A 56045-nucleotide genomic window follows, 5' to 3' on the forward strand; every position below is an offset into this window, starting at 1 on the left:
CTGGTCGGCGAGTTCGTCCGGAAGCCGTCAGCCGGGCGGATCGTCGACCAGGCGATCGGGGTTATCATGACTCAACGTGGCTGCAACGCCACGGAAGCTCTGCAGGTGTTGCGTACCGCCTCGGCGGCCCTGGCCATACCGGTCCGGGACGTCGCCGAACGGCTGGTCACCTCGGTGACCCGACCCCGGGACACCTGAGCGCGTCCGGCGTCGTCCGGTCCGGGTCGTTTCGGCGCGACGGCGTACGGGTAGCACGGGCAAGGCCGGTCGATGGGCGAGCCGGGGAGGGCCACGTCATGCAGAGCCGCCTGCGGGTACACGGGCATCCGATCCAGCCGATGCTGGTGACCTTCCCGTTCGGACTGTTCGTCTGCGCCACCGTCTTCGACCTGGCGGACCTCCTCGGTGGACCGGTGTTCCTCGGGCTGGTCGGCTACTGGACCACGGTGGCGGCGCTGGTCGCGGCCGGGCTCACCGCCGTCGCCGGCCTGGTCGACCTCTGGGACGTGCCCGGCGACCGGACCCGGCGGACGGCGGTCACCTTCAACCTGGTGAACGCCGCGGTGGCGGTGCTCTTCGTCTTCGCCTGCCTGATCCGGTCCGGTAGGGCGGCGCACGGGGCGAGCGGCGGACTGCTCACGGTGGAACTACTGGGGTTGGCACTCGGGGTGGTCGGGGTGCGGTTGGGTAGCGCCCTGGTCCGGCAGTTCGACCCGCCGACCCGGGAACCCGCCGGCTTCGACGGGTTCGGCCCGCCGGCCTCCTCGGTCGCCGGCGGCTTCGGGCGCCGCCGCGGCGGGTGAGAGCGAGCGTGCCCCGGGTCGGGCGACCGGCCCGGTGCGCGGCGCGGACCCCGGCTCAGGTGTGCGCGTCGGCCCGGTGGGCGGCGAGGACGTCGTCACCGAAGTCGCTGTCCGGGCGGCGCAGCACGGTGTGCGCGTGGTTGCCGTCGTCGCTCGTGTTGTCGTACTCGATCAGCAGGTCCTCGCCCTGGATCCGGTAGTAGTGCCGGCCGCCCGGCCGGGTCGGGCCCTCCCAGGCGAAGTGGAGGTCGCCGCGGCCGATCCGGGTCGCCTCGGCGGCGGCCAGCTCCGGCGGTAGGCGGTCGAGGTAGAGCGCGACGAGCTGGTCGAGCAGGGCCCTCGGGGTCGGGGACAGCGTGCCGGCCCGCAGGCCGAGGGGCGTGATCCGTCCGGTGACCCGAGCCCGGGTGGCGCTACGGATGTCGTCCGGTGCCTCGTCCGCGACCACCGCGTCGGCCCGGCCCCGGGGACCGAGCGCGTCGAGCAGGGCGAACGCCAGGTCCTCCTCGGGAGCGAGCGGCCGGCTCACCGGCCGGCCGGCGTAGCTGACCCGGGCCGGGTTGGCCCCGAGGAAGACCGGTGCCGGGGAGACCCGGTCGCCGGCGACGGTCATCGTGACCGAGAGGTGGTGTCCCTCGAACCGCCACGACCAGATGTCGTCCCGGGTCGGGTCGCCGAAGACGACAACCCGGTAGTCGTCGCTGTGCCGGCCCCGCTGCCAGCCCTCCTGCCGGTCGAGGACCTCCTCGAGGGCCATAATCGTGGCGGCCTGGGCGTACGCGTGCGGGCTCAGTGCGGTGGCGAGCAGGCGGTGGGTGGCCTTGCGCGCGGTCCGGTCGAGGTCGGCCAGGCAGGCGCCGGGTCGGGGGCGGGGCCGGTACTCGAGCCACCGGCGGCCGGCCTCGTCGGCGAACGGCCGGGCGGCGAGGTCCCGGGTCGGGCCGGGCAGGGCGTCGAGCAGGGCGGTGGCCACGGTCCGCATCCGTGCGCCGAGCGTGGTCGGTCCCCGGTTGACGCCACCCGCTCGCTCCTCAGCCACCTGACCAGCCTACTTGTCCCGTACCGGCGCGGGCCTCAGGGATGGGGTCGCGCGGAGCAGGGCGGCGGCCCGGGTCAGGTACCGGCGGTGCAGGCGGACGGCGGGCGTCGGGGGACAGGTCGGGATCCAGGGTTTGTCGCTGCCGACGAAGTGCAGCAGGGCCGGCGATGTCGGCGGTGGCCGCAGCCGGATGACGGAGACGATCCAATCGCAGGTCTCCCGGTAGCGGTCGGTCTCGAAGGCGTTGAACTCGACGTCGAGCGGCTGGGCGTTGTCGCGGTGCAGAACCGAGAGGTTCAGTGCGTCCTGGTCGTTGAAGTGGATGTGTCGGGCAGCCCGGTTCATGATCGAGGCCACATCGGACCGGAGCTGGGCCAGCAGCCCGGTGTGGCACCACATGGCGCCGGCGTTGAAGTACGGTCGGCCCCGGAACGGCGGCCATCGCTGCGCCACTGCGGGCAACGCGGGACCGTGGCCGACGGTGTGGTTGAAGAGGTCGCGGACCAGGCCGATCCGCGGTTCGGGAAGCGCGTTGAGCGGTGCGGTGATGTCACCCAGGACCAGGGTGTCGCTGTCCAGGTAGACGAGGTACGGCCGGTCGAGGAACGCCTTGTCGAAGTGGAACCGCAGGTACGTGGCGGCGGAGATGTACCCGCCCTCGACCACGCGCCAGTGGGCGGCGGGGATCTCCCGTCGCGCTTCGAAGGAGGCGAACCCGAGCCATCGGACGGCCGCCCCCAGGGCCGCCACGTCGGCCCGCGACAGGTCGGTCGTGAGGACCCGGACCGCGATGGTCGCCCTGTCCCTGCCGGGGGTGGCCTCGGCCAGTGACACCAGTGTCACGAGTGACGGCAGCAGGTAGCGCTGGTCGACGCAGAGCCCGACGGCGAGCATGTCAGTAGGAGAATCGGCGTAGCGCCAGCAGGGGGCGACCGCGACGGAGGGCCTCCCACGCGACCCCGGCGTCGAACGAGAGGTCCACCAGTACTCCCGACACGTGGCGGGCGAGGTGGGCCAGACGGCCCCCGGCACGCGGTGGGAATCCGCCGTGTCGGGTCGGGTCGGCGGTCCTGCGCAGGTCGCGGCGAGCCAGGTCGACGGCGAGGTACGCCAACGGCGGCCCGAGGAGAACCAGTATCCCGATCAGTGGTGCCGGACCCGTGAACGGTAGGCAGGTCAGCCCGGCGATGACACCGAGGACGAACGGGTTGGCCCGCCACCGCCGTCGTGCCTGGTGGCGCGAGGTCAGGAAGACGTCGGCCCGCCCGTACGTGAACTGCTTGTTGAGGATCTGGGTGAGTCGGCCGGTGGCGTCGCGTCGGTGCAGGACAACCGCCCGCGGGCCGGCGATCCAGCGGTAGCCGTGGTCGCAGAGGCGCGCGCCCAGGTCGACGTCCTCGCCGCCGACGGGGGTGAAGATGTCCTCGTCGAATCCGCCGAGGCGCAGGAAGACCGCACGGAGGATGGACAGGTTGCTGGTCGGCCCCCAGACGACCGGTCCGTCCGGCGGGTGGGCGTCCGACCGGCACCAGCGGCTGAAGTCGATGGGCTGCCAGTCCCGTGGCCCGTCGTCGAGGGCGACGGTCGCGCCGACCACCCCCGCCACGTCGGGCGCGGCGGCCCGGATAGCGTCGACGTGACCGGAGAGCAGGTCGGGAGTCGCGAGGCAGTCGGAGTCGATGAACAACAGGAGGTCGAAGCGAGCCTCGCGCGCGGCGAGGTTGCGTTTCGCACCGGCCGGTCGCGGGCCGCGCAGGTGCCGGACGGCCAGCTCGGCACAGCGGCGGTCGAGTGCGCGGAACTCCTCGTCGGGCGAATCGTCGACAACGATGATCTCGACCGGAATCGACAGCGTCCGCCTGGGCGCGGCCAATGACGTGAGCAGTGCCGAGACGTAGCGGCCGCGACCTCGGTGGGTGGGTATGCAGATGGTCAGCCCCCGTACCTGTACCAACGAACCTCCTCAGCCTGCGGCGGTCGGTCGGACCCGGCCCGCGCACTACCCGCCGAGCGGCGGAAGGTCGGCGATCCGGTCGCCGACCTGGCTGGTGAGCCGCCGCGCCGCCGTGAGGTACGAACGGTAGAGCCTCACCCCACGACACGGCGGGCACGTCCGTTGCCATGGCTTGTCGGGGCCGACGAAGTGGAGTACGACGGGATCGGCGCTGCCGGAGTTGTCCGACAGGTGGGCGCCCTCTTCGAAGCGTTCCAGTTCGAAGGTGTTCCAGGCCGCTCCGGCCGGCACGACCGCGCCGGAGAACAGCGCCCAGAGGTTCAGCGCGTCCTGGTCGTTGAAGTGTATGTGCTGTTGCGCGCGAGCCATGATGGTCGCGATGTGCCCACGCAGCCCGGGCAGGGTCTCGCTCGCGCACCACATGACGCCGGCGTTGTAGTACGGCCGGCCCGCGAACGACGGCCAGCGTTGCACCACCCCGGGCAGGGCCTGACCCCGACCGACGGCGTGCACCAGCCGGTCGCGTACGAGGGCGACCTGGCCGGTGGCCAGCGAGTCGAACGGACCGGAGAGGTCACCGAGGACGAGCAGGTCGGCGTCGAGGTAGACGAAGTGCGGGCGGTCGACGAACCGACGGGTGAAGCCGAAACGCAGGTACGTCGCCGCGGAAATGTGACCGCAGCTCGCCAGGCGCCAGTGCGCGTCGGTGCGCTGCCATCGCAGGTCGAAGGAGCCGAAGCCGAGGCGGTGTACGACCGCGGCCATGGTGGCGGCGCGGCTGCGGGCCAGGTCGGTGGTCAGCACGCGCACGCCGATGGACCTGACCTCGGCCGGTCCCCGGCTGTCGGCCAGGGAGGTCAGGGTGGCCAGCGCGGGCAGGAAGTAGCCTTCGTCGATACAGATGCCGACGGAGTACATCGACTCCTCCTCGCGCCCGGAGTCCCCATCCTAGGGTCGGTCGACTGTGGTCGGACGATCAAGGCGAGCGCGTGGGGTGGCGTGGCGTACCACTCGTGGCGATGGGACGTACCGCTCGTGGCGGTCCGGTCGCGGGCGGCGAGGGCCGGCACGTGCACGGTCGGCGGCGTCGGCCCACCAGTTCCGATCATGGTCAATAATGTGAGCCGGATCACATCGACGGCAGGCTGGTCCAGGTAAGGTCTGGACATTCGTAAACCCCTTTCGAAGGGTGCCGCCAGATGTTCAGATTCCCCCCACAAGGGCCGCGGCGACTCCGGATCGTCGGGCTCGGCGCGCTCGCTCTCCTGGTGGCGAGCACGGCCGTAGCCCCGGCAAGCAGCGCCAGTCCGGCATCGTCCACAACGGAGCAGGCCGGTACGGCCACGGCCGGTCCGCCCGGTGTGGACGAGATCTCCAGCAGCTCGAACCTGCGGCAGATCGCCAACGTCCCCAAGCCGGGTCCGTTCAACACCCAGGCCGCGCTCAACTCCGACCTGGCCTTCCAGGACCGGTACGTCTTCGCGGGCAACTACGACGGTTTTGTCATCTACGACGTCAAGAACCCGGCGCGACCGTCCATTGTGTCCCAGGTGCTCTGCCCCGGGTCGCAGAACGACATCACCGTCTACGGTGACCTGCTGTTCCTCTCCACCGACTCGCCGCGCAGCGACGACTCGTGCAGCAGCACGAGCGTGCCGAGCAGCCAGACGGTGTGGGAGGGCATCAAGATCTTCGACATCAAGAACAAGAAGGCGCCCCGGTACATCAAGTCGGTCCAGACCGCGTGCGGCTCGCACACCCACACCCTGGTGCCCGGTAAGGACCGGAAGGCGGTCTACCTCTACGTCTCGTCGTACGGGCCGTCCAGCACCTACGCCGGGTGCCCGACGCCGCACGACTCGATCTCGATCATCAAGGTGCCGGTGAAGAAGCCGACCCAGGCCGCCGTGGTGGCCGTGCCGGACCTCTTCGCCGCCGACAACGGTGGTAACCCGGGTGGCAACGGCAGCTCGACCACGAGCGGCTGCCACGACATCACCGTCTTCGCGAGCAAGGACCTGGCCGCCGGCGCCTGCATGGGTGACGGCATCCTGATGGACATCCGCGACCGTGAGAAGCCGCGGGTGATCAACCGGGTCCGGGACACCACGAACTTCGCGTTCTGGCACTCGGCTACCTTCAACAACGCCGGCACCAAGGTGGTCTTCACCGACGAACTCGGCGGCGGCAGCGGCGCGACCTGCGTCGAGTCGGTGGAGCCGACCCGGGGCGCGGACGCCATCTACGACATCACCGGTCGCGGGGACGGGCGCGAGCTGGTCTTCCGGAGCTACTTCAAGATTCCGCGACTGAACACCTCGCTGGAGAACTGCGTCGCCCACAACGGCTCGCTGATCCCGGTGCTGGGTCGGGACATCATGGTCCAGGCGTGGTACCAGGGCGGTATCTCGGTGTGGGACTTCACCAACTCCGCCCGTCCGGTGGAACTCGGTTACTGGGAGCGGGGCCCGCTCTCCGAGACCGAGCGGATCATCGGCGGCTCGTGGTCGGCGTACTGGTACAACGGCCACATCTACTCCAACGACATCCAGAAGGGTCTGGACGTCCTGGAGGTACGGGACTGGCGGCTGTGGAGCGCGCAGCTGACCAAGTTCAAGGAGTTCAACCCGCAGACCCAGCCCACCTACCTGGGTGGCCGGTAGGCGCCAGGCACGACGGAACGGCCCGGTTCCCGCTCGCGGGGGCCGGGCCGCTCCGCGTCCGGGGCCGGCCCGCCCGCGTGGTACCTTGCCCGACCGGTGAGGGGAGGACGGTTGGACGAGGGGATCTACGTCGGCAACGCGGCCAAGGACGGCGCCGGGAACGGCGGCTGGTTGCTCGGCCACTTCATGCCGGCCGGGGTGGACGTGCGGCACAGCACCGACGTCGAGGTGAAGTGGGGGATGCACCCGGCCGGCGACACCCGGGCGGAGTGGGTCACCGGCGAGCGGCGAACGGCGCTGCTGGTGCTGGTCTCCGGCCGGTTCCGGATGGAGTTCCGGGGGCGCGGGGTCACCCTCGCCGAGCCCGGTGACTACGTCGTCTGGGGGCCGGGCATCGACCACTCGTGGTACGCGCCGGAGGAGGCGGTGGTGCTCACCGTCCGGTGGCCGTCGGTCCCCGGTTACCGGGTCGCGGCCGACTGACCCCGCACCGCCGTCCCGGGCCGACCAGGGCCGGTCCCCGGCGTGTCCCGCGCGGAGTCCCGGAACGCCGGGGCGCACTGGGTCGACGAGGAGTGTCACGTCGGCCCCGGTCGGCGTGGCGCGGTCGGTCAGCCGAGGGTGCAGCCGACCGTCGGTGCCGGGTTGCTGCCGGTCCAGCTGCCGATGAAACCGAAGGTGGTCGACCCGCCGCCGCCCAGCGCCCCGTTCCAGCCCACGTTGCGGGCGGTGGCGACGGTGCCGCTCTGGCTGACTTCGGCGTTCCACGCCTGGCTGACCCGCTGTCCGGCGGGGAAGGAGAGCTGCGCGGTCCAGGATCGACTCGCCGAGGTGCCGTTGTTCCGGACGCTGACCTCACCCTGGAAGCCGCCCTGCCACTGGCCGGTGGTCCGGTAGGTGGCGACACAGGCACCGCCGGCCGGCGGTGTACTCGGCGCCGCCGTCGGGGTGACGGGCGGCGTGGGCGGGGTGCCGGTGGGTGTGGTCGGTACGACGGTCGGCGGCGGGGTCGGCGTGACCCCGTCCAGTACGGCGGTCAGCGCCGGGTACCACCGGTCGGACACCTTCTGGTCGCCGGCGGCGTTGGGATGGACGCCGTCGTAGGTGTCGCTGCCGGTGCTGAAGCCGGTCCACTGGTCGACCACCACGATCGGCGACCGGGCGGTGGTCTTCGACGACGCCCAGCCGCCGATGGCGTTGTTCAACGCGACAACCCGCTGGCCACACTCGGCGCAGGTGGCCGGGGCCATCGGGATTATCTTCGCGACCAGGATCCGCATACCCGGGTTGCTGACCCGCATCTGGTCGACGAGTTTGCCGTACGCGGCCAGGATGGTGGCCGGTGCCCGGTTGCTCCAGACGTCGTTGGTGCCGAAGTGCATCAGGACGACGTCCGGGCGGGTCGTCGACAGCCAGGCCGGCAACTGGTTCTGGTCGGCCACGGTGGTGACCAGGGCGCCGCCGTGCCCTTCGTTGTCACCGTCGTACGGCTGTCCGCAGCCCTGCGGGCCGAGGGTGCCGACGAAGTCGATGTTGGTGTACCCGGTGTTCTGCAACCGGTTCCAGAGGATGGCGCGCCAGCAGCCGGGCGATCCGGTGATCGAGTCGCCGAGCGGCATGACCCGGACCGGGGCGGGGGCGGCCGGTAGCGCCGGTCCGGTGGGGACGATCGTGCCGAGGGCGACGACGAGCGCGGCCAGGGCGGCGCCGAGCAGGGGCCTGCGGAGCATGGTGATCTCCTGTCACGGTGATGGGGTGGTACGTGACGGCCCGGTGCTCCCGGTGGATATTGAAGCAGGTCACGGTAGGTCAACTCAACCGGTCAAGTTTCCGGCGCGCTGCCGGTGTGGTGTCGGCCGTTACGCTGCTGGTGAACCGGTCTTGACGGTGCGCTGCCGGCGCCGAGGATGAGGTGATGACGGACGGTGGCACCGTGCGACGACTCGACCTCGGCTACTTCGTGCGACCGGCCGAGGAGGTCGGCGGGCCACATCCCCGGGTCGAGCCGGTCTACGGCTACCTGGTCCGTCGGCCCGAGGGTCTGATCCTCTTCGACACCGGTATCGGTGCGGCCGATCCGGAGACGGAGGCGCACTACCGGCCACGGCGGCGTGCGCTGGTCGCCGCGCTCGCCGCCGCCGGAGTACGCCCGGAGGACGTCTCGCTGGTCGTCAACTGCCACCTGCACTTCGACCACTGTGGCGGGAACCGTTCGCTGGGCGGCCGTCCGATCGTCGTACAGCGGGCCGAGTTGGCCGCCGCCCGGGCGCCCGGGCACACCGTCGCCGAACTGGTCGACTTTCCCGGCGCCCGGTACGAGGAGCTCGACGGCGAGGCCGAGCTCTGGCCCGGGGTCCTGGTGATTCCCACCGCCGGGCACACCGTCGGGCACCAGTCCCTGTCCGTGCGGCAGCCGGACGGCACGGTGATCCTGGCCGGTCAGGCCCGGGACTTCGCCTCCGGGTACGCCTCGGACGAGTTGGCGTTGCGGGCGTCCCGGGACGGGGTGGCCGCCCCGTTGCCGCCGGTGCCGCGGTGGCTGGCCCGGCTGGTCGACCTCGACCCGGCCCGGGTGCTGTTCGCCCACGACGGCGCCGTCTGGGAGCCGTCGTAGGTGTACCGCGGCGGGACCGGGCTTCCCCGGTCAGCGGCCGGCAGCCCGGGGGCAGCTGCTGCCCGCGTAGCGGAAGAGGGAATCGGTGACGTCCTCGCGGATCGACCGGCGCCGGGTCAGCGTGTACGTGTCGACCACGGGTTCGGCGGCCAGCGGGTCCGGCCGGACCGGACAGGCGTCGAGGTGGTCGAGCAGCCACACCTGTTCACCGCTCGGACCGGTGCCGGTGACGAAGGAGAGGGTCAGTGCCGTGGTGCCGGTGAACCGCGGCGGTGGGGTCGACTCGAGCGTGGGACGGGTCAGACAGGCCGGCGTGGTGTCGACCACCCGTGCCGTGACGACGACGCGTCCGCCCGGCTCGACGGTCGTCCGGACCGACCGGGGTTGCGCGACGACCTCGAGGCGCTGCCAGTCGTCCCAGAAGTTGCCGGTCGGGCGGGGTGTCGCCGGTGGTGGCGGGCCGGTCGGCAGCAGCACCTGGCAGCGTCGGGCGTTGCGGTGCAGTTCGTCGAGGCCGGCGCTGTGGACGTCGTCGCGGTGCAGCGCACCGAGGTACGGCGTGACGTCACTCGGGGTCCGGGCGTCCAGCAACGTGAGGAGCCGGTCCAGATAGGCGTTCAGGAGTTCCGGGCCCGGGTCCACCTCGGCCGCCGCGATCGACAGCAGGTGGCGCAGGCCGACGGGGCAGGTGCTGGCGAGGGACGGGGTGTTGGCGACGAGGGCGGCGGCCCGGACGGGATCGGTGCAGACCTCGGCGAAGACGGCCCGGTCCCGCGCCTCCTGTTCGGCGTCCAGCGACTCGGCGCGGTGGTCGATGTACCAGGTCGCGACCGAGGCGAGGGTGACGAGCGCGGCGCCGAGCACGGCGCCGACCGGTTGCCTGCGTCGTCTCGCGGTCCAGGTGGGCCTCGCCGCGCTCTCCGCCTCGGCGGCGGGTTCGTGGTTGTCGTCCGTCCGTTCCTCCACCACCGGCACCTCCTGGTCGCCCGGGCCTCACAGTAGCCAGGCGCGACAAGATCCACGGCGGCTGACCGGAGCGGTATCGCGCCAACGGGTGCGGGATCGTCGGGGAGCGGCTTGTGGAAAAACCTACAAAGCAGATAGGTTTTATGGGCTATCATCGTGACCGACCTTGGTACCGGCTCCCGAGGACGTACCCATGATCTCCGGAATCTCCGATCCGCTCGCCGTCGCCCGCCGGTTCGCCGCGGACGCCGGCGGCCTGACCGGCTGGCCGGTGCCCCTGCGTCTTGATCCGGCACGGCGTTGGTACCACCGGCTCGCCCACGCGGACGACCACGAGGTGTGGCTGCTCACCTGGCTGCCCGGCCAGCAGACCGAGCTGCACGACCACGGCGGGTCGGCCGGCGCCTTCCTGGTCGCCGCCGGCTCTCTCACCGAGGAGATTGTGGACCGTGGCCGGTTGCGTCCGAGGGAACTCGGTGCCGGCGCCGGCCGTCGGTTCGGCCCGCACCACGTGCACCGGGTGGCGAACCACACGGACCGACCGGCGGTGAGCGTGCACGTCTACCGCCCGGCACTGCTCCGGATGACCAGTTACCGGCTGGAGGGTGGCGAGCTGCGGGCGGTCGAGGTGGCCGAGGCGGGGGTCGCCTGGTGAACGGCGGCGGCGCCGTGCGTCGGGGTCATTCGGCCGGCCCGGGCGGAGCAGGGCCGGCGACACGCCGGACAGGACGGGAAGGACCGTACGAGTGGAACTGAGCAACCTCCGCGACGAGGCCGGATGCTGTCGTCGCACGACGGCTCCGGTGGGCTCCCGGAGCATCGACGAGATCCTCGCCGCCGCGCGCCGACGGCTACGGCGGCTCGATCCGGAGCAGGCGCACCTGGCCGCCCGGGCCGGTGCCGTCCTGGTGGACATCCGTCCCGCCGCCCAGCGGGCCGCCACCGGAACCATTCCCGGCGCGTTGATCGTCGACCGCAACGTACTGGAGTGGCGGTTCGATCCACGCAGCACCAGTCGTCTGCCCGTCGCCCACCGGTACGACCTACCGGTCATCGTCTACTGCCAGGAGGGTTACACGTCCGCACTGGCCGCCGCCGCGCTGCAGGACCTCGGCCTGCACCGGGCGACCGACGTCGTCGGCGGCTTCGTCGCCTGGCGGGTGGCCGGTCTGCCGGCCTTCGGGCCGGTCGACCTCTTCGCCCAGCCGACCATCTCCGTGCCGGCCACCGCCCGGCACGCCTTCACCTGAACCCGCGCCACCGCGCGGGACGAGACGGGCCGCAGTCCACAGAGGAGTTCTCCATGTCGGTCGTCGCCATCCACCCGCGCACCCCCTCCCCGGGAGGACCGGGTCGTCCCACGACCCGTCGTCGGTCGGTTCTGCCGGACGCCGCGACCCTCCGGCTCACCCTGGAGGTCCCGTTGGCCGGCGAGCGGCTGCCGGCACAGCTCGCCATCCTGCTCGAACTGGCCCGAGACCTCGCCGACCAGGGCGGCACGCTGGCGGTGACCGGCGTCGCCGACCACTCTCCGGTCACCGACCTTTCGGCCCGTACCGCCGGGTCGGACCGGCCGGGCGACGTCGCGGACCGGCCCGCCGACGACGTAACCGATCCCACCCGGCCCGCCGTCGGCGCCGCCGACCAGGGGAGGTCCACGACCGACGGCGCGGCCGACAGCGGCGCCGCCGGTCCCGAACCGTTGCGGGTGCTCACCGGTCCACGGACCGTACTGCGTGGTGGGCTGTCCCTGCCGTTGACCCGACTCGAGTACGACCTGCTGCTCTTCCTGGCCCGGCATCCGCGTCGGGTCTTCACCCGGACCCAGTTGCTGGCCAGCGTCTGGGGTTACCAGCACGCCGTGGCCCGCACGGTGGACGTGCACGTCCGTCGGTTGCGAGCCAAGGTGGGCGAGCTGACGCCGTTGGTCACCACGGTGCACGGGGTGGGCTACCGGCTCGCCGACGACGCCCGGGTCCGGGTCGAGGATCCGGAGTGAGCGATCGGGCGGCCCGGTGTTGAGTCCCGGCTGAGCCGCGCCCGGCGGCGGTCAGCCCAGCCAGGCGGCGATCCCGACGAGCGAGACGGCCCCGGCCACGGTGGAGAGCACCACCACGTCCCGGGCCAGTGAGCGGGCCTGCCGGTAGTGGGTGGCGAAGACGAAGACGTTCTGCGCGGTTGGCAGCGCCGAGGTCACCACCGCCGCGAGCAGGGCCGGCCCGGTCAGGTGCAGGACGAACCGGGCCAGCACGTACGCCAGCGCCGGCTGCACCAGCACCTTCAGGGCGACGGCCAGGTACCGCGCTCCGGCGTCGGCGGCGGCCAGCGGCCGGCTGCCCGGCAGTGACATGCCGAGTGCGAGCAGCGCCAACGGCACCGCCGCCGAGCCGACGAGTTCGAACGGGCGGAGCACCTCGGCCGGCGGCGTCCACCCCGAGACGGCGACGGCCAGGCCGGCCGCGCAGCCCAGCATGATCGGGTTCCGGGTCGGCAGCAGGACCAGCCGACGCAGTGAGGGCCGCCGGTGGGCCGTCGTGAGGTCCAGCACGGCCAGCGCGAGCGGGGCCGCGACCAGCACCTGGAAGATCAGGACCGGGGCGACGAACGAGACGTCGCCCAGCACGTACGCGGCGACCGGGATGCCGAGGTTGGCGGCGTTGACGTACGACGCGCAGAGGGCGCCGACCACCGCCTCCCCGGTGCCCCGGTGCCAGACGTACCGGGCGACGAGCAGGTAGATCGCGGCCACGAGCACGGTGCTCAGCACGAACGCGGCCAGCGCGGGCGTGACCATGTCGGCCACTGTGGACCGGGCGAGGGTGCTGAACAGCAGGGCCGGGGTGGCGATCAGAAACACCAGCCGGGCGACCACCGTGGTGCCCTCGGTACCGAGCAGGGCGTACCGGCCGACGAGATAACCGACCAGGGTGACCGTCCAGATCACCGCGAACCCCGCCAGCACACCCCGCACCCCGACCATCCTGCCCGGTGCACGGTGATCGACAAGATCTGGTACTAAGAGCAAGCAAGTGATTCCGTTGAGTTTGTCGATTGTCACAGTCAAGCAACGCCGTGTCCCCTTGACCCTCGCCCTGGTGCCCGGAAGCATCGACCAGGCGGCGTTTCGGGCCGCGGGGGGAAACACCCGGAGCAGCCAAGGAGAAGCATGTCGGTCAGCCCCACCTCGTCCCGCGCCGGATGGCAGCTCAGCCAACCGGCCGGACCCGGCAGACCGCCTGGCGCGTCACGACGTCCGGGTCCCGCCTCGCCGACGCTCACGGTGACACTCTCCATCCCGCTCAACGGTGGTGAGGAGTCGCTGACCGCCCCGGCCCGCCGGCTGCTCGAAGCCGCCCGGGAACTCGTCGAGCGGGGCGAGGCGACGGTCAGCGGCGTCGTACCCGCCGTGGTGGAACGACGTGCCGAGCCGGCACCGGCCCCGCCGGCCGCCCCGCCGCCACCGGAGTCGACCCCACGCAGCCTGCGTATCCTCGCCGCCTCCCGGTCCGTCCTGCTGGACGGCGATCCGCTGCCGTTGACCCGTCTCGAGTTCGACCTGCTGATGCACCTGGTCGACAACCCACGCCGGGTCTTCACCCGGCTCCAGCTGCTGGCGGCGGTCTGGGGATACGAGCACACCGGTCTGCGTACCGTCGACGTGCACATCCGACGGCTCCGGGGCAAGGTCGGCACCGACCTGCCCCTGATCACCACCGTGTACGGCGTGGGCTACCGGCTCGCCGACGACGCCGTGGTGACCATCGACCGCAACGGCTGAGCCGGCCGGACCCGGGTCTCACCACCCGCCAGCGCCCTCCTGACCCGGTAGGCCGGCGTCCCGGGCCAGCAGCGCCGCCTGGACCCGGTTCGCGCAGTCCAGTTTGGTGAGGATCCGACTCACGTACGTCTTGATGCTCGCCTCGCTCATCCGCAACCGCCGGCCCACGTCGGCGTTGGAGAGCCCCTCCGCCACCAGCCGCAGCACGTCGACCTCCCGTGGGCTCAGCGCCGCCAGCCGTTCGGTGGCGTGCCGGCGACGGGTGACCGCGACCGGGGAGACCAGGCCGACCAACAGCCGGGTCACCCCGGGGGAGAGGTAGACGTCGCCGTCGTACGCGGCCCGGACCGCCCGGATCAGTTCGTCGGGCGTACAGGTCTTCAGCACAAAACCGGCGACCCGGTGCTGGACCGCCCGCAGCACGTTCGGTTCGGCGCCGAACGAGGTCAGCAGCACGACGCGCAGCCCGGGGAGCCGACGGTCGAGTTCCTCCATCGCCGCCAGACCGTCCAGCGCCGGCATCCTGATGTCGAGCAGCGCCACGTCCGGACGGCGCCGGAGTGCCTCCTCGACCGCCGTCCGACCGTCCTCGGCCTCGGCGACCACCTCGATGTCACCGGTCGACTCCAGCACGGTCCGGATGCCGGTCCGGATCAGCGGCTCGTCGTCGGCGAGCAGGACCCGGACCATCTCAGCGGCCTCCCAACAGCAGACTCGCCGGCAGCAGCAGGAACATCAGGACGGCGACGGCGACACCCAGTCCGACCGGCCGGCCGGGTACGGTCAGCGCCGACTCCGCCTCGTCGAGCACCACGGGGCCGCTCGGCAGCATCGCGGCGAGGCGCCACCGGTCCCCGGAGCGGCCGTGTTCGACCAACCCGCCGACCGACGCCAGCCGTTCGCCGAGCCCGGTGAGGCCGTGTCCAGTCTGCCCGTGTCCAATGAGCCTCTGTCCAGTGGGCTCGTGTCCGGTCAGCTCGTGTCCGGTCAGCTCGTGTCCGGTCGACGGCAGGGCACCGGGAGCCGATGGCCGGTCGTCGGGCTCCGGGAGACCGGGACCGAGCGGGTTGACCAGGTCCACCAGCAGGGCGTCCGGCTCCCACTGCAGGCGTACCGTCACCGGTTGTCCCGGGGCGTGCTTGGCGGCGTTCGTGAGTCCCTCCTGCACCACCCGGTACGCCGCCTGCCCGGCGGTCCGGGACAGCGGCCGGGCCGGCCCTGAACGGGACAGCGTCACCGGGACACCGGCGCCGCGGAAGTCCGTCACCAGGGCGTCGACCGCCTCGAGGCCGGGGTCCCGCCCGGCGTCGGGCCGGCCGCCCCGCAACGCGCCGACCAGGTCGTACAGGTCGTCGGTGGCCTGCCGGACGGCGCCCGCCAGGCCCCGCACGGTGTCCCGCAGCGGCGGCGGCAGTGCCGAGACCTCCAGCGCCGCCGCCTGGACGGACACCAGGCTGAGCCGGTGTCCGAGCGAGTCGTGCATGTCCCGGGCGATCCGCAGCCGCTCGCGCAGCTGCTCCTGCTCGGCGAGGAGCTCCCGCTCCCGGCGGAGCTGCCGGTTGTGCCGCTGGAGCGTCGACACCAGCTGTTCCTGCTGGCTGAGGTACCGGCCGGTCAGCACCGGCAACGCCACGAAGACGAGGTACGTGACGACCAGCGGGCCGCCCGCCTCCGGCCAGGGCCCGGGTGCCGAGCCGAGCTGGCTGGCCAGGGCGACGACGGTGCCGCACCCCAGCAGGCCACCGTCGCGACGGGACAGACCGGCCCGCCCGACCTGGTAGGCGGCCCAGCTCAGCAGCACGTACGAGGTGCCGGTCAGGGCGTTCAGCAGCAGCGCGCCGGCAAAGGCGGCCAGCGGCCAGCGCTGCCGCAGCGCGATCACCAGCCCGACGGCCAGCAGGTAGCCGGGCACCACCGCCGGTGGGAGGTCGGGGTGCCCGGCGACCAGGAGCACCGTCTCCGCGACGAGCACGGCGGCGGCGAGGAGATGGCGGACCATGCCCTGCAGGTTACGTCCGGTACGACCCCGGCCGGTCCGGTCCGGAGTCCACTTCCGATGTGGGGTCGGCGACTTTCGGGGACTGTTCCCGCCCCGGTCGACGCCTAGCCTGGCGGCCGTGATCGAGGTACGCGAGTTGCACAAACGCTACGGGCGGGTGGTCGCGGTCGACCGGCTCTCCTGCACGGTCCGACCCGGCCGGGTCACCGGCTTCCTCGGACCGAACGGGGCCGGCAAGTCGACGACGATGCGGATGCTGCTCGGGCTCGACCAGCCGAGCGGGGGCGAGGCGCTGATCGACGGGCGCCCGTACCGCCGGGAGGTCGCGCCGTTGCGTCGGGTGGGCGCCCTGCTGGAGTCGGGCGCGGCACATCCGGGCCGCAGCGCCTACCACCACCTGCTCTGGCTGGCCCGGAGCAACCGGATTCCACGCTCCCGGATAACCGAGGTGCTGGAACTGGTCGGGCTGGCGGCGGTGGCGGGGCGCCGGGTCGGCGGGTTCTCCCTCGGCATGCGGCAACGGTTGGGCATCGCCGCCGCACTGCTCGGGGACCCTCCGGTGCTGCTCTTCGACGAACCGGTCAACGGGCTCGATCCCGAGGGCATCCGGTGGATCCGTGACCTGATGCGGGGACTGGCGGCGGAGGGTCGGACGGTGCTGGTCTCCAGCCATCTGATGAGCGAGATGGCGCTCACCGCCGACCACCTCGTGGTGATCGACCGGGGACGGCTGCTCGCCGACACCGGGACGCGGGCGTTCGTCGAGGCCAACTCCGTCGGGTACGTCCAGGTGCGGACCCCGGAGCCGGAGCGGCTGCGGGCCGTGTTGACCGGCGCCGGAATCGAGACCCGGACCGGACCGGACGGCGCGGTCCACGCGTACGGCGTGTCGGCGCCCCGGGTCGGTGAGCTGGTCGCGGCGCACCAGCTCACCGTGCACGAGATCGGTGCGCGGTCGGCGTCCTTGGAGGAGGCGTTCATGCGGCTTGTCGAGGAGGCGACGGCACGCCGCCGGACGGAGAGGGAATCCGGATGAGCGGGACGGGGAGAAACGTGGGGACGAGCGGGACGGGGATGAGTACCGGAACGGTTGACCGGGCCGACCCGGCATTGGCGGAGCCGGCCCGGTGGCGCCTGGTCGGCCCGCTGCGCGCGGTGGTCGCCGCCGAACTGACCAAGATCGTGACCCTGCGCTCGACCGTCTGGACCCTGGTCCCGGCGCTTGCGGTCACCGTCGGGATCAGCGCACTGGTCGCGCTCAGCTTCCGGACGAGTCTGCCCCGCCAGCCGGCCGACCGGCAGGCGGCCTTCGACCCGCTCTTCGCCACCTTCTACGGGGTCACCCTCGGACAGTTGGCCGTGGTGGTCTTCGGAGTCCTGGTGGTCGGCGCCGAGTACCGCTCCGGGACGATCCGGGCCAGCCTGCTCGCGGTTCCCAGGCGCGGCCTCTGGTACGCCGGCAAGGTGCTCGCGGCGGCCCTGCCGCTCGCGGTGGTCGGACTGGTGACCGCCCTGGCCAGCTTCGCCGTCGCCCAGCCGGTGCTCGGCCCGTACGCCGTCCCGTCCGGCACCGACGAAGTGTCGGCGGCGGTCGTCGGGGCCTGGCTGCACCTCACCCTGCTCGGCCTCTTCGCCCTCGGTGTGGCGGCCCTGCTGCGCAGTTCGGTGTGGGCGCTGGCGGTGCTGCTGCCGGTCCTCCTGCTCGGCTCGCAGGGGTTGGGCAACATCCCGGGGCTGCGGACGGTCACCCAGTACCTGCCGGACCAGACAACCTGGGTGATCATGCATCTGGCCGGGCCCCAGGACGACCCCCGCTGGCTGCGCGACTACGGGCCGTGGACCGGGGTGGGCCTGCTCGCCCTCTGGACCGCGGCGGCGCTGCTCGGCGGCTACCTGACCCTGCGCAGGCGCGACGCCTGACGGCGCAGGCGCGACGCCTGACGGCGTCGGTGGGGCGCCGCCGGCGGTCCGGCGGGGGCTCCCGGGCGAGCCCTCGGGCCGAAGCGGCAGGATGATCGGGTGCGGGTCCGACCGATCACTCCCGAACTGCTCGTCAGCGAACTGGCCGAGCGGATGGCCGGCGGGCCGGCCGACCATCCGCTCCGGGTCGCCGTCGACGGACCGCCGGCCGCCGAGCCGGACCGACTCGCCGACGCGCTGGTCGACCCGCTGCGGGTCCGGGGCCGTCCGGCGGTCCGCGTCGACACCCGAGACTTCCTGCGGCCTGCGTCGTTGCGCTACGAGCAGGGCCGGACCAACCCCGACGCCTACTACCTGGGCTGGCTCGACGAGGCGGGCCTGCGACGCGAGGTGCTCGACCCCGCCGGTCCGGCCGGCTCGGGCCGGATCCTGCCGTCGCTGTGGAATCCGGAGACCGACCGGGCCACCCGCGCCGACTACCGGCCACTTCCGCGCAACGGTGTGGTCCTGGTCAGCGGTGCCCTGCTGCTCGGTGGCGGCCTGCCGTTCGACCTGACCATCCACCTGGTGCTGTCGACCGGCGCGCTCGCCCGGCGTACCCCGGCCCAGTGGCACTGGACGCTGCCCGCCTTCGCCCGGTACGCCGAGGAGGTCGCCCCGGCCACCTTCGCCGACGTGCTGGTCCGGATGGACGACCCGCGCCACCCGGCGGTGGTGGACGCCCTGCACGGGTGACGCCGGGAGACGGCTGGTTTGCCGCGTACGGCGGTGGGGTATTCGCGCTGCTCGTGACGGACCGCACCGGACAATCCCGTCCAGGAGGGCGGATCCGTCGCCCCGACGGAAAGGCAGGCAGCGCATGCTCGTCAACGAGGCAGTCGGCACCGGTCGCTCGGCGGGGGACATCGACCAGATCCGTCGGGCCCTGAAGAGCCGCTACGACGAGCTGACCGTCGAATACGACGAGGCGATGGTGCAGAGCCAGGTGCTCCGCCTGGTCGAGATCGGTGACACCGCCGGTGACGATCAGGCAGACAGTGGTACGAAAACCGCTGAGCGGGACACCGCCCAGTCGCTGCTGCGGGCGATCCTCGACCGGCGGGCGCAGTTCGAACACGCGTTGCACCGGCTGGACGAGGGAACGTACGGCTGGTGTGAGGGATGTGGGACGTCGATTCCGGTCGAGCGGCTGGAGATCTTCCCGGCGGCGACCACCTGCGTCTCCTGCAAGCAGAGCCGGGAACGTCGGGCGGCCTGACCCGGAGGCGGCGGGACCCGGTCGGGCACGTCGCCGGTCGATGACGGGACGGGTGTACGGAGGCGATGGGCGGGATCAAGGTCGGCACCGCGTCGTGGACGGACCGGACCCTGCTGGAGTCGGGTTGGTATCCGCCCGCCGCGGACACCCCCGAACGGCGTCTCGCCCACTACGCCAGCCGCTTCCCGCTGGTCGAGGTGGACGCCACCTACTACGCCCCGCCGGCGGAGCGGACCGCCCAGCTCTGGGCGTCCCGGACTCCGGCCGGCTTCACCTTCAACGTGAAGGCGTTCAGCCTGCTCACCGGACATCCGACCCGGGTCTCCGCGTTGTACAGGGACCTCCGGCCGGAGACGGAGAAACGGAACGTCTACCCCGGCGACCTGGACGCGCAGACGTACGAGGAGGTCTGGACCCGGTTCCTGACCGCGCTGGAGCCACTGGCCCACGCCGGTAAGCTGGGCGCCCTGCTCTTCCAGTTCCCGCCCTGGTTCACCATCCGGCGGGACAACAAGCAGTACCTGCTCGAGGTGCGGGAACGCTGCGCGCCGATGCGGGCCGTCTTCGAGTTCCGGCACGCCTCCTGGTTCGACGGCGACAACGAGGCGGAGACGCTCGACTTCCTGCGCCGACACCGGCTGCCGTACGTCTGTGTGGACATGCCGCAGGGGTACCGGTCGTCGGTGCCGCCGGTGCTGGCCGCGACCGCGGAACTCGCCGTGGTCCGGTTCCACGGACACAGTACGAAGTGGAACAGCAGGGACATCTACCAACGGTTCGGCTACCGCTACTCGGAACGGGAACTGGCCGACTGGGCGCCGAAACTGCGCGAACTGGCCGGTCGGGCCGAGCAGACGCACGTGCTCCTGAACAACTGCTACCGCGACTACGCCCAGCGCAACGCCGAGCAGTTGACCGACCTGCTGGCCGGGTGAGCCAGCCGTCGCGACGGCGACGGCCCCCCGGATTCACCCGCGCCGGGTGAACGGAACTCACCCGGCGGCAGGCGAGCATGGTGGCGGTGTGGAGCAGAGGCGACCCGGGACGGGAGCCCGGACGCCTGGTCACGGGCAGCGTGCCGGCTGACGCAACGTCGTCGCCGGTCGCCAGACGGGACGGGGGATCAGTCGTGCCGAACAATACGTACTCGGCCTTCGAGTCGTCGATAGACAAGACCAACATCATCCTGAAGGAGATCGAGCAGGCGTACGGATGGCCGAAGGAGCGCCGCAACCAGTCGTACGCCGCGCTCCGTACGGTCCTGCACCTGCTGCGCGACCGGCTGCCGGTGCAGGAGAGCGTGCACTTCGCCGCCCAGTTGCCGGTGCTGGTCCGCGGGATCTACTTCGAGGGCTGGGATCCGAGCGTGGTGCCGATCAAGTTGAACCGCGAGGAGTTCCTCTACGAGGTGCGGGCCGGCTTCCCGTTCGACGTCCAGGGCGGTCCGGCGACCGTCGTGGACACCGTGTTGAACGCGCTGCGCCGGCACGTCACCGACGGCGAGTGGGAGGACGTCCGGTCGAGCATGCCGAAGGACCTGACCACGATCCTGCCGTGAGCCGGAGTGCCGGGCGGACGCCGCCCGGTACCCGGGTACGCTGAGCCGCCACGGTCCGGAACCGACAATGTCGTCGGTCCCGGGCCGTGGTGTCCGGCCGTCGGAGTACTGCCACCCTGAGGTGCCGACGAGGATCATCTCGGCCTCAGCATGCCGCCCCCGGACCGGCCGTCGCCGGGTCGCCGGTCGCCCGGACCCCGCTGGTCGCCCCCGGCAGACCCGATCCGTCCCGCCGTCGGTGGTGCCGGACCCGTCGCCGGCACCACCGGACCGGGGTTACCGCAGCGTCACCCCGGGGGCGAGCCGCCGCTCCAGGCCCACCCGGCGCTCCGGGCCGACCAGCCGGACCCCGACGGTGTGCCGGTGGTCGTCGCTGGAGGCGGAGAGGCGGAACTCCAGGTCACCCGGTTCGACGACCCGGTGACCATGCCGGCCGGTGAACGAGGTGAGATCGGCGTGTACCGCGAAGTCGACCCGGCGGGTCTGGCCGGGGGCGAGGGGGACCCGGGCGTACCCGATCAGCCGGACCACCGGTCGGGTCACCTGGGCGACCGGGTCGTGCAGGTAGAGCTGGACCACCTCGGTGCCGTCGCGGTCGCCGGTGTTGCACACGGTGACCGAGACGGTGACCGTACCGTCGGTCGGTACCTCGACCGGGTGGTCGGCCGTCGGCACCGCACCGTCCACCCGGACCTCGGGCCAGACGAACTCGGTGTACGACAGTCCGTGCCCGAACGGGAAGAGCGGCGTCGGGTCCACACTGCTGACCTCGGTACGCCGACCCAGCGCCGGGGTCAGGTAGGTGGCCGGCTGTCCGGCCGGGCCGTGCGGCACACTCACCGGCAGCCGACCGGAGGGCGCGACCCGGCCGCTGAGTACCCGGGCGACCGCCGGGCCGCCCTCCTCGCCGGGGAAGAAGGCCTGGACGATCGCGGCCAGCCGGTCCGCCCACCCGCCGAGCGCGTACGGCCGGCCAGCCAGCAGGACCAGTACCACCGGGGTACCCGTGTCGAGCAGCGCCTCCAGCAGGTCCGCCTGCGCCCCGGGCAGTTGCAGCTCGGCGGCGTCCGAGCCCTCGCCCGAGGTGCCGTTGCCGAACAGACCGGCCCGGTCGCCGAGGACCGCGACACAGACGTCGGCGTCCCGGGCCGCCGCGACCGCCGCGGCGAGGTCGTCGGCCACCCCGGTGCCCTCGATCGGCGCGCCGAACGCGTGCCTGATCGGGGTGTCCGGCAGTTCGTCGCGGAGCGCCGCCAGCAGCGTCGGGATCTCGACCCCGTCCGGCAACTCCGGGTGCTGGCTGCCCACGTGGCTCGGGAACGTGTAGCAGCCGAGCATGCCGGTGACGCTGTCGGCCAGTGGCCCGACCAGGGCGATCCGGGCTTCCGGTCGCAGGGGCAGCGTGCCGGAGTTGGCCAGCAGCACCACCGACTCCTCGGCCAGTTCCCGGGCCAGCGCCCGGTGGCTCGGCGGGTCGAGGTCGATGCCGGAGTCAACGGCGGCGGGGCCGCCGCCGTTGACCCGCTCGGCGGTGGTCAGCGCGGCCGGCAGCGGCGACCAGTCGGCGTCGAGCAGGCCGAGTTCACACTTCTGTCGGAGCACCCGGGCCGCGGCCCGGTCGACCAGGGCCTCGGGAACCGTGCCGGCGCGGACCGCGGCGACCAGCGGGGCGCCGTAGCAGTGCGCGGCGGGCAGTTCGACGTCGACCCCGGCGGCGAGGGCGAGCGCGCCGGCCTCGGCGAGGTCGGCGGCGACGCTGTGCAGCCGCTGCAGGAAGCTGATGCCGAAGTAGTCGGCGACGACCGTGCCGGTGAAGCCCAGGTCGTCCCGGAGCAGTCGGGTCAGCAGTTCCGGGTCGGCCGCCGGCGGAACCCCGTCGATCTCGGTGTACGCGTGCATCACGGAGCCGGCGCCGCCGTCCCGCAGCGCCATCTCGAACGGGGGCAGCAGCACGTCGGCGAGTTCCCGGGGGCCGACCGCGACCGGTGCGAAGTTGCGACCGGCGCGGGACGCGGAGTATCCGACGAAGTGCTTGAGCGTGGCGATCACCCCGGTCGACTGCAGGCCGCGGACGTACGCGGTGCCGATGGTGGCCACCAGGTACGGGTCCTCGCCGATCGACTCCTCGGTCCGTCCCCAGCGGGGATCCCGGATCACGTCGAGCACCGGCGCCAGCCCCTGGTGTACGCCGACCCGGCGCATCGACGTACCGATCTGGGCCGCCATCCGTTCGACGAGTGCGGGGTCGAACGTGGCGCCCCAGGCGAGCGGGGTGGGGTAGACGGTCGCCTTCCACGTCATGAACCCGGTGAGGCACTCCTCGTGGGCGACCGCGGGGATGCCGAACCGGTTGGCGGCGGTGATCTCCTCCTGCATCCGGGCCAGCGCCCGGGCGCCGTCGACGGGATCCACCGGCGCGGTGCCGAACGCCCGGGTGAGCTGTCCGAGGCCGGCGCCGATGAGGTCGCGCCAGTCGGGCGCCTCGTTGACCATCTCGTGCTGGTGCGGGGCCAGGTCGTCGCCGGTCGAGTTGCCGCCGACCCAGACGCCGTACAGCTGCGCTACCTTCTCCTCCAGCGAGAGTCGGGCGAGCAGGTCCTCGACCCGCCGGTCGACCGGCAGGCCCGGGTCCTGCCAGACCGGCGGGGGGTCGGCCAGCGGCGCGGCGGCCGGCATCCCGGTCGGCGGGGGTGGGACCGCCGGGACGTGCACAGCTGGGGAGCCGTCTGCCGGGATGGGCGCGGCGACGGTGAGCTGTCCATCATGGGGACGCCCGTCCGGTGCCGTGGTGACCTCGAGCCGACCGACCTCGTTGGGTGTCCGACGGGTATCGGCGGCGTTGCGGTTGCTGCTCACGAGCAGCCTCCTGTCGCTTGTTGCTGGGCCTGTTCCAGAGCCGGCGCACGTCGGTGTGACTGGTGTGGTGGTCTCGCGCGCGTACTTCCGACATGTTTCCGGAAAGTCCGGCCCGCGTCGAGAGGGTAGTGCGACCGAAAGTAGCTCGCAAGTTTCCTCGAGACATAGGTATTGACCGTTCTGTCGTCGAGTCGTAGCGTGCGCCGCATCACGATGAATTATCGGACCGGCGCCGAAAACTTGCGGGTGGTTCGGTTCCGTCCAGGGGTGACGGTTCGCCGGCCCCTGGTGGGAGATGTCTGCCCGGGGTGACCCGAAGGGACGGTGGGGCATGCCAGGGCCGGGGAACAGCACCGTATCCCGCCGGTGCGACCCGCCGAGAGTGATCATCATCTCGGTCGCGTTGGTCTGAACACGCCCCGCGGTGGGGGGAGCGGTCGTGCTCGGCCACCGGGCCCGGATGCCGGGCGGAGAGACGGGCGGGGGACCGCCGAGGACGCGGGCGGGTCGGCCGGGCGGGGACCGGCCCGCCCGCCCTCGGTGGAGGGGACCACTCGTCATATCCGTGATACATTCATGTCTATCTTTCTATCGGTGATGGTCGGCGCCGGCGGACCGGGCTGACCGGTCTGGAGGTGTGGCATGCGGAGCCGCCTTCTCGTCGCGGGAGCGGCCCTGGTCATCGGGTTGAGCGGGGGCGGCCTCGCGGTCGCCGCGACCGCGCCCCAGGCCGGCGACGTGTCGGTGTCGGCCGCCGGTGAATTCGACTTCAGTCGTCCGGAGACCGTCGCCACCAACCTGAACACCCCCTGGGGTCTCGCCTTCCTGCCCGACGGCAGCGCGCTGGTCGCCGAACGCAACAGCGCCCGGGTGCTGCGGCTGCGGCCCGGACAGAGTCCGCAGCAGGTCACCACCATCTCCGGCGTCTCGGCCGGTGGTGAGGCCGGATTGCTGGGGTTGGCCGTCTCGCCGACGTTCGCCCAGGACAACTACGTCTACGCGTACTTCACCTCGAGCAGCGACAACCGGATCGTCCGGTTCCGGCTCGACACGCCGCAGACCCAGACGCCGATCCTCACCGGACTGGCCCGGGCGAACTTCCACGACGGCGGCCGGATCGCCTTCGGCCCGGACGGCATGCTCTACGCCGGGGTCGGTGACGCCGGCCAGACCGCCAACTCGCAGAACCCGCAGAGCCGCAACGGCAAGATCCTGCGGATGCGACCGGACGGCGGTGTACCCGCCGACAACCCGACGGCCGGCTCGCTGGTCTACAGCCTCGGCCACCGCAACGTCCAGGGGCTCGCCTGGGACGCCCAGGGCAGGCTCTACGCCAGCGAGTTCGGGCAGAACACCTGGGACGAGGTCAACCAGATCGTGCCCGGTGGCAACTACGGCTGGCCGACCGTGGAGGGCCGAGGCAACGATCCACGCTTCCGGGACCCGATCGTCACGTGGACGACGGCCGAGGCGTCGCCGAGCGGCGCCACCATCGACGGCAACGTCCTGTTCGTCGCCGCGCTGCGGGGAGCCCGGCTCTGGACGGTGCCGCTGACCGGCAACGGCGGCGCCGGCGCCCCGGTCGCCCAACTGGTCAACACCTACGGCCGGCTCCGTACGGTCGAGCGGGCGCCCGACGGCTCGCTCTGGGTGACGACCAGTAACCGGGACGGCCGGGGTACGCCGGCCACCACCGACGACCGGGTGCTGCGGTTCCCGCCGGTCGGCGTCAACCCGACGAACCCGCCGACCACGCCGCCGACCAACCCGCCCACCACGCCACCCACCAACCCGCCCACCACGCCGCCGACGAGCGGGCCGACGAACCCGCCCACCACGCCGCCGACGCAGGGACCGGGCGGCTGCTCGGCCACCGTCTCGCTGAACCAGTGGAACGGCGGCTTCGTCGCCACGGTACGGGTGACCGCCGGCTCGTCCGGCACGAACGGCTGGTCGGTGGGGATGACCCTGCCGTCCGGTGCCACGGTCACCAACGCCTGGAACACCCAACGCAGTGGTGACAGCGGCGCGGTCACGTTCACCAACGTGAGCTACAACGGCCGGATCGCCGCCGGACAGTCCACCGAGTTCGGTTTCCAGGGCACCGGCACCGGCAGCGGCATGACCCCGACCTGCACGGCCAGCTGACCGCCCCGAACCCGCCCCGGACCGCGACGGGTCCGGGGCGGGACGCCGCTGGTCAGGTCCCGCCCCGGACTGCGACGAGTTCGGGGCGGGACTGCCGGATCGGGGTCAGCGTGGTGGCGGTGGCGATGCCCAGGCAGAGCAGACCGGCGACGAGGCAGACCGGGGTCGTACCGTAGCGGGCCACCGCGGCGGTGAGCACGGCGGCGCCGAGCGGGCCCAGCGCCGAGTGCAGGGTCCAGAACGCGGAGGTCACCCGGCCGAGCAGCCGCTCCGGGGTGACCTGCTGACGCAGCGACACCGAACAGATGCCGGCGGTCGCGGTGCCGAACGTGTACACGGTGACCAGCGCCGCCAGAGCCGGGACGGTGCCGGTCAGACCCACCCCGGCGACAGCCAGCCCGGCCATCGCGTACGCGCCGATCCAGCAGACCCCGAAACCGAGCCGGCGGCGGATTCGGGCGACCAGCAGCGCCGCGACGACGGTGCCGCCGGCCGCTCCGGCGAAGACGGCGCCGACCGCCGCGTCGGTGCGGCCCAGGTCGTGCTTCACGTGGTAGATGAAGACGTCGGTCAGACCGATGGTCAGGAAGGTCAGGAACGACAGCGCCACGGTCAGCGCCCGCAGCGTCGGATGGCGCCAGAGGAACCGGACCCCGACCAGCAGATCCGACCACCGGGCGGCCCGCTCGGTGGGGTCTGCCGCACCGGTGTCCGGTGACGTCCGGCCGGCGTCCACCCGGTGCTCCGGACCGACCGGCCGGGCGGCGGGGGGCCGGAACCGCACGAAGCGGAGCCCCAGCGCCGAGCAGCCGAAGGTGCCGGCGTTGACCGCGATCGCGGCGGCCGGGCCGATCGCCGCGGAGAGCGCCCCGGCCAGGAGCGGTCCGGCGATGCCGGCCGCGGCGTAGCTCGCGTAGAGGTGGCCGTTCGCCCGGGTGATCTGCCCCGGGGCGACCAGCGCCGGCACGGCGCTGACGTAGCCGACCTGGAAGAGCATGCCGACCGCCGCCCCGACCGGCGCCACCAGGTAGAGCAGCCAGACCTGCGGCGACCAGAGCCAGACCAGCGGGATCAGCCCGTAGCCGAGCGCGCGGGCGAGGTCGCAACCGATCAGCAGCCGCCTCCGGTCGACCCGGTCGACCAGGAACCCGGCGAGCATGCCGGCGAGCACCGACGCGGCGCCACCCAGACCGGTCAGCAGCCCCATCTGGGCGACCGAGCCGGTCGCGTGCAACACCAGCAGCGGTACGGCGATCAGCGAGAACGAGTTCCCGAGCGCGGCGAGGGTCTGCCCGGAGAGGAAGAGTGGAAAGTCCCGTCCGCGCCACAGCGCCCGCCCGTCCGGCGGCTCCGGCGGATCGGGCGGCCCTGCTGGGACGGGCGGCGGCTCCGGCGGATCGGGCGGTCCCGGTGGCGCGTCGGCCCGTGCCCCGGTCACCCCGTGCGGGAGCCGGCACTGCCGGAGCCCCGCTGCGCGCCGACCCGGCCGCCGGTGCCGGGGGAGGCCTCCCGTAGGCCACGTACGGCGAGCCGGTCCGCGCGCTCGTTCTCCGGATGCCCGGCGTGTCCCTTCACCCAGTGCCAGCGCACGTCGTGCCGGCCGGCCGCTGCCTCGAGTCGCTGCCACAGGTCGGCGTTCTTCACCGGCTGCTTCGCCGCGGTCCGCCAGCCGTTGCGTTTCCAGTTCGGCAGCCACCGGGTGATGCCGTCCCGCAGGTAGGTGCTGTCGGTGTGCAGGCGTACCGTCACCGGGCGGGTGAGGCTCTCCAACGCCTGGATCGCCGCCATCATCTCCATCCGGTTGTTGGTGGTGGCTGTCGGCTCGCCGCCGTGGATCTCCTTCTCCCGGGTGCCGTACCGCAGCACCGCGCCCCACCCGCCCGGGCCGGGATTGCCACTGCAGGCGCCGTCGGTGTAGATGTCGACCACCGGGGGGATTGACTGCTCCGTCACCCGGGCAACATACCCGCCGTACCCGGTCTCCGGCCCGGGGCGGGGGACGGCGCGCCCAGGCCGACGGCCGGACGGCGTCGCCGGGTTGACGGCGGTGTGCCGGCGTTGTCGGTTTGCGCAGCGGCTTCCAAACGGCCGGCGGGCCGGATTCGGACCTCGGCGGCGCGGGGTAAGGCGTCGATCATTTTTGTTGATCGATCAACCTCGCATCGATCGTCGCCGAGCAGAGAGGGACACGATGGCTCTCACCCGCCGGGGTTTCCTGGAGGCATCCGCCGCCACCGCGATTGGCGCACTGCGGCTGTCGACCGAATCCGCGTCACCGCCGGGCTTCCCGGCCGACATCCCGGTCCACCGCGAGGTCTACCGCAACTGGGCCGGCGAGATCCAGGTGACCGGGGCCTGGACCTGCGTACCGCGGTCGCCCGCCGACCTGGTCACCGTGGCCAACTGGGCCTACCGGAACGGCTGGACGGTACGCGCCCGCGGCTACCGGCACACCTGGTCACCGTTGACCGTGCCGAACGGCGACCCGGACATCGACCGCACCCTCCTGGTCGACACCACCCGCCACCTCACCGCGATGACGGTGCTCTCCACCACACCGGGCGCGGCGGCGGTCCGGGCGCAGACCGGCGTCACCATGGAGGCGTTCCTCGGCTACTGCGAGGAGCACGGACTCGGGGTGACCAACACCCCCGCGCCGGGCGAACTGAGCCTCGGCGGGGTGCTCGCGATCAACGGGCACGGCACCTCGGTGCCGGCCGACGGCGAGACCCGGGCGCCCGGCCACGGCTACGGCTCGCTGAGCAACCTCATCCTCTCCCTCACCGCCGTGGTCTGGGACGCCTCGGCCGGCGGCTACGTACTGCGGACCTTCGACCGCGCCGAGCCGGACTGCGCGGCCTTCCTGACCCATCTCGGCCGGGCCCTCGTCACCGAGGTGACGCTGCGGGTCGGGGCGAACCAGAACCTGCGCTGCGTCAGCAGCGTCGACATCCCGGCCAGCGAACTGTTCGCCCCGCCGGGCAGCGGAGCCCGTCGTACCCTGGCCAGCTTCGTCGCGGCCGCCGGACGAGTCGAGGCGATCTGGTTCGCCTTCACCGAGCACCCCTGGCTGAAGGTCTGGAGCGTCGCCCCGACCCGGCCGCTCACCTCCCGGCCGGTGGCGACGCCGTACAACTACCCCTTCTCCGACAACGTGCCGCGGCCGGTCGCCGAACTGGCCGAGCAGCTGATCGGCGGGGCCTGGTGGCTGGCGCCGACGTTCGGCCAACTGCAGTACACCACCGCCGTCACCGGGCTGACCGCCACGCTCGGCCACGACCTGTGGGGGCCGTCGAAGAACCTGCTGCTCTACGTGAAGCCGACCACCCTGCGGGAGCACGCCAACGGTTACGCCGTGCACACCACCCGGGCGTCGCTGCAGCGGGTGGTCAGCGAGTTCGCCCAGTTCTACCAGCGGCAGCTCGCCGCGTACCAGGCCCGGGGCGAGTACCCGGTCACCGGACAGGTGGAGATCCGGGTCGCGGGGGTGGACCGGGCCGAGGACGCCGGCGTCCCCGGGGCACGGCCGCCGGCGCTCTCCGCGGTCCGGCCCCGACCGGACCATCCCGAGTGGGACACCGTCGTCTGGTTCGACGTGCTCAGCTTCCCCACCGCGCCGCGGCTGCACGCCTTCTACCGGGAGATGGAGGACTTCTTCTTCACCACCTACACCGGGTCGTACGCCTTCTGTCGGGCGGAGTGGTCGAAGGGCTGGGGCTACACCGACGGGGCGGCCTGGGCGGACCCGACGATGCTGACCGGGACCGTCCCCGACTCCTACCGCCAGGGGCCCGACCCGACCTGGGAGTGGGCCCTGGACACCCTCGACCGGTACGACCCGCACCGACTCTTCAGCAACGCCTTCCTCGACGTCCTGCTGCCCGAATCGACCTGACCGCCGTCGGCACCGGCGGCCGCTGCGCCCTGCGCGAACGGGCCGGCCGCCGGTGTTCCACCGTGGGTGAATGGGGGATCGGAATCGTGAACCACGGGAGGACCAGATGCGAGCGGCGTACGACGAGATCGCGGACTGGTACGCGAACGAGTTCCTCGACCGCCAGGCGGCGGCCGGTGATCCGCTGGAGATCGTCCCCACCCTGCGTCGGCTGCTCGGGCCCGGCGACGGCCGGTGTCTGGAGATCGGCTGCGGCACCGGTGTGTACGCCGCATCCGTCCGCGCGCTCGGCCGTACCCCGTTCGGGGTCGACATCTCCGCCGGCATGCTTCGGCACGCGACCGGTCGGCTGCCGGTCGTCCGGGCCGACGCCGCTGGCCTGCCGTTCCCCGACGGGTCGTTCCCGGCGGTCGTCGCGGTGATGGTGCACACCGACATGCCGGACTATCCGACGGTGCTGAGCGAGGTGGCCCGGGTCCTCGTCCCCGGCGGCGTGTTCGTCCACATCGGAGTACATCCGTGCTTCTGCGGTGCGTTCGCCGACCGGGCCGACCCGGCCGCGGTGGTCATCCGGCCGGGCTACCTCGACCGCGGCTGGAGCACGGAGTCCTGGACCGACCAGGGCATCCGCGACAAGGTCGGCGCCGAGCACCGGCCACTGCCCGAACTGCTGCACGGACTCCTCGACGTCGGGCTGGTACCCGACCGGTTCGCCGAGGGCGGCCGTCCGACCCCGACCATGTTCGCGGTCCGGGCCCGACGGGCGGGCTGAGCCGCCCGGGGCGACCGCCCGCCCACCATCGAGGACGGACCGCGCCGCGCGATGGCGTCGGCACCGACGTCGCCGGCGACCGCGTCCGCCGTCGAGCGGCTCGTCCGGGCGGCCGGTCACTCCACCGGGAGCAGCCGCAGCGCCAGCTCCGGACACATCCGGACCGCCTTGCGGGCACCCGACTCCAGCCAGGTCGGCACCGGGGAGGAGGGGAACGCCGGGAAACCGTTCGCGTCGAGCCGGATGAACTCCGGCGCGACGTGGGCGCAGAGCCCGTGCCCGTCACAGCGGGACCAGTCCACCACCAGCTTCGACGTCGGGTTGTCGGGGGCGGACGGCAGACCCAGCACCCCCTTGACCCGCTTGCCACAGCCGCCCCGGGTGGCGTGCGCCTCCAGATCCTCGAGGAAGACCTCCAGGGCCGAGGTGGCGAACCGGGACGTACCGTCCGGGTGGCTGCAGGCGCCCCGACCGCGGACCGCGCTGGCCGCGGCCCGGACCGCCTCGGCCGAGGCGCTGCCGCCGACGATCTGGTCCATCGTCCGGGCCAGGTCCGGCAGGCCGAGCCGGCACGGTCCACACTGGCCGGCCGACTCACCGGCGAGGTACTGCACCACCTGGGCGGCCTCGCCGAGCGGGCAGACGTCGTTGCCGATCGGCATGATGATCCCGGCGCCGAGGCTGCCGCCGGCCTTGCTGAAACCGGCCCGGGAGACCTCGGCGGTGGCCGCCGCCTCCGCCGTCATCCAGTTGCCGTGGTAGCCGCCGGTCAGCACCCCCGGCCCCTCCGGCGCCTCGCAGAGTTCCAGCACGTCGCGCAGCGGGATTCCGGTCGGGCACTCCACCACCGCCGGACGGCCGGCGGCCCCGGTCACGGTGAGCAACACGGTGCCGGGCTCGTCCGGGGTGCCGACCGTGCCGTACTCGTACGGTCCGAGGCGCGCCGCCACCGCGAGCTGGGCGTACGTCTCCGCGTTGGAGAGCAGGGTCGGCAGCCCGCCCACCCCGGTCTCGCTGGCCCGCTGCTTGCGTCCGGGCGGGATGTGCGCCTCGCCGTTGATCCCGCGTACCAGCGCACCGCCCTCACCGGAGATGAACCGGTGCGGCACGGTGACGATCCCGGTCCGGACCGGCATCCGGCGCTCGGCCAGCGCGGCGGTCAGCGAGGCCTCGCCGATGCCGTCGTCCGCGACACCGATCACGATCTCGTCGGCGTCCAACGCGTACGCGGCGATCGCGGCACCGTCCAGGATCAGGTGCGGCGCGCGGGTGAGCAGCGCCTTGTCCTTCCAGGCCCCCGGCTCACCCTCGGTCGCGTTCACCACCACGACGGTGGGCAGGTCCTGCCGGTCCGCGGACTCCAGTACCGCCTTGACCTTGCGTCCGAACGGGAAACCGGCACCGCCCTTGCCCTTGAGTTCGATGCCCTCGACCAGCCGGATCAGACCCTTCGCGGAGAGGGGGTTCACCGCGCCGTGCACCATCTCGTGGGCGGTGAGGTCCAGCCGACCGAACTCGTCGAATCCGGCGGTCAGCCGGGGCTCGCCGAAGCAGGCGACCGGGGGTACGGCGGTCAAACTCATCTCGTCACACCTTCGGTTCGTTACGGGAGGGCTCGCGGATGCGACCCGCGCTCAGCGGGCGTCACCCTTCAGGCTGGTCCAGTACGCCCCTTCCTCGGCCGCCTCGTCGGACTTGCGACGTCGGGAGGATCGGCTGGTCGCGGCGCTGCCCCGGCGGGCCCGCCGGGCGGCGAGGTTGACCAGCGTCGGGGTGTCGAGTTCCTCGTCGTCCTCGTCGCGCCGGGCCACCAGGTTGGGTTCGTACCGGGCGGCCCGGCCCCAGCCGAGGGTGCTCTCCTCGGCGTCGGTCTCGTCGCGTCCCCGGCTGTGCCGTCCGCCGCGCTCCTCGCCCGGTTCGTCGTCCGGGTCCCGCCGCCGGCGGCCGGCCCGTGGCGCCCCGCTCGTCGGCGCCTCGTCGTCCGGGTCCCGCCAGGGTCGCCGTCCGGTCCCGCCCGGGTCGGTCCCGGTCAGGTCGACCGCCGCCATCGCCCCGGTGTCGTGCCGGCTGCTGCGCGGCGGTTCGTCGTCAGAGGACAGCCGACGGTAGCGGGAGTCGCCGATGCCCCGCGCCGGCCGGTCCGCGGCGTTGTCGGATCCGCGTCCGGGCCGGTCCCAGGGCTCGTCGGCGTCGTCGCCGGTCCAACGGCGCGGGCTGTCCCAGGGCAGTTCCGGCTCGGCGGCGGTGTCCCGACGACCCGGTCCGGCGAGCGCCTCCCGGTCCAGCGGCACCTCCGGCACGGTAAACCGGTCGGCGCCACGGCGCGACGAGTCCGTGGTGTCGAACTCGCCGGCCCGGGCCCAGGAGTTGATACCCGGCTCCGTGCCGTCCCCGCGCAGGTCGTCGAGGCTGCGGCGGCGCCGGCCGGCCGACGGCTCCCGGTCAGCCTGGGGCTCCCGGTCGGCCGCGCCGCCGCGCCGGTCGTCCCGTTCGGCGGAGGCGGTCCGCTCGCTCCACCGTCCGGCGCCGGTGTCCCGCAGGTCGTCACGGTCCGCGGTACCGGAGCGTCGGTTCCCCCGGTCCGCCGAACCACCGCGCCGGCCGTCCCGGTCGGCCGCGTTCTGTCGGCTGGCCCGGATCTCGTCGGCGGTCCGGCGACGGGCCGGCGCCGCCGTACCGGCCCGGCCCCCGGCAGCCGGCTTCGCCGGCCGGCCGACCGGTGCCATCGACCCGGTGGTCTGGGAGGCCTCACGCTTGCGCCCGAGGCTGACCGAGAGCCGCAGCAGCAGGAGGACAACCACCATGGCCACGCAGAGCAGGTAGCTGGCGGTGACCCAGGTGGCCGCCGTCCGGCCGGCCTCCAGGCCGTGCACCAGGGCGATCGGCCAGGCGGCGTACGCCACGCTGTGCAGGGCCCGCCACATCCACGGCTTGCCGATTCCGGCGAACCGGGCCCGGATCAGGCCGGTCCAGAGCACACCCACCATCATCAGCCCGGCGACGGTGCCCAGTCCGACGTAGACGTTCGCACCCCCGACAAACGGCAGGAACGCGTTGGACGCGCTGACGTGACCGGCGGAAATCTTGGTCAGGACGTGCAGCACCAGCCCGATGACCGCGATGATGCCGAGCGCCCGGTGCGCCGACTGCAGCAGCACCCGGTGCCGGATCAGCAGCACGATCCGGTCGGTCGCGACCAGCCCGACCATCACCGTCAGACTCAGCGAGACCAGGGTGACCGGTCCGGCGAAGAAGACGACAAAAACGAACATGTACGCGTCGATGATGTTGCCGAACGGGCTCAGCATCGCCGCCGCCCAGACGGCGGTCAGCGCGGAGACGACCAGCAGCGCGACCGCCGACCTCGGGCGGGGCGCGGTAGCCCGGCTGGTGAAGCTCTTCGGGATGCTGGCTCGCTGAAGCTGTCTCGTCCCGGCCATCCGCTCCTCGATCTTCCACCTCGGCGCCCACGTCACGGCTCACCCTGGCCGGCCGTGTCGTCGTCGACGGGCGACCGTGCCGCTCGACCCGACCGGACCACGTCGGCCGGTCTGTCGGGCCGCTGTCGTACCGCGGCCCGACCCACCTCAAGTACGTGGAAACCGGTCAGACGGATGAGTCAGTGCCGATTATGTTTCACGATCGGTGGCGGTGGTTGTCCCGGGGTGGGATCTGGCGTCAGCCGGTGAAGAGCTTCGCCGCGGTGATGACCGTCTGTACCACGCCGTAGCCGAGCAGAATCGCGACCAGTAGCCAGGAGATCCAGAGTCGACCGGTCTGGCCGGACGGGTCAGGGCTCATCGGGTGGTGCTCCTCTCGATGTCGGGGTCGCCGGCCGGCGCGGCGGGGTCCGGGGCGACCGGCTCGTGGAAGCGTTCCGGGACCGGTCGGACCAGCAGGTTGGCCACGAAACCGACGGCCAGTACGCCGACCATGGTGAACAGCGCCGGCCGGTACGCGTCGGCGGTGAGGGTGCCGGGCCGGCCCTGGGCGTCGAGGAAGCCGTTGATGATCAGGGGGCCGGCGATCCCGGCGGCGGACCACGCGGTCAGCAGCCGGCCGTGGATGGCGCCGACCTGGAAGGTGCCGAACATGTCCCGTAGATAGGCGGGGACGGTGGCGAAACCGCCGCCGTAGAAGGACAGGATGACGCAGGCGAGCAGGACGAACAGGGCGGTGGCGGTGGAGCCGACCAGGGCGAGCAGGGTGTAGAGCACCATGCCCACCCCGAGGTACACCACGTAGATGGGCTTGCGGCCGATCACGTCCGACGTCGACGACCAGACGAACCGACCGGCCATGTTGAACAGCGACAGCAGTCCGACGAAGCCGCCGGCCGCGGCGATGCTGACCGTGGAGGTCCCGCCGTCGCGGAAGAAGTCCTGGATCATCGGGCTGGCCTGTTCGAGGATCCCGATGCCGGCGGTGACGTTGCAGAACAGCACGATCCAGAGCAGCCAGAAGGTACGGGTCCGGATCGCGTTCGAGGCCGAGACACTGGCCGTGGTCACCAGCGGCCGGGCCGCCACGCTCGCCGGGTCGAAGCCGGCCGGTCGCCAGCCGGGTGCCGGTACCCGGACGTTGACCACACCGAACATCATGATCGCGAAGTAGCCGAGACCGAGCGTGACGAAGAGCCCGACCAGGGCGCCCCCGGAGGCGACCGAGGCGGCGTTGGCCGGGTCGTAGTCGGGGTCGTACAGCGACAGCAGTTGCCGGGACAGCGGACTGGCCAACATCGCGCCGCCGCCGAAGCCCATGATGGCGAGCCCGGTGGCGAGGCCGGGACGGTCCGGGAACCACTTGATCAGGGTGGAGACCGGGGAGATGTAGCCGATGCCGAGACCGATGCCGCCGAGGAAGCCGTACCCGAGGTAGACCAGCCAGAGTTGACGGGTCGCGATGCCGAGGGCACCGACCAGGAAGCCGGTGGCCCAGAAGCAGGCGGAGACGAACATCGCCTTGCGCGGGCCGTGGGCCTCGACCCAGGTGCCACCGAGCGCGGCGGAGAGTCCGAGCATCACGATCGCGATGCTGAACACCACCCCGATCGCGGTCTGACTGGTGTCGAAGTGGCTGATCAGGGAGTTCTTGTAGACGCTTGTGGCATACGCCTGACCGATGCACAGGTGTACCGAGAGCGCCGCCGGCGGGATCAGCCAGCGGCTGTATCCCGGGCGGGCGACGGTGTGCTGGTGGTCGAGTGCGGACAGCAGTGGCACGGTCGCACCTCGCTTTGGGGGTGAGGCGGGTGCAACGGTGCGGCGGCGCTCGCCGGGGTGGCGGGGGGCGCATCGTCGGTTCCGCCGGATTCAGTGGCTTGTCGCCGGAACCTAGTCGCCCCCGAACCGGCTAAGTGATCTTCAGAACCGGGTTGATCGCCGGGCGGTCGATCAGCTGAGCCGAACGGTCATATCCGGACCGTCGTACTCAAGGCGTACCAGTGACGACGGCCCGGTCAGGACGCCGGGTGACGGGCCGGGCACCGCGGAGGCACGCCGGTGCCGGGTCGACGTGTCCGGGCCGGTCGCCCGGTCCGGCACCCGCTGCCGACCCCGGCACCGGCGCTCAGTCCGGTAGCCGCAGCGACGCCACCTGGTAGCCGGTCCCGTCGGCCTGGACCAGGAGCAGTCGACCGTCCGCCGAACTGGCCAACGCGACCGGGCCGGCGGGCGTCGCCCGGTGCAGCCGTACCAGGCGGCCGTTCGCGCAGTCGTCGAGCGGGCAGACCCAGAAGACCATCCGGCCGGGTGGGTCCGGCGCCGCCGGGCCGACCCGTACCGTGGCCGGGCCGAACCGTATCTCGCCGGCGGACCGCTCCGTCGGATCCGCGACCGGCCCGATCAGCGCCCGGCCGTCGGTCGTGACCACGAGGCCCGGCCAGCCGGAAACCGGGGCGGGCCACAGGCGGTCCTCGGCACAGCGCGGCTCGGCGCACCGCCACAGCCGTGGAGTTCCCCGCGTCTCGTCCAGCAGCACCGGAGCCCCGTCCGGGGCGACGGCCACCCCGACCCCGCCGGGTGTGCCAGGGACGCCGGGGACTGTGGCGGATCCGCTGCGGTCGACGCCCGGCCCGGCCGGGACCGGCAGGTCGTCGAGGAGGCCCCCGGGGGCCAGTTGACGCGACCGGGGTTCGCCGCAGCGCGGCGACTCGCAGGTGCCGAGCCAGGTGCCGCCGTCCGGAGCCCGGTAACCGACGACCGGACGTCCGGCGGTGTCGACGCTGAGCACCAGCGGCGGGCGGAACCTCGGACCGTCGGTGGGGACGACAATCCGGTCGCCGCCGGGTACCCGGCCGAACAGCACCTCCGCCCGGCTGCCGCAACCGGCGTCGGCACACGGGTACCCGGCGAGTTCGTCCTGCCCGGCACCGCCGTCAAGGATCGCGGCGACCGTCGGTGCGCCGGTCGGCCCGACGGCCACCGCCAGGTGCGCCGGTTGCGGTCCGGCGCCGGGCCAGGCGTACGACGACGGTGACTCGTCGCAGCGGCCCGTGCGGGTACACCGGAACAACCGCAGTCGGGTGTCGGCCGACGGTCCCCGGCCGGGGTCGGCGGTGGCGTACCAGACCGTGCCGTCGGGGGTGACGGTCGCCGCCCGGACCCCGCCGGCCGCCATGACCGTACTGTCGGTGTGGGTCCGTGCCGAGTGGCAGCCGGCGTCGGCGCAGTCGACGATGCCGGCGCTGTCGACCAGCACGGGTGGGGCGCCGGTGGGCAGGCCGACCGCGAGCAGCAGCCCCGGCGGTGCCAGGTGACCGGTTCGGACGGCCGGTACCTGATACGGGTTCACCACCGTGACCACCACCGCCAGCCCGGCCGGGGCCAGCAGCGCGACGACGAGCCCGAGCCGGCCGAGGCGGTGGGTGGACCGGCCGGCCGACTCGGACGCCGACGGCACGGCGGTGTGCCGGACCAGCTCGATCCGCTCCGGGCCGAGATATCCCACCGCGAGGGTGGCAGCCTGGACCGGCATGACGACGGCCAGGACGAGGGTGTACAGCAGGGCGGGCAGACCGGCGGCGACCGGGGTGGCCGCGACGGCGGCCAGACCGCCGGTCACGGCGTCGGCCAGGGCGGCGGTGCCGACCAGGGCCAGGACCGGCAGCAGACCGGCGCCGACCAGCACCCCCAGCGAGGTCCGCCACGGCCGGCCCCGACTGGCGGCGAGCGCACGGTCGACCGCCGGCCCCGTGCCGAGGCCGTCGAGCCCGATCGCGGACAGCGTCAGCGCGACCCGGCACAGGGCGAGCAGGCCGGCGAGGAGGGCGGCGCCGAGCAGCACGACCGCCAGGCGCGGCGGAAGGATCCGGAGCAGCGGACCGACGACCACCACCAGGCCGGCACCGCCGAGTACCACGCACAGACCCAGCAGGCTGGCCGTCCCGGCCCCGGCCCGCCCCCACCGGCCCCACATCCGCCGAGCCGGCGGCTCGGCGACGAGGGCCGCTTGCCCGGCGACCATCGCGACACACCAGCCGACCAGCGCGACCAGCAACGCGGCGAGGGTCGCCGGCAGGTGGTGCCGGCCGCCGCCATCCAGCAGCGGCACGCCGTCGACGATCGCGGCCCGGTCGCCGCCGGCGACCGTCCACAGGGCCGGCACCACCAGGCAGACCGGGACGAGGGCCGGCACCGTCGCCCGGAACAGCCGACCCAGGTGCCCGGCGGCCAACCGGTACGCCGTACCGACGAACCAACGGACGCCCGGCGTCGGCGGGGGTGGGGGTGGGGGTGGCATCACGGGCACACCGTACGCGACCGTCGCACCTGGTCATCGTCTCCGGAACCGCCCACCGGCTCGGCGTCGCGGCGCGGCTACCCGGGGTGGCCGCCGGTCAACGCGGCGGTGATCCGGGGCAGGACGCTGCCGATCGGTTCCCGGACCACCGCGTCGGCGAGACCGTCGTACGGCGTCGGGTCCCGGTTGACGATCACCAGCCGGGCGCCTGCCATCGCCCCGACCAGACACAGTGACGCGGCCGGTTCGACGGTCAGCGAACTGCCCACCGCCAGCAACAGCTGGGCCGCCTCGGCGATCCGGCTCGCCTGCCCGAGCGTCGCCGGGTCGAGGTCCTCGCCGAACAGCACCACGGCGAGTTTGAGGATCCCGCCGCAGTCCGGGCAGCGGGGATCCTCGTCGCCGTCCGCGACCCGGGCCAGGGTTCCAGCCGTCGGGGTGCACTTCGCGGTCATGTCCGACGGCACGAAGGTGGCCGCGCCGAAGTTCCTGCGCCGTGTGGCACGCAAGCTGCGCCGGTTGCAGCAGGCCCTCTCGCGCAAGCAGAAGGGCTCGGCCAACCGCAGGAAAGCCGTCAAGAAGGTCGCTCGCGCGCACGTGCGGGTGGCCGACACCCGGCGCGACTGGCAGCACAAGCTCTCGACGCAGATCATCCGCGAGAACCAAGCGGTGTACGTCGAGGACCTGTGCGTGACCGGTCTCGGCCGGACCCGGCTGGCGAAGTCCGTGCACGATGCGGGCTGGGCCACCTTTACCGCCATGTTGGAGTACAAGGCCGCCCGGTACGGGCGCACCTTCGGCCGGGTGGACAGGTTCTTCCCGTCCACCCGCATGTGCTCCGACTGCGGACGCATCAACGAGAAGATGGCGCTCAACGTCCGGTCGTGGGACTGCCCGTGCGGAGCGGCCCACGACCGGGACGTCAACGCCGCCAGGAACGTCAGGGCCGCTGGACAGGCGGACCTCAACGCCCGTGGAGCGTACGTAAGACCGGCATCCGTGCCGGCGGCGCGCAGGGAAGCGGGAACCCACCCGGACGCCGCGCGGTCCACCCGCAGCGTGGAGGGAATCTCCATCCTTCAGGCCGGAGAGGATGTCAATACGAGGTCAACGTGCTGGCCGCGGTCCGGCTGACCCGCGCCTACCTGCCCGGCATGATGGCGCGGGGCTGGGGACGCGTGCAGTACATCGCGAGTGACTCGGCGGTGGTGATCCCGGCCGAGATGATCCACTACGGTGTCTCCAAGACGGCACTGCTCGGCGTCTCACGCGGTTTCGCCAAGGCCGCGGCCGGCACCGGGGTCACGGTCAACGCGGTGATCGCCGGCCCCACCCACACCGGCGGCGTGGAGGACTTCGTCTACCAGTTGGTGGACCGGAGCCTACCGTGGCCGGAGGCGCAGCGAGAGTTCATGCGGTTGCACCGGCCGCAGTCGCTGATCCAGCGGCTGATCGAACCCGACGAGATCGCGAACCTGGTCACGTACCTGGCCTCCCCGCTCGCCTCGGCTACCACCGGCGCGGCGGTCCGGGTCGACGGCGGGTACGTCGACACGATCGTGCCGTAGCGCGGCCGCGTCACGGTCGGGCCGCCGCGCCGACCTCGCCCGGTGGCCGGCAAACGGGGCGAAAGGCCGGACCGCTGGCCCGATCTGTCGCAGTCTTGCCGGGTGAGAGCAAGTACCAAGGCGGCGCTGGAACGCGACCCGGAGGGCTCGCGCCGGGTCTCCCTGCTCGAACTCTTCTTCGACCTGGTCTACGTCGTCGCGCTCTCTCTGATCTCCCGGCATCTGGTGGAGAACCTGACCTGGCTCGGGGTCCTTCAGACCGCGGTGCTGCTTGCCGCCCTCTGGTGGGTCTGGTCGATCACCGCGTTCCTCACCGACCTCTACGACCCGCAACAGGTCTCGATCCAACTGCTGATGCTCAGTGCCATGCTGGGCAGCCTGCTGCTGGCGGCGACCGTGCCGCACGCGTTCGGTTCGGGTGCCATCGTCTTCGCGTGCGCGTACGTCGGTATCCACCTCAGTCGCGGGCTGTTCCTGATTCCCACGTTGCGCGGCCAGGAGGTGCAGAAGCGGGCGCTGCGGATCTTCTTCTGGTTCAGTGTCTCGGCCGTGCCCTGGGTCATCGGCGGCCTGGTGACCGGGGAGGTCGCCCGGGCGGCCTGGTGGGCCGGCGCGCTGACCATCGACTACGTCGCGTTCAGCCTGGGTTATCCGACGCCGGGACTCGGTCCGCTGCCACAGGCGCAGTACCGGGTCACCGCGGAGCACCTGGCCGAGCGGTACCAGCAGTTCTTCATGATCGCGCTGGGTGACGCGATCCTGGTCAGCGGATTCACCTACAGCGAGGTGCGCGCCGGCCCGGCCTCCTCCGGCGCGTTCCTGGTGGCGTTCCTCAGCACCGTGCTGCTGTGGCGGATCTACACCCACCGCGCCGGCGAGGTGCTGCCCCTGGCCATCGAGTCGGTCGTCGAGACCCGACGGTTCTTCCGGGTGGCGCCCTACACCCACCTGGTGATGGTCACCGGAGTTGTCATCAAGGCGGCGGCCTTCAAACTCATGATCGCGGATCCGCTCGACGACGCCGGTTGGCCGATGGTCGGGCTGCTGCTCGGTGGGCCCGCGCTCTTCCTGGTCGGCCGGTCCCGCTTCGAGTACGAGGTCTTCGGCAGGGTCTCGCCGTCCCGGGTGGTCGCGGCGCTGGTCCTGATCGTGATCTCACCGGTGATGCTCCTGCTGCCCGTCCTGGCGATCGCCGGTGTCGGCTGCCTGGTGCTGGCCGGGATGGCGCTGGCCGACACCCTGCGCAGCTGGGGTAAACGCCCGGAACCCCCGAAGCCGGCCCTGTGACCCGCTCACCGGCCAACCCGGGCGCTGCCGGCACACCTGCTTCGTCGGGTGTGCCGGCAGCGGTTCCGGGTAGGCGAGCCGAACAGTGGCACGGCAGAGTGGAGCCGCCAGATGAACCTGTCCCATCTTCCGCTGCGCGTCACGATCGGCGCGTACGTCCTGAATTCCGGTCTGTCGAAGCTGAGCCTGGAGGGCGAGGCGGCGGCGAGCGTGCACGGGATGGCCGTCGGCGCGATGCCGCCGGTCAGACGGTTCTCGGCGGAGACGTTCGCGCGGCTGCTCGCCGGTACCGAGATCGCTCTCGGCGCCGCGCTGCTGCTGCCGGTGGTTCCCGGCGCACTCGTCGGCGCGGGCCTGGCCGGGTTCGGCGGGGCCCTGTTGCGCCTGTACTGGGCGACCCCGGGCATGCACGAGCCGGGTGATCCGCGGCCCACGCAGCAGGGCGCCGGGCTGGCGAAGGACTCCTGGCTGGTCGGTGCCGGCCTGACCCTGCTCCTCGACGACCTGTTCGGGCGGGCCGCCAGCAAACGTCGGATGCTCGGCCGGCACCTCGGCGGTACGCGTCGCGGCTGACCGCCCGCCCACCGGTGCCGTCGCGCCGTCCCGGGTCCGCCGGGCCGGTCACGGGTTTGCCCGGACCGGTCCCGGGTAGGCCATCGGACCAGGGGTCGCGGTGCGGACCGGCCGCCCGTCACGGGCACCGGCCGGCGTGACCCGAACGCACCGAACCGGGGAGGGGACGACGTCATGGCTGGGATCAACCTGCGCAGCGTCGCCTTCAACGACCACGACCGGCTGCCGGACCGGTTCTCCCGGGCCGGCGGCAACATATCGCCACCGCTGGAGTGGGGCGACGTACCCGAGTCGGCCACCGAACTGATCCTCCTCGTCGAGGACCGGGACGCCGGGCGGACGCCGTTCCTGCACTGGCTGGTGACCGGGATCGAGGCGGACTCCGGTGGCGTCGCCGAGGGCGAGACACCGCCCGGCGGCCGGGCCTGGGTCAACGGCTTCGGCACCGCCGGCTGGGGCGGACCGCATCCACCGGTGAACGACGACCCGCACCGCTACTTCTTCCGGCTCTACGCCGTGAACCAGCCGTTGGAGCTGCCCGCCGCGCCGCAGGTGCCGGACGTGCACGCCGCGATCGGCGCGCTGGAACTGGCCAGCGGCAACATGGTCGGCACCTTCGCCCGCTGACACCGGGCGGAAAATCGGCGGCCGTCCCGGCAGCGCCGGTGGTTGGATGCCGCCATGCGGCTTCCCTCCGGCTGGTCGGTGCGCCGGCCGACGCTCGACGACGTACCGGCGATCCTCGCCGTGGTGCACGCCAGCGACATCGCGGCGGTCGGCCACCCCGACTTCAGCGCCGACGACGTCCGGGAGGCACTCACCGCGCCGGGATCGGACCCGACCCGGGACTCCTGGCTCGCGGTGGCACCGGACGGCAAGGTGGTCGGCTGGTCGTACCTGGAGGACGCGGTCACCGGCATCCGGGAGAGCGTCACCGTCTACGTCCACCCGGAGCGGGGCGTCGCCGCCGAACGGCCGTTGCTGGCCCGCCAACTCGCCCGGTCCGCGCGACGCGCGGCGGAGTCCGGCGCCGACCGGACGACGGTCCGCGCCATGGCCGTCCCCACCGAGTCGCGGTGGATCGCCACGCTGCGGGCCGCCGGATTCGGCTTTGTCAAACGGTACGCCCGGATGCGCCGGTCACTCGCCGGGCTGAGCGCCGTGCCGCCGTCCCCGCCGGCCGGGGTGACGATCCGTCCGGTGCGTGCCGCCGACGAGGCCGAGCTGCGGACCTTCCACCGGATCCTGGACACCGCGTTCCGGGACACCGACGACCACCAGCCGACCAGCTACGAGCAGTGGCGCGCGCGGGTGGCGGCGCTGCCGAGCGTTTCCTGGGACGAGTGGCTGCTGGCCGTCGTGGACGGTGAACCGGCGGGGGCGCTGCGGTCCGCCGACCAGAACCTCGATCAGAACGAGGGCTGGGTGAAGGCGCTGGCGGTGCTGCGGCCGTACCGTCGCCGGGGGGTGGGCGCCGCCCTGCTCGGACACGCCTTCGCCCGCTACGCCGGCAAGGGACGTGAGTACGCGGGCCTCGGGGTGGACCTCACCAACCCGAACCAGCCGGTCCGGCTCTACCGTTCGGTCGGCCTGACCACCAGGTACGAGGTCGACACCCTCGAACGGACCGTCGAGGCGGCCTCAGGCGTCGACGAGGTCGTCGGCGAGGGCGAGCCGGTCAAGTGACAGCAGGTGGTAGTCGTACCAGTCGACCTGGATGGTGCCCTCGGCGGCGTAACAGCCGATCAGCCGCCCGGTGAAACCGCCGGCGACCTCGGTGGACAGATACCGGCCGTCGAGTTCGGCGAGCGCGACGAACTCGCCGTCCGGCGCCTCGAAGCCGAGCCGTACCACGTCCGGCTCCTGCCGGGGGTGGTCCATGCCGGGGCCGGACGCCCACGTCTCGACGCGGAGCACCACCGGGCCGGAGACCGGTCGGCCGGCGAGCCGCTGCGCGAGTGGCCCGATCCGGGCCCGTACGCAGACCTCGCCGTCGCCCACCTCGACCGCGTAGTGGTGCTGCTCGTCGAGGCGTACCGCCAGTCCGCCCCGGCCCCGCCCGGCGTCGACGAGGGCGCGGACCCGGACGTCGTGCTGGTCCTGCCGGCGCCCGACGAAGGTGACGCCCGGGTCGTCGAGGGATCCGCCCCGGGCCCGCAGGGTCAGCCAGCCGGGGCGTTCGACCAGGGAGACGTCCTCCGGCGGTCGGGACCGGATGGAGATCCACCGTGGGTGCAACCCACCGGTGTCGAAGTCGTCCCGGGCCGGCGCGGCGGGCACCGGCGCCGGCGGCAGGTCCGGAGCGCGCATCACCGGGGTCACCGGGCCGACCACCGGCCAGCCGTCGGACCAGGTCACCGGGGCGAGGAAGGTCTCCCGGCCGAGGACGTGCCAGCCGGGGGTGCCGCCGCGTGGGCGTACCCCGAGGAAGACCAGCCACCACGAGCCGTCACCGGCCCGGACCAGGTCGCCGTGTCCGGTGTTCTGGATCGGGTGGTCGGTGCTGCGGTGGCTGAGGATGGGGTTGGCCGGACACGGCTCGAACGGCCCGTCCGGGGCCGGGCCCCGGGCCACCGAGATGCCGTGCCCGCGTTCGGTGCCGCCCTCGGCGATCAGCAGATACCAGGTGTCGCCGACCCGGTAGAGGTGTGGTGCTTCCGGATGTTGGGCGCCCGGTGTGCCGGACCAGATCCGCTTCGACGGGCTGAGCACCGCACCGGAGACCGGGTCGATCCGCCGCTGGTCGACCCCGGCGGTGGTGCACCAGCAGTTGCCGTCCTCGTCCCAGGCCAGGTCCGGATCGATGCCGGTGACGTCCGGCAGGGGGACGGGTTCCGACCAGGGCCCCGCCGGATCCTCGGCGGTGACCAGCAGGGTCCCGCCGCGCGGGACGGTCGAGGTGATCAGCCAGAACCGACCGTCGTGGTGCCGCAGGGTCGGCGCGTAGACCCCGCCGGAGGACGGTGCGCAGGACGTCAGCCGCAACTGGCTCGGCCGGTCGAGCACGTTGCCGAGCTGGGTCCAGGAGACCAGGTCCCGGCTGTGGAAGATCGGCACCCCCGGGAAGTACTCGAAGCTGGAGCAGGCCAGGTAGTAGTCGTCGCCGACCCGGCACACGCTCGGATCCGGGTGGCAGCCGGGGATGACCGGGTTGGCGAAGGTCCGCATCGGTTCGTCGAGCGGCCCGGACGGGCTACCGGTCGCCCCGGCGACCGTGGTCGCCGGTCGGTCGGCCCGGTCCGCTGACGGACCGGTGGGCGGGGCGTGGGTGGTGGCCTTCGTCCGGAGCGGTGCCGAGCGTCGTCCTCGTGGCAGGGCGGGTCACCGTCATAACCGATCCCTCCGGCGAAAAGTTTCCGGAATAATTCCGTAACTGGATCGGAACGCTATGGCCCGTTGTGCGGACAGTCAACCCCGGAAGCTGGGGCAAAATACGGAGAAGGCACGGTGGGGACGCCGGTGCACCCTCGAAAGTGTTTCGGTCGTACCCTGAAGCCTCAACGAAGGAGCTGCCTCGTGACGGTCGACGAAGGACGAAGGATCACCATCACCGCCATCGCCCAGGAGGCGGGTGTGTCGGTGCCCACCGTCTCCCGGGTGCTCAACGGCCGCAACGACGTCGCACCACAAACCCGGGAGCGGGTGGAGGAACTGCTGCGCCGGCACGGCTACCGGCGCCGGGCCACCCGACCGCGGGCCGGGGCCAGCCTCGTCGACCTGATCTTCAACGACCTGGACAGCCCGTGGGCGGTGGAGATCATCCGGGGCGTGGAGGACGTGGCACACGCCGCCGGGGTCGGCACCGTCGTCTCGGCGATCCACCGCCGCTCCACCTCGACCCGGCAGTGGCTGCAGAACCTTCGTACCCGAGCCACCGACGGCGTCATCCTGGTCGCCAGCGACCTCGCCCCGCCGGTGCACGCCGAACTGCGTCGGCTGAACGTGCCGATGGTGCTGGTCGACCCGGCGGGCGTGCCGAGCCTGGACATCCCGACCATCGGCGCGACGAACTGGGCCGGCGGGCTGCGGGCCACCGAGCACCTGCTGTCGCTGGGGCACCGGCGGATCGGCTTCATCGCCGGTCCGCCCCGGCTGCTGTGCAGCCGCGCCCGCCTCGACGGCTACCGGGCCGCGCTGGACGCCGCCGGCATCCCGCTGCGGGACGAGTTGATCGTGCCCGGCGACTTCTACCACGAGTCCGGCTTCTCCGGCGGCAGCGCGCTGCTGGACCTCGACGAACCACCGACCGCGATCTTCGCCTCCAGCGACCAGATGGCGTTCGGGGCGTACGAGGCGGTGCGCCGTCGTGCCCTCCGGGTGCCGGACGACGTCAGCGTGGTCGGCTTCGACGACCTGCCGGAGGCGCGGTGGGCCTCGCCTCCACTCACCACGGTGCGCCAGCCGCTCGCCGAGATGGGCATCCTGGCCGCCCGGACGGTGCTCCGGCTGGCCCAGGGAGAGTCGCTGGACACCCCGCGCGTGGAACTCTCCACCGACCTGGTGGTCCGGGACAGTTCGGCGCCGTACCCGCGACGCTGACCGTACCGGCCGCCGCGCCGTCGATCCTGGGCCGCGCCGCCCGCCTCCTGCGCCGCGACGGGATTACCGGGAGCCTTCCGGTAGGTCCCGCCGGCTCGTGGGCGGGTCGGGGCGGCGCCGGTGTCCCGGGGCGGGCCGGCGGTCCCTGGTCTCGGACCGGCCGGTGTTCCCTGCTGACTCGCCACCGATCCTGCCCGATTGACGGGGCGGGCCGGTTTGCCGGGTTAGAGGCGATCCGGCGCTGGGTACCCGCTAGCGACGCCCTGCCACCCGTCGGGGCGCGCGACGGCGAGGGAGTACCGATGAGACTCGACGACGACGACATCCGCAGCACCGCCGGCGGTGGCGGCGAGGGTCCGGCCGACGGTGGCGCGACCCCCGGCCAGCACGACGGTGGCGCGGACGGCAGTGCCGAGGGTCCGGCCGACGGTGGTGCCACCCCCGGCCAGCACGACGGTGGCGCGGACGGCAGTGCCGAGGGTCCGGCCGACGGTGGTGCCACCCCCGGCCAGCACGACGGTGGCGCCGACGGCGCCGCCCGGTAGGCCCGCGGCAGCACGATGCGCGAGAAACCGACCATGGGTGTGGCGCCGCCCACCCGGCGGACCGCACCGGCCCTGGGGCGCTGTGTGGCGGTCGAGCCGGCGAAGTTCGCCGCCGCCCACTGGGGACGGGTTCCGCTGCTCTCCCGGGCCACCGAACTGCCGAACCCGGCGGGTTTCACCGACCTGCTCAGTCCCGCCGACGCCGACGAACTACTCAGCCGGCGCGGGCTGCGTGCCCCGTTCCTGCGGGTGGCCCGTAACGGCGAGGTACTGCCGACCGGGCGCTACACCGGCGGCGGCGGGGCGGGCGCCGAGATCGCCGACCAGGTACTCGACGAACGGGTCCTCGCCCTCTACGCCGACGGTGCCACCCTGGTGCTCCAGGGACTGCACCGCACCTGGCCGGCGCTGATCGACTTCACCCGTGAACTGAGCCTCACCCTGGGGCAGCCGCTACAGGTCAACGCCTACCTGACCCCACCCGGCAACCAGGGCTTCGCCACCCACTACGACACCCACGACGTCTTCGTACTCCAGGTCGACGGGCACAAGCACTGGCGGATCCACGAGCCGGTGCTGCCCGACCCGCTGGAACGGCAGCCCTGGGGCGGGCGGGCCGACGAGGTGTCGGCGGTCGCCGACGGGCCACCCGCGCTGGACGTGGTGCTGGCCCCCGGCGACGCGTTCTACCTGCCCCGGGGCTGGCTGCACAGTGCCGCGGCCCGGGACGAGGCGAGCCTGCACCTCACCGTCGGGGTGCGGGCACTGACCCGGTACGCGGTCGTGGAGGCGCTGCTCGACCTGGCCGCCGAGGACCGCCGGCTCCGCGCCGGGCTGCCCCTCGGCGTGGACGTCGCCGATGTCAACCAGCTCGAACCGGAACTGACCGAGACCGTCGAGGCACTGCGGGACTGGCTGCTGCGGGCCGATCCGGCGGCCGTCGCGGAACGGTTGCGGCGCCGGGCCTGGCCGGCCGCCCGACCGGCGCCGATCCGACCGCTTGCCCAGGCCGCCGCGATCGCCCGGCTCGACGCCGACACCCGGCTGACACCCCGGCCGGGACTGCGCTGGCAGCTGCGGCCCGAGCCCGCCGACGGCGACGGCGACAGCCCGGGCCGGGTGGGCCTGCTGCTGTTCGACCGTGCCGTCAGCTTCCCGGCGCAGTGCGCGCTCGCCCTCCGGGCGTTCCTCGCTGGCGGCGTGACCCGGGTTGGCGATCTGCCCGGGCTGGACGACGACGCCGACCGGATCGTGCTGGCCCGCCGGCTGCTCCGCGAAGCCGTCGCCGTCGAGGTCTAGGAAGGGGGCCTTCCCGTCGCCGGGGCGGTAGCCCGGTGCTGTGGAAGGGCCCTTCCGCACCCCCTTGGGGTGGGATCACCGGAGCAGCCCGAAGAGCGCGCCGGTGGTGACCAGGCCGGCGACGACCACCACCAGTCCGGCCCGCAGATCCAGTCCGGCGTGCCGCCGCTCGGCGAGGACCTTGGCCGGCAACAGCCCGACCACCGGCCCGAGCAGGGCGACCAGCAGACTCAGGACCGGCATCGCGACCGCGAGGTCTCCGCCGTACCGGAGACCGACCGCGCGGGCGGCCAACCCGAGGGCGTACGCGGCGGCCGAGCCGAGGACCCCGAACAGGGCCAGCAACGGCCGGGTCGTGCCCGGCAGCTCGCCCGGCGTACGGGCCCGTTCGAGCAGTTCACGGGCGCCGTCGAGCAGCGCCTCGGTGTCACCGACCGCCCCGGCCCGGGGCAGCGGCGGTTCGCCCAGGCGCCGGTTGGCCGCGCCCAGGTGCCCGCGCAGGGTGCTCCAGAGATGCAGCACCTCGGCCTCGGTGGCGTCGACCTCCTCCTGGGCCGCCGCCACCTCCGCCTCGGCCCGCCGTACCGCCTGTTCCGCGTCCCGTACCGCGCGTTCGGCGGCGCGGCACTGGCGCGCGTACCAGGCGTCCGCCTCGGCCCGCTCGGCGTTGGCCCGGCCGGTCACCTCGGCCAGTTGCCGGATCGCCCGGGCGTACGACTCGACGGGTTCCGGTTCGTCGGTCATCGGGACGGTCCATACGGGATGATCACCTGGCCGGTACGGTGCACCGCCCGGTCGAAGAACAGGCCACGCCAGGGCCGGGGATACCAGTCGGGGCCGCTGCCCGCCGCGGGGTAGAGGGAGGTGCCCAGTTCCGCCCCCTGCACGTCCAGGGCGATCCAGGCGCCGATCTGGTCGGTACGCGACGCCGGCCCGCCGAGGTCGGCCCGCATCCGGGCCACCCCGCGCCACCAGGCGAAGGTGTGGGTACGTCGCTCGGGGCCGTTGTGCAGGATGTGTCGCAGGTGCTCCAGTCCGGTTCGCCCGCCGAGGCTGCCACCGAGTTGCCCGGCCGCCGCGTCGACCGCGTAGAGGAGCAGGTAGTGCGGTTCGCCGGGGGCGCTGCCCCGGCCGAGCCCGTTCGCTGTCTCGGCCATCAGCTCCGTGATGTCCTCCTCGTCGTACCAGGCGGCGTCGTCGCCCAGCGCCTCGTAGAGCGAGCGGGCCGCGGTGTCGGCGTCCGGATCCAGGCAGGCGATGGAGAACCGGGCGGTACCGGGCCGGTGTTGGCGGCGCAGCGAGCGGGCCGCCGCCTCCAGCACCGCGTAGGCCTCGTCCACGCCGGTGCCGAGCACCGCCAGGTTGCGTCCCGGGGCCCGGGGCAGTCGCATCCCGGCCGATCTCGCCTGCACATCGATGATCTCGCCGAGCAGGGCGACCGGCCCTCGGGCGCCGCCCGGGGCCCGCTCGACACCGGCGTCGGTGCCGGCCTCCCGGGTGGCATCGCCGGCGGTGCGGGATTCCCGGCCGGCGTTGCCGACCCGCTCCGTCCCGGACGGCCGGAGGGCGACGAAGTCGGGTGCCTCGTCCAGCCGGGGGATCGCGTCACCGTCGAAGAGCCGGGCCGGGGCGGCGTCCGGCGGCCGCATCCGCCACAGCCGGTGCTGCAGGTCGCTCCAGGTGCCCCAGTCACTCGCGGCCGGAATCCGGGCCACCTGGTTGCCCTCCGGCATGCCGGACTCGGCGTTGACCACGGCGTGGTGCCGGGGCAGGGTCTGCGCGACGTCGTTGCGTTCGGCCAGGATCCGCAGCGCCTTGGGCAGCGCGATCCGGAGGGTGAACTGGGCGACCAGGGCCGGGCGGCCCCAGAGCGCCTCGATGCCCCGGACATCCTGCGAGGCGAGGACCAGGTGGATGCCCTGGGACCGGCCGCGCCGGGCCAGGTCCTCCAACAGGTCGGCGGACTCCCGGGCGACCGCGTCCCGGCCGGCGAGCAACATCTGGAACTCGTCGACCACGGCGACGATCCGGGGCCAGCGTCCCTGCGGATCGACGCTGCGAAGTTCGGAGAGCTTGGTGACCTCGTGCCGTTTTGCGGCGTCGGCCCGTCGGCGCAGTTCCTCGGCGAGGAAGCGTAGCAGGGCGAGCCCGAACTCGCGGTCGGTGTTGACGTTGATGCCCACCAGCCGCATGTGCGGCAGCCAGCTCGGGTCGCGCCGACCCTGGGCGAACCGGGCGAACGACACCCCCTCCTTGAAGTCGAGCAGGTAGAACTCCAGCTCGGCGGGGGAGTAGCGGGCGGCGAGCGCACCGATCCAGGCGAAGATCAGATTGGTCTTGCCGGTGCCGGACGGGCCGCCGATCAGGGCGTGCGGCGGGTAGTCCCCGAGGGTCAGCAGCACCGGTCGACCCTGCGGGCCGTCGCCGATCGGCGCGGTCAGCCCGTGCGACGAGTCCTCCCGCCACATCTCGTCCACCGGCGGCAGCAGGTCGGTGAAGGGGGTCGGTGGGGGACCGGCGTTGACCCGGGTGGCGACCTCCCGGCTGGTCTCGGTGACGAGGGTGGCCGGCGGTGCGGGATCGAGGCGTACCGGCAGGTCGGGACAGGAGTCCAGGCGGGCCTCGGCGTCGGTCACCACCACCCGGCAGACGGTCGGTTCGGCGGGCAGCGCGATGCCCCGTACCACCAGGTGCACGCCACAGGCGGCACCGGTCCGGACCACCCGGTCCAGCTGTCCCCGCTCGTGCCGGGACAGTTCCTCGCCGCCGAGCAGCACCGCCACCCGCCACGGTTCGGGGCGCCGACCGGTTGCCGCGGCCAGCTCCCGCAGCGACCGGTACTCGCCGGCGAGGACGGTCTCGTTGATCCGGCGGATCTGGTCGACGAGGTCGTCGAGGAGTCGGGCCAGGCCGCCGGGACCGACGAAGGTCAGCAGGCCGGCGGTGGAGAGCGGGGCGAATCCGGCGAGTCCGCCACCGAGGTGTTCCGGGTCGTAGCCGATCAGCCGGACCGCTCCGGGGGCGGCCCGGCCGAGGGCACGCAGCAGCAGGGTGGCGACGACGTCGTCGCAGCCGGCCCGGTCCGTACCGGACAGCTGTACGTGGCCGGTGTCGAGCAGCGGCACCAGCGCCGGAACCGTCGGGCTGCCGGGCAGGCGGATCGTGCCGATCCGCAGTGGTCCGGGTGGCTCGCCCCGGGTCACCGGTGTCGGCCGCCAGTCCGGCCAGTCCGTGCTGGCGGCACCCGGCGCATCCCGGGCCGCCGCCGTACCGGCGCGGTTGGCGAGGCGGTCGATCTGGGCGGCGTACCGGTCGGCGAGGTCGGCGACCCGGCGGTCGCGTTCGGTACCGACCCGGTCCGGCACCCGGGCCGCTGCCTCCCGGACCCGCCGGAGCCGCTGCGCGGCGGCGTCCAGTTCGGTCCGGGCCGTGCCGAGTCGGGTCCGGGACGAGCCCAGGGCGTGCGACAACATGGTGCGGACCCGGGTGACGAGCTGGGTCCGGAGGTCAGGCATGGGTGTCCCGGGGTGCGCGGGCGGTGACCGGGCGCTGGTCGACGCCGAGCCGCTGCATGAGCAGCCCGGTGACGATTCCGGCGGCGACCGCCGGATCGGCGGGGTGTGGCTGCTCCACCGGATTCTTCGGCGGTGGCATCCGGCAGACCCGGCTGAGCAACGTCTCCAGCACGGCGGGTGGCAGGTTGGGCAGGAGGTCGGTGACCCGGCTGCCGACCTCCCGGCGTAGCCGGGGCAGGTCGGCAGCCCGGGGTGGGTGACCGAGCAGTGTGGTGGCCAGGTCCCGGAGCACCGGCGGCGCGACCGAGGCGAGGCCGAGCCCGACGTTGGCCTCGACCGCGCGCAGTTCGGTCTGCAGCCGGCCCCGGTCGCCGGAGCGGACACCGGTGGTCACCCGGCGCAGCAACTCCTCCGCGTCGGTGATCTCCCGGTCCGGTTCGACCGCCGGGGCGTCCCGGCGGTCGAACAGCTCGGCGACCCGCACCGCCCACCACCGTCCGGCGGGTCCGGCGGCGACACGGCGGGGCGCGGCCAAGGGCTCGGCGGCCGGTGGGCCGGGACGCTCACCGGCGGGGCCCGGCGGCCGGGCGGCCGGGGTGCCGTCCCGGCCGAGACCGATCGCCGCCAGGTAGGTGGCGAGTTGGTCCTGGGCCAGTCGGAGGGCGTGGCCGGCAGTCTCCGCGTGCTCGGTGGCGGCGGAGAGTTCCGGTACGCCGAGCGGGTCGACAGATTCCTGCCGGACCCAGCGCAGCCGTTCGGAGGCGAGCGTGAGCCGGTCGAGCGCCTCCACCACCAGGGCGATCGGCAGGTCGTCGGAGGCGGCCCGGACCTGGGCGCCGAGGTCGGAGATGATGGACATCCGGATCAGAGGGTCGAGACGTAGAGCTGGGCCTGTTCCACCGCGGCGAGGGTCGCGGCGAGACATTCCTCCAGCTCCTGGGCGGCCTGGGAGAGCGATGCCTGGGCGGCGTCGACAGTGCTGTGTCCACTGCCCTCCAACGCGCCGGCCAGGGTCTGTTGTGCCTCGGCCAGTTTCTCGCTGGCGGCCTGGACCGCGGCCTGGCCGTCGCCGATCTGTTGGAGCGCGGCATCGATGGCTGCCTTCAACTCGGCGACGCTCGCCACGGCGAAACCTCCTGGGGGCGGGGAGGGCTCTTATTAGAGCTTATCCCTCGGACCGGTCGGTGGCCCCCTGGGCGTTTGCTGCCCGGGTGTCCGGTCCACCGGGGGCGGCCAAGATCGGGTGCAGCTCAGGCGAGCTGCTACTTTCTGTGGTCGAATGACTACCGAGTCGGATCTCCGACAGTTTGGGTGGTCGGGCTACGTCAACGCAGCCACCGCGGGCCGCGTACCTCGGCACCGAGCGCGGCCACCCGGGACCGCAACTCCCGGTCCGCGGTGACCACCACACACCTCCGCCCGGTGCCCTCGGCGCCGACCAGGGCCACGATCGTATCGTCCCCGGACCCGTCGGCGGCGACCACCCGGACCTCGTCGATGCCCGGCACCCGACGGGACACCCCCTCGACCACCAGCACCACCTCCACCGGAGGAGCCAGTCCCGGCAGGCCCAGCCGGCCCACCGGCGCGAGCCGGTCCCGCAGCCCGGCGGTCGCCGCGGCCCGGTCACGCCACCAGCCGTCCGGAGTCGAGCCCACGACATTGGCGGCGTCCACGACCAGCAACGACCCGGGTTCCATCGGCCCAGCCTGCCACCATCCGTCGGCACGGCCGGCAGCGACCCGGCGGCACGCCGGACCACCCCGGCCCGCGGCCCGGAAGCACGGCCGGCGCGAGGGCCCGACGGGGACGAACAGACGACCGATAGGCGGCGTTTGTCGGGCCTTCCGCCGGGTAGGCCAGGTGGCGCCAGTGTCCGTGCCCGCGAGGGACGCGCCCATGAGGGGGACGAAGATGACTCAGGGACCCGGCGACTTCGGTGCCGACCCGTGGGACGAGTTCCTGGCCCGGTACTTCGGGCGGGGGGAGAGCCGGCGGCAGGGGCAACGGGTGGACATCACCCGGCTGATGACCGCGGACGCCCGGGAGATGCTCGCCGACGCGGCCCGGCGGGCCGCGCAGGCCGACAGCAGCGACCTGGACACCGACCATCTGCTCTGGGCGGCGCTGCAGCGGGAACCCCTACGTGACCTGCTCAGCCGGGCCGGCGCGGACCCGGAGGCGCTGCAGGGCGCGCTCGGCGGCGAACGGCGGGTGGAGCGCCCCGCGCGGCACGGCCAGGTCCCCTCGAACATGTCGCTCACCCCGGCCGCGAAACGGGCACTGCTCGACGCCCACCAGCTCTCCCGGGCGATGGGCGCCTCGTACATCGGTCCCGAACACATCCTGATGGCCCTGCCGCTGAACCCGGAGTCCCCGGCCGGTCGGATGCTCGCCGCCGGTCGGATCCAGCCGCAGTCGCTGCAGGCGGCCAGCGCCAACGCGGGCGGCAACGCCGGGCCGCCCGACCGGGGCACCCCCACCCTCGACCAGTACGGCCAGGACCTCACCGACCTCGCCCGGGCGAACGAGGTCGACCCGGTGATCGGCCGGGCCGACGAGATCGAACAGGCGGTGGAGATCCTGTCCCGGCGTACCAAGAACAACCCGGTCCTGATCGGCGAGGCCGGGGTGGGCAAGACCGCCATCGTCGAGGGCCTCGCCGAGCGGATCGCCGACGGTGACGTGCCACAGACCCTGATCGGCAAGCGCGTGGTCCAGCTCGACCTCGCCGGTCTGGTTGCCGGGACCCGCTACCGGGGCGACTTCGAGGAGCGGCTGAAGAAGGTCATCGACGAGATCCGGGCACACGGCGACGAGCTGATCGTCTTCCTCGACGAACTGCACACCCTGGTCGGTGCCGGCGGCTCCGGCGCCGAGGGCGGGATGGACGCCAGCAACATGCTCAAGCCGGCGCTGGCCCGGGGCGACATGCGGGTGATCGGGGCGACCACACTCAACGAGTACCGGCGCTACATCGAGAAGGACGCCGCACTCGCCCGGCGCTTCCAGCCGGTGCTCGTCCCGGAGCCCACCATCGACGACACCACCGAGATCCTGCGCGGACTGCGGGACCGTTACGAGGCCCACCACCAGGTCCGGTTCACCGACGAGGCACTGGTGGCGGCGGCCGAGCTCTCCGACCGGTACATCACCGACCGGTTCCTGCCCGACAAGGCGATCGACCTGCTCGACCAGGCCGGCGCCCGGGTACGGCTGCGGACCCGTACGCCGGCCGGCGACGTACGGGAGCTGGAGCGGGAACTGGAGGAGGTGAAGCGGGACAAGGACCAGGCCGTCGCCGACGAGCAGTACGAACGCGCCTCCGAACTGCGTGACCGTTGCCAGGAGTTGAAGGAACGGCTGGAGGCGGCCCGGGGAAACGGCGACCGGTCGAGGGTGCCCGAGGTGGGTCCACAGGAGATCGCCGAGGTGGTCTCCCGGGCCACCGGGATCCCGGTCAGCCAACTCACCGAGGAGGAGCGGGACCGGCTGCTGCGCCTGGAGGGGCACCTGCACGAGCGGGTGGTCGGCCAGGACGACGCGGTGAGCGCGGTCGCCGAGGCGGTCCGCCGGTCGCGGACCGGCCTGGCCGACCCGGACCGGCCGATGGGCAGTTTCCTGTTCCTCGGCCCGACCGGGGTCGGCAAGACGGAACTGGCCCGGGCCCTGGCCGAGGCGCTCTTCGGCGAGCAGGACCGGATGGTCCGGCTGGACATGAGCGAGTTCCAGGAACGGCACACGGTGAGCCGGCTGGTCGGCGCCCCGCCCGGCTACGTCGGGTACGAGGAGGCGGGTCAGCTGACCGAGGCGGTACGCCGGCGCCCGTACGCCGTGGTGCTGCTCGACGAGATCGAGAAGGCCCACCCGGACGTCTTCAACATCCTGCTGCAGGTCCTCGACGACGGTCGGCTCACCGACAGTCAGGGGCGGACGGTCAACTTCCGGAACACCGTACTGATCATGACCAGCAACCTGGGTTCGGAACTGATCACCGGCACCCAACGCAGCGTCGGGTTCGGCGGCGGCGCCGAGGGCGGGGAGGACCAGGAGAACACCGAGCTGCGGGAACGGCTGATGCGTCGCCTCCAGGAGCAGTTCCGACCGGAGTTCCTGAACCGGATCGACGAGGTGATCATCTTCCGTCGGCTGGAGAACGAGCAGCTGCGGCAGATCACCGAACTGCTGCTGGACGAGACCCGGCGGCGGCTGCACGCCCAGGACATCCTCGTCGACTTCACCACCGAGGGGGTGGACTGGATCGCCGAGCACGGCTACGAGCCGCAGTTCGGGGCCCGGCCACTACGCCGGACCATCCAGCGAGAGGTCGACAACCGGCTCTCCCGGATGCTGCTCGACGGCACGCTCGTGCCGGGACAGCGGGTCACCGTGGACGCCCGCGACGACCAGCTGACCTTCGAGGTGTCCGAGGGGAAACGCTCCGGTGGGCGCAGCCCGGCGGCCCTCTCCGCGGGCCGGTGAGCGGCGGTGCGCGCCGCCCCCGAGCACGCCGGACGTGCCGCCCCGGCGTGCCCGCCGAAGTCGAGTGGAGGAGAACAGCGTGAGCCAGCCCGAGGAGAACCGCGAGAAGAGTCCGAAGACCGACGCCGTGCTGCGACCGCCGACCTCAGGTCCCGAGTCGCCCCGGCCGCGGCCGCCCAGGGCGGCGCGGACCAGGGCGGAGGAGGAACCTGCGCCGGAGACGACCGAGGCGACGGAGGAGGCCTGAGATGGTACGACAGCAGCGGGTCGAACC

The 56045-nt window shown here is 73.0% G+C and carries 54 protein-coding genes (2 of these 54 running past the window's edge); 30 read left to right on the forward strand and 24 right to left on the reverse strand.

The features are described 5' to 3' along the window. Window positions 1-198, forward strand: the 3' end of a protein-coding gene (locus tag ABGB21_RS25685; RefSeq protein ID WP_347679968.1) for a GAF and ANTAR domain-containing protein. Its footprint begins 543 nt before the window's first position; the window shows 198 of its 741 coding nt (coding positions 544-741); its start codon lies off the left edge, out of view; its stop codon occupies window positions 196-198. Between the two features lie 98 nt (window positions 199-296). Further along, window positions 297-803: a DUF2231 domain-containing protein gene (locus tag ABGB21_RS25690; protein ID WP_347679926.1), complete on the forward strand. Its 507-nt coding sequence runs from the start codon at window positions 297-299 to the stop codon at window positions 801-803. A gap of 55 nt (window positions 804-858) precedes the next feature. Here the strand turns inward: ABGB21_RS25690 and ABGB21_RS25695 are convergent, their stop codons facing one another. From ABGB21_RS25695 to ABGB21_RS25710, 4 genes are all read right to left on the reverse strand, one after another. Then, on the reverse strand, window positions 859-1785 hold the full coding sequence (locus ABGB21_RS25695) for a DUF3500 domain-containing protein (protein WP_347657384.1): 927 nt from the start codon (window positions 1783-1785) through the stop codon (window positions 859-861). 66 nt (window positions 1786-1851) lie between these two features. After that, window positions 1852-2736 carry a glycosyltransferase gene (locus ABGB21_RS25700; protein WP_347657378.1) on the reverse strand — a complete coding sequence of 295 codons (885 nt, stop codon included), beginning with the start codon at window positions 2734-2736 and terminating at the stop codon, window positions 1852-1854. A 1-nt stretch (window position 2737) separates the two neighbouring features. Next, a complete protein-coding gene (locus ABGB21_RS25705; protein WP_347657379.1) occupies window positions 2738-3796 on the reverse strand; it encodes a glycosyltransferase in 1059 nt (352 codons plus the stop codon). Between the two features lie 45 nt (window positions 3797-3841). Continuing rightward, window positions 3842-4714 carry a glycosyltransferase gene (locus ABGB21_RS25710; RefSeq protein WP_347657380.1) on the reverse strand — a complete coding sequence of 291 codons (873 nt, stop codon included), beginning with the start codon at window positions 4712-4714 and terminating at the stop codon, window positions 3842-3844. A gap of 281 nt (window positions 4715-4995) precedes the next feature. On the opposite strand from ABGB21_RS25710, the gene ABGB21_RS25715 reads away from it, so the two are divergent. Beyond that, window positions 4996-6459 carry a hypothetical protein gene (locus ABGB21_RS25715; RefSeq protein ID WP_347679928.1) on the forward strand — a complete coding sequence of 488 codons (1464 nt, stop codon included), beginning with the start codon at window positions 4996-4998 and terminating at the stop codon, window positions 6457-6459. A 111-nt stretch (window positions 6460-6570) separates the two neighbouring features. Next, window positions 6571-6942 (forward strand): signal peptidase I, encoded by a 372-nt coding sequence (locus tag ABGB21_RS25720; protein ID WP_347657441.1) that lies wholly within the window; start codon window positions 6571-6573, stop codon window positions 6940-6942. A gap of 128 nt (window positions 6943-7070) precedes the next feature. Here ABGB21_RS25720 and ABGB21_RS25725 read toward each other — a convergent pair whose 3' ends face one another. After that, window positions 7071-8189: a cellulose binding domain-containing protein gene (locus ABGB21_RS25725; protein WP_347679930.1), complete on the reverse strand. Its 1119-nt coding sequence runs from the start codon at window positions 8187-8189 to the stop codon at window positions 7071-7073. Window positions 8190-8374: 185 nt separating this feature from the next. Between ABGB21_RS25725 and ABGB21_RS25730 the strand changes: the two genes are divergently transcribed. Further along, complete coding sequence (locus ABGB21_RS25730; protein ID WP_347657443.1) at window positions 8375-9073, forward strand: N-acyl homoserine lactonase family protein; 699 nt, start codon at window positions 8375-8377, stop codon at window positions 9071-9073. Window positions 9074-9103: 30 nt separating this feature from the next. Here the strand turns inward: ABGB21_RS25730 and ABGB21_RS25735 are convergent, their stop codons facing one another. Then, window positions 9104-10039 carry a hypothetical protein gene (locus ABGB21_RS25735; protein ID WP_347679932.1) on the reverse strand — a complete coding sequence of 312 codons (936 nt, stop codon included), beginning with the start codon at window positions 10037-10039 and terminating at the stop codon, window positions 9104-9106. Between the two features lie 193 nt (window positions 10040-10232). Between ABGB21_RS25735 and ABGB21_RS25740 the strand changes: the two genes are divergently transcribed. The 3 genes from ABGB21_RS25740 (at window position 10233) to ABGB21_RS25750 (ending at window position 12038) form a co-directional block, all read left to right on the forward strand. Then, on the forward strand, window positions 10233-10694 hold the full coding sequence (locus ABGB21_RS25740; RefSeq protein WP_347657445.1) for a cysteine dioxygenase family protein: 462 nt from the start codon (window positions 10233-10235) through the stop codon (window positions 10692-10694). 148 nt (window positions 10695-10842) lie between these two features. Continuing rightward, on the forward strand, window positions 10843-11289 hold the full coding sequence (locus tag ABGB21_RS25745) for a rhodanese-like domain-containing protein (protein WP_347657494.1): 447 nt from the start codon (window positions 10843-10845) through the stop codon (window positions 11287-11289). A gap of 53 nt (window positions 11290-11342) precedes the next feature. After that, window positions 11343-12038 carry a winged helix-turn-helix domain-containing protein gene (locus tag ABGB21_RS25750; RefSeq protein WP_347679934.1) on the forward strand — a complete coding sequence of 232 codons (696 nt, stop codon included), beginning with the start codon at window positions 11343-11345 and terminating at the stop codon, window positions 12036-12038. A 51-nt stretch (window positions 12039-12089) separates the two neighbouring features. Here the strand turns inward: ABGB21_RS25750 and ABGB21_RS25755 are convergent, their stop codons facing one another. Next, the gene (locus ABGB21_RS25755; protein WP_347657447.1) at window positions 12090-13010 is read right to left on the reverse strand and encodes an AEC family transporter; all 921 of its coding nucleotides are present in this window, start codon (window positions 13008-13010) and stop codon (window positions 12090-12092) included. A gap of 195 nt (window positions 13011-13205) precedes the next feature. On the opposite strand from ABGB21_RS25755, the gene ABGB21_RS25760 reads away from it, so the two are divergent. Then, window positions 13206-13817, forward strand: coding sequence for a winged helix-turn-helix domain-containing protein (locus ABGB21_RS25760; protein WP_347657448.1), 612 nt, complete (start codon window positions 13206-13208; stop codon window positions 13815-13817). Between the two features lie 18 nt (window positions 13818-13835). Here ABGB21_RS25760 and ABGB21_RS25765 read toward each other — a convergent pair whose 3' ends face one another. Together ABGB21_RS25765 and ABGB21_RS25770 are read right to left on the reverse strand one after the other, a co-directional pair. Beyond that, entirely contained in the window at window positions 13836-14507 is a 672-nt protein-coding gene (locus ABGB21_RS25765) for a response regulator transcription factor (RefSeq protein WP_347679936.1), read from the reverse strand. A gap of 1 nt (window position 14508) precedes the next feature. Next, a complete protein-coding gene (locus ABGB21_RS25770) occupies window positions 14509-15816 on the reverse strand; it encodes a histidine kinase (RefSeq protein WP_347657450.1) in 1308 nt (435 codons plus the stop codon). A 118-nt stretch (window positions 15817-15934) separates the two neighbouring features. Between ABGB21_RS25770 and ABGB21_RS25775 the strand changes: the two genes are divergently transcribed. The 6 genes from ABGB21_RS25775 (at window position 15935) to ABGB21_RS25800 (ending at window position 20552) form a co-directional block, all read left to right on the forward strand. Further along, a complete protein-coding gene (locus ABGB21_RS25775; protein WP_347679938.1) occupies window positions 15935-16852 on the forward strand; it encodes an ATP-binding cassette domain-containing protein in 918 nt (305 codons plus the stop codon). Between the two features lie 38 nt (window positions 16853-16890). Continuing rightward, complete coding sequence (locus tag ABGB21_RS25780) at window positions 16891-17736, forward strand: ABC transporter permease subunit (RefSeq protein WP_347679940.1); 846 nt, start codon at window positions 16891-16893, stop codon at window positions 17734-17736. 99 nt (window positions 17737-17835) lie between these two features. Continuing rightward, the gene (locus tag ABGB21_RS25785) at window positions 17836-18471 is read left to right on the forward strand and encodes a uridine kinase (RefSeq protein ID WP_347679942.1); all 636 of its coding nucleotides are present in this window, start codon (window positions 17836-17838) and stop codon (window positions 18469-18471) included. A gap of 124 nt (window positions 18472-18595) precedes the next feature. Further along, window positions 18596-18994 carry a TraR/DksA C4-type zinc finger protein gene (locus ABGB21_RS25790; protein ID WP_347679944.1) on the forward strand — a complete coding sequence of 133 codons (399 nt, stop codon included), beginning with the start codon at window positions 18596-18598 and terminating at the stop codon, window positions 18992-18994. A 65-nt stretch (window positions 18995-19059) separates the two neighbouring features. Then, window positions 19060-19929, forward strand: coding sequence for a DUF72 domain-containing protein (locus tag ABGB21_RS25795; RefSeq protein ID WP_347679946.1), 870 nt, complete (start codon window positions 19060-19062; stop codon window positions 19927-19929). 194 nt (window positions 19930-20123) lie between these two features. After that, the gene (locus ABGB21_RS25800; protein ID WP_347657456.1) at window positions 20124-20552 is read left to right on the forward strand and encodes a DUF2267 domain-containing protein; all 429 of its coding nucleotides are present in this window, start codon (window positions 20124-20126) and stop codon (window positions 20550-20552) included. Between the two features lie 276 nt (window positions 20553-20828). On the opposite strand, the gene ABGB21_RS25805 is transcribed toward ABGB21_RS25800, so the two are convergent. Next, complete coding sequence (locus ABGB21_RS25805) at window positions 20829-23408, reverse strand: glycoside hydrolase family 3 N-terminal domain-containing protein (protein ID WP_347679948.1); 2580 nt, start codon at window positions 23406-23408, stop codon at window positions 20829-20831. A 642-nt stretch (window positions 23409-24050) separates the two neighbouring features. On the opposite strand from ABGB21_RS25805, the gene ABGB21_RS25810 reads away from it, so the two are divergent. Further along, window positions 24051-25556, forward strand: a complete 1506-nt coding sequence (locus ABGB21_RS25810; RefSeq protein WP_347679950.1) for a PQQ-dependent sugar dehydrogenase — start codon at window positions 24051-24053, stop codon at window positions 25554-25556. Window positions 25557-25608: 52 nt separating this feature from the next. Here the strand turns inward: ABGB21_RS25810 and ABGB21_RS25815 are convergent, their stop codons facing one another. After that, on the reverse strand, window positions 25609-26994 hold the full coding sequence (locus ABGB21_RS25815) for an MFS transporter (protein WP_347657459.1): 1386 nt from the start codon (window positions 26992-26994) through the stop codon (window positions 25609-25611). Continuing rightward, the gene (rnhA, locus tag ABGB21_RS25820; RefSeq protein ID WP_347657460.1) at window positions 26991-27509 is read right to left on the reverse strand and encodes a ribonuclease HI; all 519 of its coding nucleotides are present in this window, start codon (window positions 27507-27509) and stop codon (window positions 26991-26993) included. Before rnhA ends, ABGB21_RS25815 begins: the two co-directional genes overlap by 4 nt. 238 nt (window positions 27510-27747) lie before the next feature. Between rnhA and ABGB21_RS25825 the strand changes: the two genes are divergently transcribed. Then, window positions 27748-29451, forward strand: coding sequence for a cholesterol oxidase substrate-binding domain-containing protein (locus ABGB21_RS25825; protein ID WP_347657461.1), 1704 nt, complete (start codon window positions 27748-27750; stop codon window positions 29449-29451). Window positions 29452-29557: 106 nt separating this feature from the next. Continuing rightward, window positions 29558-30223: a class I SAM-dependent methyltransferase gene (locus ABGB21_RS25830; protein WP_347657462.1), complete on the forward strand. Its 666-nt coding sequence runs from the start codon at window positions 29558-29560 to the stop codon at window positions 30221-30223. A 116-nt stretch (window positions 30224-30339) separates the two neighbouring features. Here the strand turns inward: ABGB21_RS25830 and ABGB21_RS25835 are convergent, their stop codons facing one another. The 6 genes from ABGB21_RS25835 to ABGB21_RS25860 form a co-directional block, all read right to left on the reverse strand. Next, window positions 30340-31806 (reverse strand): NADH-ubiquinone oxidoreductase-F iron-sulfur binding region domain-containing protein, encoded by a 1467-nt coding sequence (locus tag ABGB21_RS25835; protein WP_347657463.1) that lies wholly within the window; start codon window positions 31804-31806, stop codon window positions 30340-30342. 51 nt (window positions 31807-31857) lie between these two features. Further along, entirely contained in the window at window positions 31858-33699 is a 1842-nt protein-coding gene (locus ABGB21_RS25840; protein ID WP_347679952.1) for a hypothetical protein, read from the reverse strand. Window positions 33700-33901: 202 nt separating this feature from the next. Further along, window positions 33902-34024 (reverse strand): hypothetical protein, encoded by a 123-nt coding sequence (locus ABGB21_RS25845; protein ID WP_347657465.1) that lies wholly within the window; start codon window positions 34022-34024, stop codon window positions 33902-33904. Then, the gene (locus ABGB21_RS25850) at window positions 34021-35439 is read right to left on the reverse strand and encodes an OFA family MFS transporter (protein WP_347657495.1); all 1419 of its coding nucleotides are present in this window, start codon (window positions 35437-35439) and stop codon (window positions 34021-34023) included. The genes ABGB21_RS25845 and ABGB21_RS25850 overlap by 4 nt, the downstream gene beginning before the upstream one ends. Window positions 35440-35791: 352 nt before the next feature. After that, entirely contained in the window at window positions 35792-37966 is a 2175-nt protein-coding gene (locus ABGB21_RS25855; RefSeq protein WP_347679954.1) for a hypothetical protein, read from the reverse strand. A gap of 74 nt (window positions 37967-38040) precedes the next feature. Continuing rightward, complete coding sequence (locus ABGB21_RS25860; protein ID WP_347657467.1) at window positions 38041-38418, reverse strand: Sir2 family NAD-dependent protein deacetylase; 378 nt, start codon at window positions 38416-38418, stop codon at window positions 38041-38043. Here ABGB21_RS25860 and ABGB21_RS25865 point away from each other — a divergent pair. From ABGB21_RS25865 to ABGB21_RS25890, 6 genes are all read left to right on the forward strand, one after another. Further along, the gene (locus tag ABGB21_RS25865) at window positions 38417-39097 is read left to right on the forward strand and encodes a transposase (protein ID WP_347679956.1); all 681 of its coding nucleotides are present in this window, start codon (window positions 38417-38419) and stop codon (window positions 39095-39097) included. The genes ABGB21_RS25860 and ABGB21_RS25865 overlap by 2 nt on opposite strands. After that, entirely contained in the window at window positions 39076-39531 is a 456-nt protein-coding gene (locus tag ABGB21_RS25870; RefSeq protein WP_347657469.1) for an SDR family oxidoreductase, read from the forward strand. Before ABGB21_RS25865 ends, ABGB21_RS25870 begins: the two co-directional genes overlap by 22 nt. A gap of 102 nt (window positions 39532-39633) precedes the next feature. Next, on the forward strand, window positions 39634-40818 hold the full coding sequence (locus ABGB21_RS25875; protein ID WP_347657470.1) for a low temperature requirement protein A: 1185 nt from the start codon (window positions 39634-39636) through the stop codon (window positions 40816-40818). Between the two features lie 111 nt (window positions 40819-40929). Continuing rightward, complete coding sequence (locus tag ABGB21_RS25880; RefSeq protein WP_347657471.1) at window positions 40930-41391, forward strand: hypothetical protein; 462 nt, start codon at window positions 40930-40932, stop codon at window positions 41389-41391. Between the two features lie 174 nt (window positions 41392-41565). After that, window positions 41566-42018, forward strand: coding sequence for a YbhB/YbcL family Raf kinase inhibitor-like protein (locus ABGB21_RS25885; protein WP_347657472.1), 453 nt, complete (start codon window positions 41566-41568; stop codon window positions 42016-42018). 54 nt (window positions 42019-42072) lie between these two features. Then, window positions 42073-43077 carry a GNAT family N-acetyltransferase gene (locus ABGB21_RS25890; RefSeq protein ID WP_347679958.1) on the forward strand — a complete coding sequence of 335 codons (1005 nt, stop codon included), beginning with the start codon at window positions 42073-42075 and terminating at the stop codon, window positions 43075-43077. On the opposite strand, the gene ABGB21_RS25895 is transcribed toward ABGB21_RS25890, so the two are convergent. Further along, entirely contained in the window at window positions 43033-44559 is a 1527-nt protein-coding gene (locus ABGB21_RS25895; RefSeq protein ID WP_347679960.1) for a glycoside hydrolase family 43 protein, read from the reverse strand. The genes ABGB21_RS25890 and ABGB21_RS25895 overlap by 45 nt on opposite strands. 348 nt (window positions 44560-44907) lie before the next feature. Between ABGB21_RS25895 and ABGB21_RS25900 the strand changes: the two genes are divergently transcribed. The 3 genes from ABGB21_RS25900 (at window position 44908) to ABGB21_RS25910 (ending at window position 47774) form a co-directional block, all read left to right on the forward strand. Beyond that, window positions 44908-45930 carry a LacI family DNA-binding transcriptional regulator gene (locus tag ABGB21_RS25900; protein ID WP_347657475.1) on the forward strand — a complete coding sequence of 341 codons (1023 nt, stop codon included), beginning with the start codon at window positions 44908-44910 and terminating at the stop codon, window positions 45928-45930. A gap of 302 nt (window positions 45931-46232) precedes the next feature. Continuing rightward, on the forward strand, window positions 46233-46475 hold the full coding sequence (locus ABGB21_RS25905) for a hypothetical protein (RefSeq protein ID WP_347657476.1): 243 nt from the start codon (window positions 46233-46235) through the stop codon (window positions 46473-46475). Between the two features lie 15 nt (window positions 46476-46490). After that, complete coding sequence (locus ABGB21_RS25910; RefSeq protein ID WP_347657477.1) at window positions 46491-47774, forward strand: cupin domain-containing protein; 1284 nt, start codon at window positions 46491-46493, stop codon at window positions 47772-47774. A gap of 75 nt (window positions 47775-47849) precedes the next feature. Here the strand turns inward: ABGB21_RS25910 and ABGB21_RS25915 are convergent, their stop codons facing one another. The 5 genes from ABGB21_RS25915 to ABGB21_RS25935 form a co-directional block, all read right to left on the reverse strand. Next, window positions 47850-48518: a hypothetical protein gene (locus ABGB21_RS25915; RefSeq protein ID WP_347657478.1), complete on the reverse strand. Its 669-nt coding sequence runs from the start codon at window positions 48516-48518 to the stop codon at window positions 47850-47852. Further along, a complete protein-coding gene (locus ABGB21_RS25920) occupies window positions 48515-51289 on the reverse strand; it encodes an FtsK/SpoIIIE domain-containing protein (protein WP_347679962.1) in 2775 nt (924 codons plus the stop codon). Before ABGB21_RS25920 ends, ABGB21_RS25915 begins: the two co-directional genes overlap by 4 nt. Next, a complete protein-coding gene (locus ABGB21_RS25925) occupies window positions 51282-52148 on the reverse strand; it encodes a hypothetical protein (protein WP_347657480.1) in 867 nt (288 codons plus the stop codon). Before ABGB21_RS25925 ends, ABGB21_RS25920 begins: the two co-directional genes overlap by 8 nt. Before the next feature lie 5 nt (window positions 52149-52153). After that, window positions 52154-52414 (reverse strand): hypothetical protein, encoded by a 261-nt coding sequence (locus ABGB21_RS25930; protein WP_331215004.1) that lies wholly within the window; start codon window positions 52412-52414, stop codon window positions 52154-52156. A 200-nt stretch (window positions 52415-52614) separates the two neighbouring features. After that, window positions 52615-52989: a hypothetical protein gene (locus ABGB21_RS25935; protein WP_347657481.1), complete on the reverse strand. Its 375-nt coding sequence runs from the start codon at window positions 52987-52989 to the stop codon at window positions 52615-52617. Window positions 52990-53203: 214 nt separating this feature from the next. On the opposite strand from ABGB21_RS25935, the gene ABGB21_RS25940 reads away from it, so the two are divergent. The 3 genes from ABGB21_RS25940 to ABGB21_RS25950 form a co-directional block, all read left to right on the forward strand. After that, a complete protein-coding gene (locus ABGB21_RS25940) occupies window positions 53204-55771 on the forward strand; it encodes an ATP-dependent Clp protease ATP-binding subunit (RefSeq protein ID WP_347679964.1) in 2568 nt (855 codons plus the stop codon). Between the two features lie 79 nt (window positions 55772-55850). Beyond that, entirely contained in the window at window positions 55851-56018 is a 168-nt protein-coding gene (locus tag ABGB21_RS25945) for a hypothetical protein (protein WP_347657483.1), read from the forward strand. Window position 56019: 1 nt separating this feature from the next. Next, window positions 56020-56045, forward strand: the start of a protein-coding gene (locus ABGB21_RS25950) for a DUF3140 domain-containing protein (protein ID WP_347657484.1). 325 nt of this gene lie beyond the right edge of the window; the window shows 26 of its 351 coding nt (coding positions 1-26); its start codon is at window positions 56020-56022; its stop codon lies off the right edge, out of view.

Source organism: Plantactinospora sp. B24E8, assembly GCF_039871735.1.
Classification (GTDB): Bacteria; Actinomycetota; Actinomycetes; order Mycobacteriales; family Micromonosporaceae; genus Plantactinospora.

Excerpts from the sequence above, each read along its gene's own strand:
- ABGB21_RS25715 (WP_347679928.1), top strand. The coding sequence starts at position 4,996 with ATGTTCAGATTCCCCCCACAAGGGCCGCGGCGACTCCGGATCGTCGGG.
- ABGB21_RS25885 (WP_347657472.1), top strand. The coding sequence starts at position 41,566 with ATGGCTGGGATCAACCTGCGCAGCGTCGCCTTCAACGACCACGACCGG.
- ABGB21_RS25830 (WP_347657462.1), top strand. The coding sequence starts at position 29,558 with ATGCGAGCGGCGTACGACGAGATCGCGGACTGGTACGCGAACGAGTTC.
- ABGB21_RS25795 (WP_347679946.1), top strand. The coding sequence starts at position 19,060 with ATGGGCGGGATCAAGGTCGGCACCGCGTCGTGGACGGACCGGACCCTG.
- ABGB21_RS25790 (WP_347679944.1), top strand. The coding sequence starts at position 18,596 with ATGCTCGTCAACGAGGCAGTCGGCACCGGTCGCTCGGCGGGGGACATC.
- ABGB21_RS25750 (WP_347679934.1), top strand. The coding sequence starts at position 11,343 with ATGTCGGTCGTCGCCATCCACCCGCGCACCCCCTCCCCGGGAGGACCG.
- ABGB21_RS25895 (WP_347679960.1), bottom strand. The coding sequence starts at position 44,559 with ATGCGGACCTTCGCCAACCCGGTCATCCCCGGCTGCCACCCGGATCCG.
- ABGB21_RS25770 (WP_347657450.1), bottom strand. The coding sequence starts at position 15,816 with ATGGTCCGCCATCTCCTCGCCGCCGCCGTGCTCGTCGCGGAGACGGTG.
- ABGB21_RS25905 (WP_347657476.1), top strand. The coding sequence starts at position 46,233 with ATGAGACTCGACGACGACGACATCCGCAGCACCGCCGGCGGTGGCGGC.
- ABGB21_RS25810 (WP_347679950.1), top strand. The coding sequence starts at position 24,051 with ATGCGGAGCCGCCTTCTCGTCGCGGGAGCGGCCCTGGTCATCGGGTTG.
- ABGB21_RS25845 (WP_347657465.1), bottom strand. The coding sequence starts at position 34,024 with ATGAGCCCTGACCCGTCCGGCCAGACCGGTCGACTCTGGATCTCCTGG.
- ABGB21_RS25780 (WP_347679940.1), top strand. The coding sequence starts at position 16,891 with ATGAGTACCGGAACGGTTGACCGGGCCGACCCGGCATTGGCGGAGCCG.
- ABGB21_RS25890 (WP_347679958.1), top strand. The coding sequence starts at position 42,073 with ATGCGGCTTCCCTCCGGCTGGTCGGTGCGCCGGCCGACGCTCGACGAC.
- ABGB21_RS25690 (WP_347679926.1), top strand. The coding sequence starts at position 297 with ATGCAGAGCCGCCTGCGGGTACACGGGCATCCGATCCAGCCGATGCTG.
- ABGB21_RS25865 (WP_347679956.1), top strand. The coding sequence starts at position 38,417 with ATGTCCGACGGCACGAAGGTGGCCGCGCCGAAGTTCCTGCGCCGTGTG.
- ABGB21_RS25915 (WP_347657478.1), bottom strand. The coding sequence starts at position 48,518 with ATGACCGACGAACCGGAACCCGTCGAGTCGTACGCCCGGGCGATCCGG.
- ABGB21_RS25860 (WP_347657467.1), bottom strand. The coding sequence starts at position 38,418 with ATGACCGCGAAGTGCACCCCGACGGCTGGAACCCTGGCCCGGGTCGCG.
- ABGB21_RS25925 (WP_347657480.1), bottom strand. The coding sequence starts at position 52,148 with ATGTCCATCATCTCCGACCTCGGCGCCCAGGTCCGGGCCGCCTCCGAC.
- ABGB21_RS25710 (WP_347657380.1), bottom strand. The coding sequence starts at position 4,714 with ATGTACTCCGTCGGCATCTGTATCGACGAAGGCTACTTCCTGCCCGCG.
- ABGB21_RS25940 (WP_347679964.1), top strand. The coding sequence starts at position 53,204 with ATGACTCAGGGACCCGGCGACTTCGGTGCCGACCCGTGGGACGAGTTC.
- ABGB21_RS25825 (WP_347657461.1), top strand. The coding sequence starts at position 27,748 with ATGGCTCTCACCCGCCGGGGTTTCCTGGAGGCATCCGCCGCCACCGCG.
- ABGB21_RS25835 (WP_347657463.1), bottom strand. The coding sequence starts at position 31,806 with ATGAGTTTGACCGCCGTACCCCCGGTCGCCTGCTTCGGCGAGCCCCGG.
- ABGB21_RS25920 (WP_347679962.1), bottom strand. The coding sequence starts at position 51,289 with ATGCCTGACCTCCGGACCCAGCTCGTCACCCGGGTCCGCACCATGTTG.
- ABGB21_RS25730 (WP_347657443.1), top strand. The coding sequence starts at position 8,375 with ATGACGGACGGTGGCACCGTGCGACGACTCGACCTCGGCTACTTCGTG.
- ABGB21_RS25935 (WP_347657481.1), bottom strand. The coding sequence starts at position 52,989 with ATGGAACCCGGGTCGTTGCTGGTCGTGGACGCCGCCAATGTCGTGGGC.
- ABGB21_RS25700 (WP_347657378.1), bottom strand. The coding sequence starts at position 2,736 with ATGCTCGCCGTCGGGCTCTGCGTCGACCAGCGCTACCTGCTGCCGTCA.
- ABGB21_RS25760 (WP_347657448.1), top strand. The coding sequence starts at position 13,206 with ATGTCGGTCAGCCCCACCTCGTCCCGCGCCGGATGGCAGCTCAGCCAA.
- ABGB21_RS25695 (WP_347657384.1), bottom strand. The coding sequence starts at position 1,785 with ATGCGGACCGTGGCCACCGCCCTGCTCGACGCCCTGCCCGGCCCGACC.
- ABGB21_RS25740 (WP_347657445.1), top strand. The coding sequence starts at position 10,233 with ATGATCTCCGGAATCTCCGATCCGCTCGCCGTCGCCCGCCGGTTCGCC.
- ABGB21_RS25880 (WP_347657471.1), top strand. The coding sequence starts at position 40,930 with ATGAACCTGTCCCATCTTCCGCTGCGCGTCACGATCGGCGCGTACGTC.
- ABGB21_RS25725 (WP_347679930.1), bottom strand. The coding sequence starts at position 8,189 with ATGCTCCGCAGGCCCCTGCTCGGCGCCGCCCTGGCCGCGCTCGTCGTC.
- ABGB21_RS25765 (WP_347679936.1), bottom strand. The coding sequence starts at position 14,507 with ATGGTCCGGGTCCTGCTCGCCGACGACGAGCCGCTGATCCGGACCGGC.
- ABGB21_RS25910 (WP_347657477.1), top strand. The coding sequence starts at position 46,491 with ATGCGCGAGAAACCGACCATGGGTGTGGCGCCGCCCACCCGGCGGACC.